Raw genomic sequence first — 56,595 nt, 5'->3', positions numbered from 1 at the left:
TGTAGGAGCTCTTGCTCCAGGCCCCAACCTCAACGCAGTTGGCCTGGTCAGTGCTGGAAGAACTCTTGCGCCAAACGGGCTGAAACCCGGGGGTCATCATGGTGATTGCTCCTCCTGTGTCGGCACGCCGATCGTATCGGCAATCAGCCGAGAGGAGTCCTCTGGTGACATGGCGATGGCACGAAGCTCACGCCAGGCAAGACGAATACTGCTGACCAGGTCTGTTTCTTCGAGGAAGCTGCTGGTGCCTCGGCTCTCCACGTAGGCGAGGGCGGGTTCGTCGGCGTACTCCAGGACCACGAACGGTCCGGTCAGGCCGGGGTGCGGTGTCGCAGCGAACGGAACCACCTGAATCGTGACGTTGGAACGGCGGCCCATCCGCAATAGATGTTCCAGCTGCGCAGCCATGATCTCAGAGCCGCCAACCGATCTCCGCAACACCATTTCTTCGAGAAGCAGATGCACTGCGGGCCCATCTCGGCGACTCACGATCGTCTGACGAGTGGCGCGCGCGGCAAGCAACCGCTCGACCTCGTGGTCGGCGAGCTGCGAGTTGACTCCATGAATCAGGGCTCGCGAGTATTCGGGAATCTGCGCCAGCCCCGGAACCACCATCGTCTCGAAGTTCGAGATCGCAGAGGCAGTCTCCTCGAAGCGAATCAGGTCCTTCCAGCGCGGCGGTAGCGGTCCGTTCGTCTCGTGCCAGTTGCGTTGTTCGCCGTCGCGGAGAAGCTCCAGCAGCTCTTGGCGTTTGTCCTGCGGTGCGCGCAAGAAGCCGAGGATGGCGGAGACGTCGTCGGCGTACAGGCCGCGGTCGCCGGTCTCCATGCGGCTGATCTTGCTCTCCGAGAAGCCGAGGCCGTCGGAAACCTCTTTGCACGTCATGCCCGCCGCCATGCGCAGCGTCCGCAGCTCCGCGGAGACCCGGCGCTGCCGCACCGATGTTCGCTTGGTCATGGTGCACACCATCGCCGCTTGCCACGCGGGCAAGAAAGATCACTCACACCAATGGTGGTTGCGCGTACGCGGGGCAACCCGCGCGTGCCACTGCTTCGCAGGCCAAAACTAGCCCGCTACAGCAGATCCGTCAGGTCCGTGCACGACGACTTCGAGGTTGTCGGCGAACCGGTACGGCCGCCCCACGATGATCCCGCCGACGATCCGCCGCAGCCGCGAAACCTCGGCGCGGACGGTGAGCGTGCGCGTCGCGTCGCCGAACAAGACGGACGACAATTGTGAGGCGCTGCAGCCGTTTCGGTGGGTGGCGAGGGCGTGCAGGAGCTGTGCGTGACGCGGGGAGACGCGGTGGGTCCATTCGCTCGTGGCGCCGTAAACCGTGAGCATCGGTTCGCCGGGGACGCGCAGGTCCAGGGAAACCCGGATCGGTGGCGCGGCTTCGGAGTCGGCCAGGCGGATGAGCCAGCCGCCGGGCAGTGGTTCGACCACGCAGTGGCCGTGGGCCGGCAGCCACAGCGGACCCGGCCCCACGGACGCGGGCAGCGGCAGCCGGCCGGCGGGCGCCAAGCCGGTGGCGGCGGCGATCCAGCCGTGTGGATCGGTGACCAGCGCGCGGCCGGAAACCTTGGCCAGCAAGGGAACTGCGATGCCGCGCAGGCGTTCGAGGTCGGTCAGGTGCGAGGTGCGCAGCTGGGACTCGGCGAGGCGGCCGACGGCGTCGACGAGGGCGAGGGTGGTGGCGTGGACCGTCGAGGCGGGGCCGGAGAGGTCGACGACGCCGAGGAGCCGGCCGTCGCGGGGATCGTGCAGCGGGGCGGCGGCACAGGTCCAGTCGTGCTGGGCGCGGACGTAGTGCTCGGCGGAGTAGACCTGCACCGGCCGCCGGGCGACGAGCGCCGTGCCGATGGCGTTGGTGCCGACGGCTTCTTCCTGCCAGTCGACGCCCTCCACGAACCCGAGGCGGTCGGCGCGGCGGCGGACCGGGACGGAGCCGTCGCGCCAGAGGACGTGGCCGGCGGCGTCGACGATCACCATGATGTGCGCGGCCTGATCGGCCAAGCTCAGCAGGCCGCCGCGCAGGATCGGCAGCAGGGGCGCGAGTCCGCTTTCGCGGCGGCGTTCTTCGAGCTCGGCGACGTCGAGCACCGGCGACGACGCGCCACGGTCCGGATCGACGCCGAGCGCCTGCACCCGCGACCATGACTCGCTGATCACCGACCGCGGCGCACTGGGCAGCTCTTCGCCGGCGATGGCTGCCTCGTGGACGCGGGCGAGAGCGCGCGCGTGCCGCCGGGGGTCGACCCCGACCGGCAACGCTGCCTCGAGGTGCTGCTGGCCCAACCACCGCTCCTCGTCCGACTCCCCCAACGCACCCAACGCCACATTGGGGTGCTCCTCACCCGGCTTCCGGCGCCAGTGTGCCGGTGAGCGGGCCGTGATCGGAAGAGGCGGTGACTTCACCGACAGAGTCGATCAAGGGCGTAACGGCGTCGATCTCGGCCGTGACGATCCCTCCGTCGCTCTCCCGGCAACCTCGACCACGGCTTCGACCACGGCCGACGGTTTCTCCAAGTGCACCAGGTGGCCGGCGCCTTCGACGCGGTGGACGTCCGGGAGACCGGCGGCGTTTTCGGCCGGGAGCACGGCGTCTTCACTGCCCCAGACCACGGTGACCGGGCCGCCGTACTGCGCCAGGAGCGGGGCGACGTGCAGAGCCGGGCTGTCGTCGTCTTCGAGCAGGGTGGTGAGGAGCTTCTCCAGGACGCGGTCGACGCCGTCGAGGCGTTTGTACTTGAGGAGGTCGTCGGCGAGACGGCGCGTGACCAGGTCCGGGTCGGCGAAGAGGGCACCCAGGTGCGGTTTCAGCTCTCGCCTCGACGTGGCGGTGGCGAACCCGCGCAGGTAACCCGCGTTGATGCGGTCGCCGAAGCCCGCCGGGGCCACCAGCGTCAGCGAAGAGACCTTCGCGGGTTGCGCCGCGGCGGCGGCCACGACGACGGCGCCGCCGAGCGAGTGGCCGACGAGGTGCGCTCGGGTGACGTTGAGTGTTTCCAGGAAGCCGAGGACGGCGTTGGCGAGGGTGGTGAGCGAGCCGTCGCCGACGTCCTTGGTGGACTCACCGTGACCGGGGAGGTCGAGGGCGTGGACGGTGCGGCCGTCGGCGAGCGGCTCCTGGACGAAGAGCCAGGAGTTCTTGTCGCCGCCGTAGCCGTGGACGAGGACGACAACCTCGCCGTCCGCACCACCACCGTCACCGAGCGTGGCGTAGCTGAGCTTGCGGCCGTCGACCTCGACGGTGCCGGTGACCGGTCCCGCCGCCTCCTCGACCACGCCTTCGGCCAGCTCCCGCAACGCGACCTCAGCGGCTTCGTCGACCTCGGCGTCGGCGACGGAGGCGGGCGCGACCAGGGCGATCGTGGCGCCGACGGGCACGTCCTCCCCCGCCGGCGCGATCACCCGGCGCAGCACGCCGGAGCCCGGGGACTCCAGCGTGCCGGTGATCTTGTCGGTGTCGATGTCGACGAGATCGTCACCCTCGGTGATCTCGTCGCCTTCGGCGGCGAGCCAGTCGGTGATGCGGCCCGTCTTCATCGACAAGCCCCACTTGGGCATGGTGACGCGCTGGATGTCGGCCATCAGCGAGTCCAGCCGACCACGGCTTTCGCCGCGTTGACCACCTGCTGGGGGCCCGGGATGTAGAGGTCTTCGAGCGCGTCGGAGAAGGGCACGGGCGTGTGCGGCGGCGTGACCATCTCGATCGGCGCCCGCAGCGACGCGAACCCTTCACGGGCCACGAGCGCGGAAATGTCCGTGGCGAGGTTGCAGCGCGGGGAAGCCTCGTCGACGATCACGAGGCGGCCGGTGTTCTCGACGCTTTCGAGGATCGTCTCGGTGTCGAGGGGACTGGTCGTGCGCGGGTCGATCACCTCGGCCTCGATGCCGCTTTCGAACAGCTCGTGCGCGGCTTCCTCGGCGACACCGACCATGCGGCCGATCGCGACGATGGTGATGTCACCGCCGTCGCGCAGGACATTGGCTTCGCCGAACGGAATCGTGTAGCTGTCTTCGGGGACTTCGCCGGTGGTGTCGTAAAGCGCCTTGTGCTCGCAGAAGATCACCGGGTCGTCGTCGCGAATGGACTGGATGAGCAGGCCCTTGGCCTCGTACGGGCTGGAGGGCACCACGACCTTGAGGCCCGGGATGTGCGTGAAGATCGGGTACAGGCACTGGGAATGCTGGGCGGCCGCCCGCAGGCCCGCGCCGTACATCGTGCGGATCACCACGGGCGTGCGCGCGTTGCCGCCGAACATGTAGCGGAACTTGGCTGCCTGGTTGAAGATCTGGTCGAAGCAGACGCCCATGAAGTCGATGAACATCAGCTCGGCCACGGGCCGCTGGCCGGCCGTCGCGGCGCCGATGGCCGCGCCGATGAAGGCCGACTCCGAAATCGGCGTGTCGAGCACGCGACCCGGGAAGCGGTGGTAAAGCCCTTTGGTGACACCGAGAACGCCGCCCCACGCGTCGTCCTCACCGGGGCTGCCCGCGCCGCCGGCGTTGTCCTCGCCCATCACGATAACCGACTCGTCGCGCTGCATCTCCTGCGCGAGGGCCTCGTTGATCGCTTCGCGGTAGCTGATCGTGCGTGCCATGACTCGCGCTCCCTTCAGTACGAGACGTAGACGTCGGTCTCCAAGTCGGCTCGGGTGGGTTTCGGTGCGGCTTTGGCTTCCGCCACGGCTTCTTCGACGAGTTTCGCGACTTCGGTGTCGACCTCGTCGAGGCTTTCCGCGGACAGCTCGCCGCTTTCGACGACGCGCGTGCGGAAGCGCTTGAGGCAGTCGAGGTTTTCGCGGGCGTTTGCGACCTCGTCGGCGCGGTAGCTCTGCTGGTCGCCTTCGAAGTGGCCGAAGTAGCGCGTGAACTTCACTTCCAGGAGCGTGGGACCGCCGCCGTTGCGGGCGCGGTCGATGGCCTCGCCGGCGGCTTCGGTGACGGCGAAGAAGTCGTAGCCGTCGACGATCACGCCCGGCATGCCGAAGCCCGCGGCGCGGTCGGCGATGTTGTCCGAGGCCACCGACCAGGTGCTGGACGTGGCTTCGGCGTAGCCGTTGTTCTCGGCGACGAAAAGCGCGGGCAGGTTCCAGACGGACGCGAGGTTGAGGGCTTCGAGCGTGGTGCCCTGGTTGCTGGCGCCGTCTCCGAAGAAGGCGACGCCGACGCCACCGGTCCCCTGCTGCTTCGCGGCGAGCGCGGTGCCGCAGATGAGCGGTGGGCCGCCGCCGACGATGCCGTTGGCGCCGAGCATGCCCTTCGACAGGTCGGCGATGTGCATCGAGCCGCCCTTGCCGTGACAAGATCCCGTGGTGCGGCCGTAGATCTCGGCCATCATGGCCTTCACGTCCACGCCCTTGGCGATGCAGTGGCCGTGGCCGCGGTGGGTGCTGGCGATGGTGTCGCGGCGGTCGAGATGGCGGCAGACGCCGGCGGCCGAGGCCTCCTCGCCGGCGTAGAGGTGGACGAAGCCGGGGATGTCGCCGCTGGCGAACTCCTCGTGCACGCGTTCCTCGAACGCGCGGATCGTGCGCATGGTGCGATAGGCCTCCAGCAAGGTTTCCGTCATCGTCGACGCTCCTTATTCGGTTCGTTCGCGGACGTGGTGCGCAACAACCCCCGTCTGGCCGCTTCGGCCATCACCGCGCGGACGTCGACGCACCACGGCCCATCGGACCGGAGCTCGACGTACGCGCTCTCCCCTGGCTTGAGTTCGAGCTCGCGCTCTCCGTCGACGGCGATCACGCCACCGCCGGCGGCGAGGTCCACGCGCATGCCCTGCTGGAGCACGCCCCAGCCGCGCACGCCGACGGCTTTCACCAGGCCGGGGGCGATGGGCGCGTGGACCACGTGCGGGGTGACGCCGACGGGCCCGAGCTTGAGGGCGACGCCGTCGGCGCTGGACCGCGGGCTCGGGCAGAGCTGGCCCGCGATGCTGGACAGGCCGATGCCGTCGGGCTCGGCGAAGGTGCAGTAGAGCTCGGTGAGCGACGCGGGATCCCACAGCGCCTTCGCACCGACGTGCTTGCTCAGGGTCACGGCGACGTCCACCAGAGCGATCTCGCGGCGCGCCTTGGTGACGACTTCGAGCTTGCTCACGCGGTGGGTGACCAGGTCGGGGTCGATCTGACCGCTCGCGATGAAGCCGGCTGCGAGACCCGCGACGGTGGCTTCGCGCATCTGCGGGAAGGCGTTGTTGGTGCCGGTGGACAGCGCGAGCAGCGGCACCTCGCCACACGCCTTCGCGGCGACCCGGGCCGTGCCGTCGCCGCCGAGGCACACGATCACGCCGGCGCCCGCATCTACCATGCGGCGGACGGCGTTCATCGTGTCCTCCGCGGTGCCCGTGAGCGGGTCTTTGTCGCAGAACTCGACACCCGGCAGCGGATGGCGCCCGAGCTGCCGGAGAACGGCTGCGGAAATGCCACCGAGGTCCGTGGAAACGAGCGTTCTCCCCACGCCCGTGATGGCCAGCGAGGCCAGCACGCGCTGGACCATGTTGGCCTTCTCGGCCGTCGGGAACACGGACGCCTGCGCCACCAGCCGTCGGATGTCCCGCCCCGACGCCGGGTTGGCAACGATGCCCGCCACACCTGGGCCCACCACAGATCTCCTTGTCCTGCTTGTGCCGGTTCAGCAGACCGTGTGAAGCGGGATAGGGGAAGGGTTGCGGAGGGTTGCAGCTCGAATGCTCACCCGGACGGCCCAGTACTTCGGCCGGGGGAATCACCCAGCCGAGGCAGGGGATGAAGGGGCACACCGCGCGGCAGGACGCGCGCGATCCGGTGACGCGGCCCGGCAAACGGGTCGATCGTGTTAGACCGACCGGTAAATCCCTTACCCGGAAAGCGGTGAGCATGAAGATCGGTGTCGGAATCCCGAACCAGGTGCGCGACGTCCGCCCGCAGGTCATCCCCGAATGGGCGGCGCAGGCCGAGGAGGCGGGATTCTCGTCGCTGGCCACCGTCGGCCGGATCGCCTACCCCGGCGTGATGGACACGGTGGCACTGGCCGCGGCGGCGGGCGCGACCAAGTCGATCGGGCTCATGAGCGGTGTCCTGCTGGCGACGGTGTGGCCGGCGCCGTTGCTGGCGAAGGAACTCGCCGCCATCGACGGCGTTTCCGGCGGCCGGCTGACCGTCGGCTTCGGGATCGGCATCCGCCCGGACGACTTCGTCGTGGACGGACTCGGCACCAAGGGCCTCGGGGCGCGCATCGACCGCGACCTCGAGACGTACCGTTCGATGTGGACAGGACAGCCGGTCGGTGGCGGTGCCAACCCGGGCGTGCCGGCCGAGACCCGCGAGGTGCCGATGCTCTTCGGCGGCATGGCGCCGGCGTCGTTCGCGCGCATGGCCAAGTGGGGCCAGGGTTACGTCGGCGGCTCGGCTCCGGCGCAGTTCGTAGCCGGGCACTTCGAGCAGGCCCGCGCCGCGTGGAAGGACTCCGGCCGCGCCGGTGAGCCCTACCTGGTGGCGCTGGCCTACTTCGCGCTCGGCGACCCCGACCAGGGCCGGGCGAACGTGGGCGACTACTACGCCGGCGCGGGCGAATTCACCGAGCTCGCCGTGTCCGGCCTGTGCGGGACGCCCGAAAAGCTGAAGGCGACCATGACGTCGTTCGCCGACCTCGGCGTGGACGAGCTGATCTTCAACCCGGGCACCGACGACGTGGCCGACGTCAAGCGGCTCGCGGACGCCGTGCTCTGATCGGCTGATTCCGATCGGCTAGACGAGTGCCACGGTGCCTTCGTAGGTGTAACCCGCTTCTTCGACGGCACCGCGGACGGCGTCCTCGCTGAGCTCTTGGGCGCTGCGCACGACGACGCGGCCGGTTTCGACGTCGACCTCGACGCTTTCGACGCCCGGAAGTTCGGTGATTTCCTCGGTGACCGACTGTGCACAGTGGCCGCAGGACATCCCGGAGACGGTGTAGCCGTTCTCGATCATGGCGCGCAGCCTACGAGGTCCACGTCGGACACGATCGGGTGATAGCAGGGTGAGCCGGAGGCACGGAAGTCGTTGTCCGGCAAGGGAAACCAGATCGTGGGACAACCCCGGCGCAGCGCGCAACGGTATGGCGTACGACAGCGTTGACATACGAAAAGGGCCGCCACCCGTAGCGTGGGTGACGGCCCCTTCACGAAGGTCTAGGTCAGATGACGGTGACCGACGTGGCCTGCGGGCCCTTCTGGCCCTGGCCGATCTCGAACTCCACGCGAGCGTTCTCTTCGAGGCTCTTGAAGCCGCTACCCTGGATCTCGCTGTAGTGAACGAAGACGTCGCCGCCACCGTTGTCGGGGGTGATGAAGCCGAACCCCTTCTCGGAGTTGAACCACTTCACAGTGCCCTGAGTCATTAAATATCTCCATACATAACACCAAACGGGAAGCCACATCAGCATCCCGGGTCAAACCCGGGCGGTTTGCTTCCTCGAGTGAGGAGACACTACGCCCGCTGAAATCTGCGAGCGTGACTCACAAAAATCGAGACCATCTAAAGTAAAGCACAGCTCGTGGCACAGGGACAACCCGAGTCACCCGCGCTCACCCTCGTGACCAGGCCGGAGCCGGGCCGGGGTGAGCTATTCGCCACTCGCCGGACGCAGACCGCCTCCGAACGGCGAACGCCAGCCGGCGTCCTGGTCACCGACCACGACGGCCACGTCGTGGGCCTCCGCGACGGCGCTGAACAGCACCGGCACGACACCCGAGGTCTCGCGGACCTGCTCCGTCGCCGTGCGCGCCCCGGCGGCGCGCGCCGCGGCGGTGCGGGCTGACGAACCACGTGAAACCGTGGTCTTTTCGTCGGCCATGTTGAACTCCCCTCGTTCCCACCCGCCTCCCAGCGGGCGATGCCGTGATGATGTCATCCGGCACCGACAGAAACCGGCTGTTCCCGTCCGGACCAGACCACTGAATCGGTAACCCTCGCGCCACGGAAGCTGATCCGTGCGCGCGGCGCGTCCCGATACGACCGTGCATGTGACTCTGCCGGATCCCGGTTCTCCCGCGAACCCCTGGGAACACCGCCAGGCTACCGGAGCCACCCCCCTGCGGCCACTGAACTCTCCCGGCGTTTCCTGTTGCGCGCCGGAGGAAAATCACTGCCCGGGCGATTGCGGGCGAACCGCGCTCAGCAAAGTGCTCAGGCGGACGTCCGGCGTTACGACGTCCGGGTCCGTCCTCACATCGATCACACACGGACGCTGGCGCACCAACGCACTCGCGACGATCGCTTCGAGCTCTTCGCGATCGTCCACCGTGTACCCGGCAGCGCCGAGCCCGCGCGCCCACGACGCGAAGTCCGTGAGCGGAATCGTGACGCCGGAGAGCCGCCCGTGTGCACGGGCCTGGTGCATGGCCAATGCCCCGTGGACGCCGTTCTGAAACACGACCACCATCACCGGCGCGCGGTAGCGGACGGCGGTCTCGATCTCCTGGCCCGTCATGAGGGTGCCGGCGTCGCCGACCATCGCGACGACGGCGCGGCGCGGTTCGGCGAGCTTGGCCGCGATGGCAGCGGGCACGGCGTAGCCCATGGCCGCGTTGCTCGGGCCGAGCTGGCTGCGCGGTGCGGTGAAGCACCAGTAGCGGTGCATGAACTGCGCGAAGTTGCCCGCGTCACTCGTGACGATCGTGTCCTCGGGCGCGAGCTTGCGCAGGGCGCGGATCACGTCGACGGGGTGCACGCGCGTGTTGCCGCTCGTGTCGGGCGGGGTCATGAAGGTGTGCACGGCGGCGTTGGCCGCCGATGCCCGACGCGCGCGCGGCGTCGCGATCGTGCGCAGCTCACGCAGGAACGGCTCGACCTCGGAGTCGACGCGGAAGGTGAGGCCGCGGCGACGCTGCTCGTCGATACCGGTGCCGACCAGCACGAGCGTCTGCTGGGCCGTCGGGTAGCGGTAACCCTGGGTGGTCACCTCGTCGAGCTGGGTGCCGAGGGCGAGCACGAGGTCGGCGCGTTCGAGGGCGTCGAGTTGACGCGCGGGGATGCCGAGGCCGAGGTGGCCGGCGTAACGCGCGTGCGTCTCGGGGAAGGCGTCCTGGCGGCGGAAGGCGTTGTAGACAGGCAGGGCGAGCTCGTCGGCGACGGCGATCAGCTCGTCGCGCGCCGAACGCGCGCGGCCGCCGACGATGACCACCGGGTAGCGGGCCTCGTCGACGAGCCCGGCGACGGCTTCGGCCGAACGGCCCAGCGTGCCCGTGACCGGCGGGCGCACCTTGGCCACCGGCTTGGCCGAGTCGTACGGCACTCCCCACGCGTCGCTGGGCACGCCGAGCACGACCGGTCCCGGACGACCTTCGCGACAGCGCGTGAGCGCTTCGGCGAGCAAGCCCGGCACCGCGTCGGGGTCTTCGGCGCGCACGCACCACTTCGCGATGGACTCGAACATCGCCGTGAGGTCGGACGTCGGCAGCTCGCCGGTGATCGTGCGGTCGAGCGCCGGCGTCTCGAGGAGGACGACCATCGGCGTCTCGTCCTGGTATGCCGTCTGCACCCCGATGGCGAGGTTCGCGGCACCCGGGCCGCGGCTCGCGAGCAGCACGGCGGGCCGTTCGGTGAGCTTGCCCTCGGCTTCGGCCATGAACGCGGCGCCCGAATCGTGGCGCGCGGAGACGAGTGTCACTTCGCGTTCGCGCTGCAACGCGTCGAGCAGCTCCAGGAACGCTTCGCCGACGACCGCGTACACCCGGCGGACCTGGGCCTCGGTCAGGATGCGCACGGCCGTCTGGGCGACGGTCGCTCCCAATTGGTATCTAATGAGGAGAGCTTAGGGCGGCACGGTTCACCGCAGTCAAGTGATCTTCGGGTAATGACTGCGAAAATGGGACGAATGTCCGCTTTGACCGCCCGCTGGCAGGAAGCGAGGACCACGGCCTTGACGTCCCCCGAGCATGAAACCGTTTTCACGTATGGCGCCCCCGCGTTGAAGTACGGCACGGGATCCAGCGACGAGATCGGTTACGACCTCACGCAGTACGGCGTTCGCCGGGTACTCGTGGTCACGGATCCGACCGTCGCCGAGACGGGGTGGCCGACGCGGATCGCCTCGGGGATCGAGTCGTACGGGATCGCGACGGAGATCTTCGACGGCGTCCACGTGGAGCCGACGGACGTGAGCATGCAGAAGGCCGTGGACTTCGCGCGCGGGAGCGGGCCGTACGACGCGTTCGTCGCCGTGGGTGGCGGGTCGAGCATCGACACGGCGAAGGCGGCGAACCTGCTGACGTCCAACGAGGGCTCGCTGATGGACTACGTCAACGCGCCGGTGGGCGGCGGGCGGGCGCCGTCGAACCCGTTGAAGCCGCTCGTGGCGGTGCCGACCACGACGGGGACCGGGTCGGAGAGCACGACGGTGTGTGTGCTCGATGTGTTGTCACTGCGGGTGAAGAGCGGCATCAGCCACCTGCGGCTGCGGCCGACGCTGGCGGTCGTGGACCCGCGGCTGACGGTGACGCAGCCGGCCGGGGTGACCGCCGCGTCCGGGATGGACATCCTCTGTCACGCGGCGGAGAGCTACACGGCGAAGCCGTATACGTCGTTCGACCGGAAGAAGCCCGAGCAGCGGGTGCCGTACTGCGGGTCGAACCCGTTGGCGGACATGTTCGCGGAGAAGTCGTTGTCGTTGCTGTCGTGGGCGTTGCCCCGGGCGGTGCGCGACGGTTCGGACCTGGAGGCGCGTGAGGCGATGGCCCTGGCGGCCACCTTCGCGGGGCTGGGGTTCGGCAACGCCGGGGTGCACATCCCACACGCCAACGCGTACCCGATCGCGGGGCAGGTGCGGGAGTTCCACCCGGACGGCTACCCGGGCGACGAGGCGATGGTGCCGCACGGGATGGCGGTGTCGCTGACGGCGCCCGAGGCGTTCCGGTTCACGTTCTCCGCCGCGCCGGAGCGCCACCTGCGGGTGGCGCGGTTGCTGGCGCCGGACTTCGAGTGGGCCGGGGACTTCGAGGACCACCTGCCGGCGGTGCTGGTGAACCTCATGCGGGAGATCGGGATTCCCGCCGGCATCGGTGCGGTCGGGTATGCCGAGTCCGATGTGGACTCGCTGGTCTCCGGGACGCTGAAGCAGCAGCGGTTGCTGGCGACGGCGCCGCGGGAGGCTTCCGAGGCCGACCTGGCCGGGATTCTGCGATCCTCGGTGCAGCTGTGGTGAGTTACCCGTTCTGGCAGACGGTTCCCTTGCGGTGGAAGGACAACGACGTCTACGGCCACGTGAACAACGTGGTGCACTACTCGTTGATGGACACGGTCATCAACACGTGGCTGATCGACCGCGGTGGGCTGGACATCGAAGCCGGCGAGGTGATCGGGCTGTGCGTGGAGTCGCGGTGCCAGTACCACGCTTCGGTGTCGTTCCCGGGGTCGTTGCGGGTCGGGCTGCGGGTGGCGCACCTCGGGCGGTCGAGCGTGCGGTACGAGATCGGGATGTACACCGCCGCCGAGGTGCTGGTGGCGGAGGGGCAGTTCGTGCACGTGTTCGTGGACCGGGAGTCTCGGCGGCCCGTCGAGGTGACGGGGAAGCTGCGGGAAGCGCTGGCGGAGCTGGCCCCGGCCGGTTGATTTTCAGCCAGTGGAAACCCTCCTGGTGGGGGTGTGGTCCGGCCGGTAGGTTCCCGACTCCCGAAGCGGCTCCCGAAGTGGCTCGACCGAGGTGGCGACTGTGCGATTCGACGAGGAAAAGCTGAACCCCGCCAAGGCGGCCGTCGTGGTGGTGGACGTGCAGAACGACTACTGCCACCCCGACGGCGCGTGTGCCCGGCGTGGTGAGGACGTGAGCGCGGCCAAGGAGATGGTCCCCCGGCTGCAGGCGCTGCTGGCCGGGGCGCGAGCGCACGGGGTGCCGGTCGTGTTCGTGCAGACGGCGCACGAGAAGGCGACCGACTCGGCGGCGTTGACCGCGCGGTCCGGCGGCCGTTCGGGTGTGGTCTGCCGGGCGGGGACGTGGGGCGCGGAGCCGTTCGAGGTGGCGCCGCTGCCAGGGGAAACCGTGGTGCTGAAGCACCGGTACAGCGGATTCGTGAACACGCGGCTGGATTCGGTGCTGCGCACGCTGCGGGCCGAGACGCTGGTGATGGCCGGCGTGAGCACGAACGTCTGCGTGGAATCGACCGCGCGGCACGGTTACATGCTCGATTACCACATCGCGTTCATGGGCGACTGCTGCGCGGCTTTCACCCAAGCCGAGCACGACGCCGCGCTGATGAACATCGACAAGTACTTCGGCGCGGTGATGGACGCCGATCAGCTGCTGAGCACGTGGGATTCGATCGCGCCGAGGGGCTGAAGGCGTCCGGTCCGGTAATTCCCGGTTCGGTAATCCCGATGACCGGAAAAACTCTAGTGAGTGACGCGCGGTCCCCGATCACTACGCGCCGACACCGGACAGTGTTCGGCCGGTAATCCACCTGGAGCAGTGGTCTGCTCCAATGGCCTGAATTTTCCCCGCACACGCAACGTCCGTCGATAACGTGGATGTTCCACCGCCAGAGCGAGGGAGCTCCATGACCACGGCACGTCACGCGCCGGACATCCTTTCCGCCGAATTCGCAGCCGACCCGTATTCCGCGTACGACATCATGTTGGAAGACGAGCCCATCGTCTGGCATGAAGGTATGCAGAGCTACATCGTTTCCCGCTACGACGACGTCGCCAGGGCGTTTCGGGAGCCGGTGTTCACCACGGACAACTACAGCTGGCAGCTGGAGCCCGCGCACGGGCGCACGATCCTGCAGATGAGCGGGCGCGAGCACTCGATCCGGCGGGCGCTGGTGGTGCCGGCGTTCCGCGGCAACGAGCTGGAGCAGAAGTTCCGGCCCGTGATCGAGCGGAACTCCCGTCAGCTCATCGACGGCTTCCGCGGCCGCGGCGAAGCCGATCTGGTGCAGGACTACGCGCGTCACTTCCCGATCAACGTGATCGTGGACATGCTTGGTCTGGACCAGAGCGACCACGAGCGGTTCCAGCACTGGTACACCGCGATCATCGGCTTCCTCGGCAACCTCAGCCAGGACCCCGACGTGGCCGCGGCCGGCGTGCGCACGCGCGAGGAGTTGGCGGAGTACCTGATCCCGATCATCCGGGCCCGCCGCGAAAACCTCGGCGACGACCTGCTTTCCACGCTCTGCTCGGCCGAGGTCGACGGCACGCGGATGAGCGACGAGGACATCAAGGCGTTCTGCAGCCTGCTGCTCGCCGCCGGCGGGGAGACCACCGACAAGGCGATCGCCAGCGTGTTCAAGAACCTGCTGGAAAATCCGGAGCAGCTCGCGGCCGTGCAAGCCGACCACGGACTGATCCCGAAGGCGTTCGCGGAAACGCTGCGCTACACGCCGCCAGTGCACATGATCATGCGCCAGCCCGCCGAGGACATCGAGATCTCGGGCGAGCGCGTACCGGCCGGCAGCACCGTGACCTGCCTGATCGGCGCGGCCAACCGCGACCCGCGACGGTTCGGGAACCCGAACGAGTTCGACATCTTCCGCACGGACCTTCCGACGGAGACCGCGTTCTCCGCGGCCGCGAACCACCTGTCGTTCGCGCTGGGCCGGCACTTCTGCGTCGGCGCGCTGCTGGCGAAGACGGAGATCGAGGTCGGCGTGGCGCAGCTGCTCGACGCGATGCCGAACGTGCGGCTCGCCGACAACGCGGACACCCACGAAGCGGGGGTGTTCACGCGCGGGCCGTCGGCGTTGCCGGTGCGGTTCACGCCCAACTGATCAGCCCCAGCTGGCGACGTGGCTCGCGACGTACGTCGGCGTGAACGTGACGGGCAGCGACTCCAGCCCGCGCATCCACATCGACCGCTGCCACTTCAGCGACTCGTCCGGAACCGACAGCGACAGGTCGGGCAGCCGGTCGAGCAGCACCTCGACGGTCGTGCGGGCGATGACCTCCGCGACCTCCGGTGCGGGGTGCGGGCAGCCGTGTTCGCCGTGGCCGAACGACATGTGCGCGTGGTTCCCGACGGCGCCGCCGGCGAGGTCGGGGCGCACGTGCGGGTCGGCGTTCGCGGCGGCGAGGCCGAGCACGAGCAGGTCGCCGGTGCGGATGCGGCGGCCGCCGAGCTGCGTGTCGCGCGTGGCGAAGCGGCCGATGAAGTTCTGGGTGGGCGTGTCGTGCCAGAGGACCTCGTTGAGGGCCTCGCCGACACTGCCGCGCCCGCCCGAGAGCGTCATCGCGAAGCGGTCGTCGGTGAGCATCAGCCGGATGGTGTTGCCGATCCAGTTGGCCGTCGGCTGCTGCGCGGCGGCCGTGACCACCAGCAGGTCCTGCACGATCTCGGCGTCGGTGAGCCCCGCGGGGTTTTGGGCCATGTGCGAAGGAACGTCGTGGCCGGGCTGCCGGTGCTTGAGCGCCAGCAGCCGGCCCATCGCCTCCTGCACGCGGCCGTACGCCGGGATCGCGTCGGGGCCGACGTCGAGGGAGATCGCGACGTCGCGCACCAGCGCCGGGGTCTCGGCCTCGGGCATGCCGTACATCTTCGCGATGGCCAGCAAGGGGATCTGCATCGCGAACTGCCTGATGAGATCGGCCTCGCCGGCGCCGGCGAACGTGTCGATCAACCGGTCGGCGATCTGCTCGCAGTGCGCGCGCAGGTCGAACTGGTCCACTGCGGACAGTGCGTCGCCGATCGCGCCGGCGCGGCGTCGGTGCTCCAGCGCCTCGGTGAACATCACCGACGGGTTGTGCGCCACGTAGGGCAGCAGCGGCCAGTCGGCCGGCACGTTCTCCCATTGGTTCCAGCGGCGCGTGTCGCGGGCGAACAGCTGGGAGTCGCTGGTGACCTGGTGCACCTCGCGGTAGCCGCAGACCAGCCACGCGGGGACGTCGCCGTCGAGCAGCACCGGGGCGACACCGCCGTACTCCTGGCGGATCCGCCCGTACAGGGTGGCCGGATCTTCCTGGAACTGCGCGCCGTAGAGCTTGATGAAGTCCTCTGTGGACACTTCAGGCCGGTGTTCGGTCACGGCTGGTTCTCCCGGGCGGTGGACAACGAGTAGAGGTGGTCGACGAGCGAGATCAGCACCTGCTTGGACGAGTCGCGGCGGCGCGCGTCGCAGTCGATCAGGGGCACGTCGGGCGAGAGGTCCAGCGCGTCGCGGACCTGGTCGAGATCGTGGGCCGGCGGCTCGAAGTTGTTGCGCGCCACGATGAACGGCGTGCCGTGGTGCTCCAGCCGGTCGATCGCGTACCACGAGTCGGCCAGGCGGCGGGTGTCCACGAGGACCACCGCGCCGAGCGTGCCGGAGAACAGCCGGTCCCACAGGAACCAGAAGCGCTCCTGGCCGGGCGCGCCGAACAAGTACAGCACCATGCGCTCGTCGAGGCTGATGCGGCCGAAGTCGAACGCGACCGTGGTCGTGGTCTTGCCCTGCAGGCCCTGGTCGATGCCGACACCGGCCTGCGTCATCGTCTCCTCGGTGCTCAGCGGCCGGATCTCGCTGACCGACCGGACCATCGTGGTCTTGCCGACGCCGAAGCCCCCGACGATCACGATCTTCAGCCCGTCGGCGGCGGTGGCGGCCAGCGGGGCGCGAGGGGTGCGTTCAGAGATTGCGGAGTCCAACGAGCACCTTCTTGAGGAATTCGGAGTCGGGGATGGACGCGCGCTGCAGCGCCGACGAGGGGTGGCGGGCCGAGACCTTGCCGCTGTCGAGCAGATCCGTGACCAGGATCTTCACGACGCTCACCGGCAGCGAGAGCTCCGAGGAGAGCTCGACGACCGACGTCGGGTGCAGGGTGATCCGCAGGATCCGCACGTGCTCGGACTGCATCCCGGCCGACGGCGCCGACTCGGCGACGATGATCGTGACGAGGTCGAGCTCGATGTCGTCGGTGCGGCTGCGCCCGCCGGTGAGCGTGTAGAGGCGGTCGGGGTCCTCTTCCTCGACAGCGCGGCGGATCATGCCGTCGGACCGGCCTGCGCGTAGCGCGGAGCGGCGGTCAGGAACGCGCCGATCTGCTCGACCAGCTCGTCCATGTTGTGGCCGATCAGGCCGACGTCGGCGTCTTCGGCGGCGATCACCGCGAGGTGCGCGCCGATGCCGGCCTCGACGATGAACAGGATGCCGCCGTGGAACTCGGTCATCGAGTTGCGGATGCCGCCGCTGCCGTCACCGAACTCGGCCGATGCGCCGTGTGAGAGCGCCTGCACGCCCGCGGCGATCGCGGCCAGCTGGTCGGCCTTGTCGACGCTGAGGCCGGCGGTGTGGCAGAGCTTGAGGCCGTCCTTCGACAGCACCAGCGCGTGGACGGCTCCCGGCGTGTTGCCGACGAGGTTCTCCAGGAGCCATTCGAGGTTCGTGTTCTGGGTCATCGAGGATCCGGGGGCGGAAAACGCGCGCCCCCTCACTCCAATCTGGGGGTTCCGGTGCGGCAGGGGCTCAGTCGTTGTCATCGGCGTCCGCCTGCGACTCGGCCGGACTGGTGGCGACCCTGCGGGTGCGGCTCTGCTGGAACGCGCCGAACCGGGCGCCGCTGTCGCCGTGGCTGCGGTTGGTCGGCCGCGGGCCGGGGCTCGGCGCCAGCTGGCGCGACGCCGCGAGCGTCTGCCCGCGTGGGCGCTTCGGCAGGCCGCCCGACTCGCTGAGCGCGGGCTCCAGCGTGCCGCGCGTGGACTCGCGTTCCTCGACGCGCACGGCGCTGACCACCGCTTCGCGGCGCGACTGCGTGTCCAGGACCGGGTCCGAGAACGGGTCGGTGCGCGGCTGCGTGATCAGGTGGTTGGGGATGCGCAGGACCACGCCCGTGCCGCCGCGCGAGGACGGGCGGAAGAACACGTGCAGCTGGTGCTTGCGGGCGAGCTGGCCGACGACGGCGAGGCCGAGGCGCGTGCCGGAGATCGTGGTGAGGTCGAGCTTTTCGTTCTGCGCCACGGCGAGCTCGGCTCGCATGAGCGCCTGCGGCTTCATGCCGAGGCCGCCGTCCTCGATGGTGATCACGGCGCCGTTGTGGAGGTCCTCGACGTAGACGTGGACCTCTTCGGAGGGGGCGGAGAACTTGGTGGCGTTGTCCATCAGCTCGGCCAGCGCGTGCATCACGTCCTCGGCGGCGTACCCGGCGATGGCGCTGCCGCTGGTGGAGTGGATGCGGACTCGCGTGTACGCGCCGATGCGGCCCATGGCGCCGCGCAGGATGCTCTCCATGCGGATCGGCTTCGCCCAGCGGCGGCCCGAGCGCGCGCCCGTGAGCACCGCGATGGAGTCGGCGAGGCGGCCGGCCTGGGCGGTGCTGTGGTCGACCTTGAGGACCTCACCGAGCATGTCCTCGGGGCAGTGGTTCTCCATCTCGCGCAGGTCGGCGAGGATGCTGGTGGACAGCGCCTGCACGCGGCCGGCGGCGTTCGCGCACGCGGCCGTGGCGGCGGCGCGGCGGCGTTCGCCCTGGGCGACCTCGTCGATGAACAGGCGCATGATCCGGTTCTGGAACGGGTCTTCCGGCAGCTGCGTGGAGTTGTAGACGTCGGCGGCGCTCGTGCCGTCGCGCAGGCGGTTGGCGACGGCCGGCAGGATCTGGTCGACCATCATGGAGAGCTCGAGGTTCACGGCCGTCGTGTGCCGGGCCTCGACCTCGGCCCGGTGCTCGGCGTGGCGGGCGCGCTCCTCGATCTCGGTGAGCGCCGACGACCCGCGCGTGGCGAGGTAGACGGCGACGACGAGGGCGACCCAGGTGACGGCCGCGACGACCGCGACGAGCACCCGGTTCTGCTCGGGCACCTCCAGCGTCACCCACGCCCACAGCGCACCGGCGACGACCGCCGTCACCGGGACCGCGACCGCGGCCGGGACGGCGCGCCCGCGCTGCTGCGCGTGGCGGGCGGGCAGTTGTTCCGACATGGCTTCAAGTCCTCGCGTCCGGTTGGTGGCAGGCCGTGCGCCGGGTTGGTGGTGTTGCTTGCTGTTCCGGTTCGTCGTTCTGGCTCGTTGTTCGGGCTCTTCGCTGGTTCACGGCTTTCGGCAAAAGCGCGGTTTTCGCTTCCCGCCGGTGGCGCCGCTCCCCCATGCCTGGATGACGGGACCCGGATATTAGCGCCATCACATCCAGGCTGCGAGCACCAGTGCCCTGGCGAGGTGCTAATAGGGCCTCACGGCAGTGGTTTGACGAGGGATTTCCGGCCTGTCGCCACTCTTCGCGTTTCCCGATGTGACGCTGCGTGTGATCACGGCGCACCGCGGGACCTTTCGCGCGGCCCGGGCGTTGTGCGTGGCAATTCCCCCGAACAGAGCAGTGCGTTCACCGACTCAGCCCTGGCGGGCTCGCGGCGGGGTGACCGATTGTTTGGCGCGGTCACTCGACGGGGAGAGAAATTGTTCTGTTTCGGTGGTCGCGATTATGAATTCTGTTCGGTGAGTGGGGAAAAGCGTCCGGTGGCGGTTTGCGCCGGTTCTTCGAGGCGGACCGCGGCCGGTTGCGTGACGACCAGCAGCCAGGTGAGGAAGCCGAGGGCGAGCAGGAGGTAGGAGTCGCCGACGACGTGCTGCCAGGGTGTCCAAGCGAGTTCGCGCATGTCGCTGTTGGGCAGGAAGGCGTGAGGCGCGGCGATGAACACGAGCGCGCCGGCGGCGAGGGCCGCGCCTTGGCGGGTGGTGCGGACGCGGGTGGCCAGGATGATCAGCGCCGGGGCGACCCAGACCCAGTGGTGGGACCAGGAAATCGGCGAGAGGACGAGGACGGCCGTCGCGTTGACGACGAAGGCGAGCGGCGGGTCGACGCGGCGCATCACGGCCACGGCGGCCGCGATGACGAAAGCGGAGATGCCGAGCCAGAGCACGTCGTACGCCAGCGGCGGCAGGTTGAGGCGGTGGAGCGCGCCTTCGATGGTCTGGTTGGTGGCGTAGGGCGAGCCGCTGAGGCCGGCCGCGCCGGTGATGCCGCCGTGGAAGAAGTACTTCGCGGAGGCGGCCGGGGCGACCAGGAAACCGAGGGCGGTGGCCGCGGCGCCGGCGATCAGGGCATTGCGGGCGGAGCGGAAGTCCTTGGTGAGCAAGAAGAACAGGAGGAAACCCGCGGGGGTGACCTTGATGGCGGCCGCGATGCCGACGCCGATGCCGCGGGGCCGGCGCGGGTGGGGCATGAGGATGTCGACGGCGACGAGGGCCATCAGGACGAGGTTGATCTGCCCGAAGGAGAGCGTGGAACGGACGGGCTCGAAGGCCAGCGCGGCGACGGTGAGCGCGGTGGCCGGGAGCACGGCGTTGAGGCTCGGTTTCACGCGGCGGACGGTCGCGTAGAGCGTGACCCAGAGGGCGACGACGGAGACGAGGTCCATCAGCACTGCCGAGACGGCGAGCGGCGGGAGCGTCATGACCGTGAAGACGACGGCCGCGAACGGTGGGTAGATGAAGGGCAGCGGCGTGCCGGCGGTGGTGGCGGGGAGCTGTCCGTAGAGGTCCCCGCCGTGGAGGACCGCGTCGGCGCCGAAGCGGTAGACCTGCAGGTCGACGGGGCCGAAGCTGCCGACGACGGCGAGCACTCCCCCGACGATCACCGCTGCGGCGGCAGCGAAGAGCAGTTTTCGCTTGGCGGGTTGGTCTTGCAGCATGTCCCCAGTCACCTCGTGCTCCGGTGTGCTTGATCCGGAGTCCGAGCTTGCTGGGAACGGCGTTTTTGTTGATCATCTGAACGGCCGGGCCGGGCCGGCCGTTCGGCTGGGGTTCGCGGGTGAGGTGCGGCCGAATGGCCGAGGCGGGGTCAGCCGCGGCGGCGGGGTTTGCCGCGCTTGGGAGGCTGTTGGGGTTTCTTGGGGTTCTTGGTTTTGGCTTTGGCCTTGGGTTGTTTGGGTTCCGGCGCTTTTCCGCGGGTGCTGTTGACGGTGCGGCCGCGGACGATGCCGATGAACTGTTCCATCAGGTCCGTGGTCTCGTCTTCGAGCCAGGACAACGCGACCTGGGATTCCGGGACGTCGACGAGAGGCCGGTAGGTGAGGTCGCGGCGGTGGTGCAGCCGGGCGAGCGACTGGGGCACCACGAGCAGCCCGACGCCGGCGGCGACGAGCTCGATCGCGTCGGCCGTGGTCTCGGGCCGGTGCTCGGCGAGCTTGCCGGGCGGGTGGGGCCAGTCGAGGGTGTCGTCGTGGGGGTGGAGGAAGAGCTCGTCGCCGAGGTCCGCGACCGTGACCTCGTCGGCGGCCGCGACGACGTGGTCCTTCGGCACGACGACCACGGTGGTCTCGATGTAGAGCGGGATCGCGTGCAGCCCGGTGCGGTCGATGGGCAGGCGCAGGAGCGCGGCGTCGACTTCTCGATCGTGGATCTTCTGGGTCGCTTCGGGTGGGTCGATCGTGTTGAGGATCAGCGGCACCTTCGGCAGGCGCTCCTGCCAGGTGCGGACCCACTTGCCGGGCGTCACGCCCGGGACGTAGCCGAGCGTGAACGAGGGCGGTGCGTCCGGGCCGGTCACGCAGGCCAGGTTACCGACGGTGGTTACCCTGGGCCCCATGACCTCGCGCAAGACCCCCCAGACGATGAAGCCCGCCACCGCCGCGAAGAAGCTCGGCGTGTACCTGGAGGCGACCCCCTCGTCGTTCCAGGAGGGCGCCGTGTCGCGCGACGAGCTCAACGCCCTGCAGACCGACCCGCCCGAATGGCTCCGCGACCTGCGCCGCAACGGCCCCCACCCGCGCCCCGTGGTGGCGGCGAAGCTGGGCATCTCCATCGGCGGCCTTTCGCGCGCGGGCCTCACCGAGCCGCTGACGACGGCCCAGATCGACGAGATCAAGGCCGCGGAGCCGGAGTGGCTGGAGCGGGAACGCGCCACGCAGGCTGAGGTGCGCCGGGAGGCGGCTCGGGTGAAGGGGTCGGAAGGCTGAGTCTTCGGGCTCCGCGGACTTCTGCCGGCTGATTTTTCTTGGTGAACCCGCAGGTCAGCGTTCTGTTTGCGTATATTCCTTGACAAGAATATTCCGGTCGAGGAATACTTCTCCGCATGAACGAGATCGCAGCAGCTTTGGGTGACGGGGCGCGGTGGCGCATCGTCGAGTTGCTGGCGGGGCGGCCGAGGTCCGTGGGGGAGCTTGCGGAGCTCACGGGGCTGCGTCAGCCGCAGACGACGAAGCACCTGCAGGCACTCGCGAAGGTCGGTCTGGTGTCCGTGACGCCGCTCGGGCAGAGGCGGGTGTACGCGGTCGACGCCGTGCCGCTGAGGGCGTTCACGGATCGGCTGGAGGTCATCCTCGGCAAGGTCGAGGCGCACGCCGGCGAGCGAGACGTGCTCGAGCGGTACCGGGCGGCCGTCGAGGCCGAGACGGCGGCCGCGGATCGGGACAAGTGGGCGGACGGGCGGGAGTTCTCGTTCGAGCGCCTGGTGCCCGCGCCGCCGGACGTGGTGTGGCGGTACTGGGTGGAGCCGGCGAAGCTGGCCGGCTGGTGGGCGCCGCCGGCGTTCTCGGTGGTCGAGGTCGTGCTCGACCCGGTGCCGTGTGGCGCGGCCGTGGCGGAGTTCCGCGACGCCGAGGCCAGCTACCGGTCCGAGGGCCAGGTGCGGGAAGCCACCGAGAACGAGCGGCTCGTGTTCGACCTGGCCGTGCTGGGCGACGCGTCGTTCACGACCGAGTACGAGCTGGAGCTCGACGAAGTCGCCGAAGGCACCCACCTGCGGCTCGGGCTGCGCATCACCGACACGACCGTCGAGGCGGCGCCGCACATCGCCGGCATCGCGACCGGCTGGGGCCAGGTCCTCGACAACCTCATGGACACCATCAAGACCGACACCCTGGGAGCACAGAAATGACCCGCACGGTTTCCGCCAACATCAGCATCACCCTCGACGGCCGCTACAACGGCGCGGGCGGCCCCGGCGACCTCGCCGCGATCGTCCCGTACTCCATGACGGAGGTCGCCCGCAACCACCTCGCCCGCCTCCACGAGGGCGCCACCACGGCCGTCCTCGGCCGCGTGAACGCCGAAGGCTTCCTGGGCTTCTGGCCGACCGTCATCGACAACGAGGACGCCGACCCCCGCGACCGCGGCTACGCGAAGTGGCTGGTGGACACGGAAAAGGTCATCCTGTCGACTACGCTCACCGAGGCCCCATGGCCCCACGCGCGCATCGCCAACGCCCCCGCCGCCGACGTCATCACCGACCTGAAGGCCAGCGGCGAGGGCGACATCCTGGTCAACAACAGCACCACCGTGATCAAGGCCCTCCTCCAAGCCGACCTCCTGGACCGCCTCTACCTCATGCTCACCCCCGAAATCGCCGGCGCCGGCCAACGCCTCTTCGACGACGGCCTGCCCGCCACCAAGTGGCAGCTCTCCCTGCAGGAAACCGGCGCCCTCGGCGAGATGGCCATGGTCTACGACCGGGCCCGGTGAGCCCCTGTCCACTGTGGATCCCCCACCCCACCCACAAGGTGACGAGGATCAAGGCCCACCCTGCTGGTGAGACGGCGACCGCCCGCTAAACTGACCCCGCGGGCCGCTAGCTCAGTTGGTAGAGCAGGAGACTTTTAATCTTCGGGTCCAGGGTTCGAGCCCCTGGCGGCCCACCACTTTCCGCAGGTCAGAGCTCTGATTGAGTCGAACGACCTGCCTTCGTGGCGTGTTCTGTCCGAGTGTCTCGTGGGTCGCTTTCGGCGCGACGGAACTCGTCGATCTGGTGCCAGATGGTGTCGTGTGGTGCGTCGTGGTCGTCAAGGTTGCCCAAGGCTTCGACTGCTCCGATCACGGCCGACGCACGACGATGTTGGTCGGGGTGCTGCTGCCAGTACGGCTGTGGGATCTTCAGGACAGCCACGAGCAGGTCGCCACGGTAGAAGTCGCCTTCGGAGAGTGGGCGCTGGTCGAGGCGGGACAGGGCAAGGGGCATCAGGACGTCAACGCTTTCCTGCTGAAGCAGCAGCACGCGAAGGTCTTCGGTGTCCATGGCACCGATTGGCTTCTGCCGCAGCTCGTAGACGGTTTCGACCAGCCGGGTTGCATCGGCCGGCGGGTTGCCCCAGTGACTGTTTTCGATCTGCTCGACAGTGAGCGACTTGTCGACATTAGGACTGGTCCCCATGGCTCCTCGTGTCAACTTTCGTGGCCATCTGCTGGAAGGTGCTGTCCGCGCGAAACCCAGCGTTCACGGTAGTCGAGTAATCGGCCTGCTTCGGACAGGTCAGCCTCGGCAGCAGGGGTCTTCCGACGTCAGACGGCTCGCTAGTGCCCTCGTGCTCACTTCGCAACGATCATCGACGGTTCAACCGTCGGCCGGGATGGGGTGCGTTTTCGGAAGAATGCAGTGCTCGTCTCTACGTCAGAGGAAACCAAGAAGGGCGCGAACCATTGTTTCCGACGATAACCGCCGCATAATCAACCCAGCCAGGCAGAACCGCTGATTGTCAAGCCTGGCAGTGAAAATGCTCGGTGCGGTAAGATCATTGCGTGTCGAGCGTGGCGAAACAGAAAATGGGTGGGCTGTTCCGACATCGCGATTTCCGGCATTTTTGGCTGGCCGACGCGATCAGCCAAGTCGGCACAAGGGTGAGTGGCACCGCGATCTCGCTGCTGGTCGTGATCACGCTGCACGCCACGACGTTCGAGGTTTCGGTGCTGCGGACGCTGCAGACGTTGGCGTACTTACTCATCGGACTGCAGGCGGGGGCGTGGTGTGACCGGGTGCGGAATCGGCCGGTGCTGGTGGGTGCGGATTTGGGGCGGGCGGTGGCGCTGGGGTCGATTCCGGTGGCCGCGGTGTTCGGGGCGTTGACGATCTGGCAGGTGTACGCGGCGGTTTTCGTCGCCGGGGTGTTGACGGTGTTTTTCGATGTGGCGCACCAGTGGTTTCTGCCGAGGCTGGTGGCGAAAGCGGATTTGATCGAGGGGAACGCGAAGCTGAAGTTCAGCACGTCCGCGGCGGCGCTGGTGGGGCCCGGGTTGGGTGGGCTGCTCGTGCAGTGGCTGGCGGCGCCGGTGGCCGTTTTGGTGGACGCGGTGAGCTATCTGTGGTCGGCGGCGTGGTTGAGGACGGTGCGGGTGCGAGAGGGCGTCGCGCCCGGACTGCGGGAAGCGGCGTTGCGGGAGCAGATCCGGGAGGGGCTGCGGCTGGTGCTGCGCCATCCCGTGTTGCGGGCGATCGCGTTGAACAACATGGTGTCGGCGTTGTTCTCGAGCGCGTACCTGGCGATTTCGACGCTGTTCCTGGTGCGGGTGATCGGGCTGTCCGCCGGAGCGGTGGGGCTGCTGGGGAGCCTCGGCCTGGTGGGGGCGTTGCTGGGGTCGGTGCTGGCCAGGCGGCTGAGCAGGAAGGTCGGCGCGGCGCGGTTGCTGGTGACGGTCGTCGTGGTGGAGGGGCTGGCGTACCTGCTGGTCCCGCTGACCGGGCCCGGGTGGCAGCTGGCGTGGTACGTGGTGGCGGGGCTGTTCACGAGCACGTGCGTGATCATCGTGATCGTCGTGCAGGTGAGCTTCCAGCAGACGCTGTGCCCGGATCACCTGCTCGGCCGCATGAACGCGACGATGAACTTCCTCTACTGGGGCGCCGCGCCGGTCGGCAGCCTGCTCGCGGGCGTGCTCGCGACCGGGATCGGGTTGCGGCCGATGCTGTGGGTGGCGGGCGGCGGGATGCTGCTGGCCGCGGTGCCGCTCGTCTTGTCGCCGTTGCGGAGGATGGTCGATCTGCCCGCGGGTGAGGTGAGCGAGACGTCGCCGAGCTAGGCGGGGCGGTAGCGGTCGTGGATTTCGGGCAGGGCCTCGAAGCCCGCGGACCGGTAGGTGGCCACCGCGCCCGTGTTGGAGCTCAGCGTGTAGACGAGGGCGCTCGACGACCCCAGCGACCGGAGGGTGGCGGCCGCGGCGACGGTGATCGCGCGACCGTAGCCCTGGTGGCGGTGGTCGCGGTGGACGCCGAGGGGTTCGATGAGGCCGGGGCGACCGGGGCCGGCCGACCAGACCGTGATGGCGGCGACCGGGGTCCCGTGGGGGTCGGCGGCGAGGAGACAACGGGCGTCGGCGTAGGGGGCGCCCGCGGCCATCGTGTGCCAGGCGTCGGTGGTGAACGTCGACGCGGTGAAGGCGGCACGTTGGACGGCGGCGCGCGCGGTCGCTTGCGACGGGCCGACGATCTCGAAGCGCACACCGGGCGCCTCCATCGGGGCCGAAAGGTCGCGGCGAAGCGGGGTCCACGGCTCGTCGAGCGGCCAGCCGGCGTCGGCGAGCAGGCCGTGGAGCAGGGCGTCGGCGGGGACCTCCAGGTTGACGCGGCCCGCGGGGAGGACGCCCCGATGAGGCGAGGTGACGTCGGCGAAGAGCCGCTGGGCCAGGCCGTCGTCGCGACGGGTGTCGGGCGACGTGGTGAGGCGCAGCAGTGTGGGGCCGTCCTGAAGACCGACGGCGACGAGCCGCCCGGCGCGGCGCCAGGTGCGCAGGGCCTCGGCCGTCCGCGCAGCGCCGGCGCGCCAGAACCAGCCCACGTCACCCGGGTGGAGCTGCCACGGGGCGCGGTCGCGCTGCCACCCGCGCAGCGCGTCCACGACCTCGGGCAGCTCAGCGACGGCCGGGGCGCTCAGCACGATCGACATGGCCCGATCAGACAAGACCACGCTGACTGCGGCAAACGATTAACTCAGCCGCCAGTACTGGTGAACCGCCTCGCGAAAGGCTCGGTGGTCGCCCGAACCGGCAGGCGAAAGCGCGCCGCAACAACGTCCGAGCGAACCTGACCTCGCGCGCAATGGTGGCGATCGGAAGGCCGCTGGGGCCACACCGAACCGGCGGGCGAACCCGCGGCCCAACGACGACGGCGAACCCGCCCAGCGCACGATGGCCGCAACGGCATCGTCGAACGATCCACTCGGCCACCCGCGCTGGTGCAACGCTCCCGAAAGCCGCCGGGGTCACGCCGAACTCACGGGCGAAAGCCCGCCGCAACGACGACGGCGAACCAAAACCGACCTCGCGCGCACTGGTGGCGATCGCGCCGTCGCCCGACCAACTCAGCCGCCAGTGCCGGTGAGCGCTCGCGGAAGGTCGTGGGGGTCGCACCGAACCGGCGGGCGAACGCACGGCCCAACGACGACGCGAACCCGACCAGCGCACGATGGTCGCAACGGTATCGTCGAACGATCAGCTCAACCCCGCGCCGGGGCAACGTTCTCGAAAGCCGCGCGCGTCATACCGACCTCACGCGCACTGGCGGCGAGCAGACCGTCGAACAACAAACTCAACCCCCCGTACTGGCGAACCTCTCCCGAAAAGCCGTAGGCGTCACACCAAACTCACGCGCAAAAGCGCGACGCAACGAAGCCGGCGAGCCGAACCCGACCTGGCGCGCGATGGTGGCGATGGCGTCGTCGCAGGATTCGAGGCGGGATTTGGCGGCTTCGATGCGGAGTTGTTCGACGTAGTGGGCCGGGGTGGTGTCGAGTTCGTCGCGGAAGAGGCGGTTGAGGTGGCGGACGCTGAGGCCGGCCGTGCGGGCCATGCTGGCGAGCGAGTGGGGCGCCGCGGGGTTGGCGGTGATGGTGTCGAGGAGTTTGCGCAGTGGCTCGTGGCGCGGGTGTGTGATCCTCGAGCGGACGCTGAACTGCGACTGCCCGCCCGGGCGCTGCATGAACACGACCATGTCCTTCGCGGCGGCGCGTGCGACGTCGGCGCCGAACTGGCGTTCCACCAGGGCCAACGTCAGGTCGATGCCGGCGCTGACGCCTGCGGACGTGACGACCTTGCCGTCCCACACGAAGAGGGCGTCGGGGTCGACGGTTGTCGTCGGGAAGCGCGTGGCGAGTTCGCCGGTGAAGCGCCAGTGCGTGGTGGCGCGGCGGCCGTCGAGCAGGCCCGCGGCGCCGAGGAGGAAGGCGCCGGCGCAGATCGACGCGACGCAGCCCGCCCGAGCCGCGAGGGCGCGCACCGCGTCGACCATCGGCGGTTCGAAGGCGCTCGACGCCCAGTCCGCGCCGCCCGCGACGAGGAGGACGTCGCAGGTGCCGGTGACGTCGGCGATGCGGCCGTCGACCGCCAGCGCGGTGCCGTTGGACGTCGCCGCGGGGTGGCCGTCGGGTGAGACGACCGTGATGTCGTAGCGCGCGCCGAAGTCGTTGGCGGTGGTGAGGACTTCCAGCGGCCCGGTGAGGTCGAGCAGCCGGACGCCGTCGTAGGCCAGCACCACGACCCGGCGCGCACCGTTCGACGCGCTCACCCGCCACCTCCGTTCAGGGTCGGTTTCGATGCTAGCCGCGGCTTCGGCAGGAAGACGGCCGCGACCAGCGCGGTGACGGCCATCAGACCCGCGGTGACGGCGAAACTCAGCGCGTAACCACCGGCGGCGGCATGGGCGCCGTCGGCCCCGGACGAAAGCAGCGAACGGGTGTGCGCGTCACCGACCGCGACGAGCGAGGCCAGGCCCAGGGCCATGCCGATCTGCTGGGACGTGTTGTTGATTCCGCTGGCCGTACCCGCGTCGGCGCCCGTGGTGCCGTCGACGCTGGCGATCATCCCCGAGATCACCGCGAAGCCGGCGCCGAGCGGGAAAAGCAGCATGCCGATGAGAACGTCACGCACATAGGAACCACCGACGTCCACGCCCGCGAACATCACGAACGCGGCGGTGAGCAGCAGCAGGCCGAGCACCATGACCGCGCGCTGGCCGATGCGCGGGATGAGCCGGGCCGTGAGCCAGCCGGTGAGCATGAACAACGGGCCGATCGGCAGGAACGACAACCCGGAGTACAGGGCGTTCAGGCCGGCGACCTGTTGCAGGTACAGCGCCATCGTGAAGAACAGCACCCCCATGGCCGCGCTGAACGTCAGCAACACGAAGTTGCCGATCGCGCGGCGCCGGGAAAGCAGGAAACCCAGTGGCACCAACGGGTTGCTCGCCTTCGACTGCCACCAGCCGAACACGAGGACCAGCACTACACCCACCACCGCGGCCCACCGGCCGGCGGACGCGAGCAGGCCGTAGACGATCAGGGTCAGGCCCACGGTCGCGAGCACGGCGCCCGCGATGTCAGGACGGCCGCGCCGCGGGCTCCGGCTTTCCGGCACCAACGCGGGCGCGCACACGAAAGCGACCACCGCGATCGGCAGGTTCACGAAAAACACCCAGCGCCACGACAGGTACGTGACCAGCACGCCGCCCAGCACCGCACCGAGCGCGGCGCCCAAACCGCGCAGCACGCCCCACGTCGACAGCGCGCGGGAGCGTTCGGCGGGTTCGGTGAACAGCACCGTGACCAGCGACAACGCGGCGGGCGCCACCAACGCGCCGCCGACACCCTGGAGCACGCGGCTCACGACGAGCATCGCCGGCGTCACCGCCACGCCGCCGATCGCCGACGCCACCGCGAACAACGCGAGCCCCGCCAGGAACACGCGGCGCCGCCCGAGCGCGTCGGCGATCCGCCCGCCCAGCAGCAGGAGACCGCCGAACGGGAGCGTGTAGCCGTTGACCACCCACGAAAGCCCGACGTGGGAGAAGGCGAGGTCGTGCTGGATCGGGGCGAGCGCGACGTTGACGACGGTGGTGTCCAGCAACAACATCAGTTGCGCCACGGCGAGGACGATCAGCCCCCACCACCGCCTCCGGGCGGCAGCGGGGGACGCCGTGCTGGGCAACGCTGAGGACATCGAAGGCACTCCCAAGACACTCCACGGGCCGGCGCTGATCGCCGGCCCGTGGGTTCCAACTGCCACCGATGCCCGGGCGATGGTCCAGAACGTGCCGTGCGACGGGCAGTTCTGGCCACCGTCACCCGCGACGAAGTCGAGAGCGCTCAGGCCTCGATCGGGCTGAGGACGAAGATCGGCATCTTGCGGGTGGTCTTGGTCTGGTACTCGGCGTAGTCGGGCCACACCTCGACCGCGCGGTCGTACCAGGTGGCGTACTCGGCGTCGTGGACTTCGCGGGCCTCGTAGTCCTTCTTGACGGGGCCGTCCTGCAGCTCGACGTGGGGGTTCGCGACGACGTTGTAGTACCAGACCGGGTTCTTCGGCGCGCCGCCGAGCGAGGCGACCACGGCGTACTCGCCGTTGTGCTCGACGCGCATCAGCGGGGTCTTGCGGAGCTTCCCGGTCTTGGCACCCACCGAGGTCAGCACGATGACGGGCTTGCCCTGGTTGTCCGTGCCGTCCTGGCCACCGGACTTCTCGATCAGCTCCGCCTGGTCACGGCTGAAATCGAAGGGGCTCGGCTCGTATTCGCCGGTCAGCGGCATGTCCGCACCTTTCGTATCGGGGGCCTCGCCCTGAGACCCTTAAACGGACTATACCCCGCTTCGCCGAGTGGACGTGACCGCGGCAACACCGACGGTGAAGATCAGCCGCAGACGCGTTCGACCAGGGTTTTCCAGCCGGCCGCGAGATCCCGCGGCATGGTGGCGGGGGCGGTGCCGTCCGGGGCGCGCAAGTAGAGCAGGAGCGGGCCTTCGAGCGCGGCCGTCAGCTGCAGGGCCAGCGCGTGGACTCCCGGGACGTCGGGGCAGGCCTCGCGCAGCAGCATCTGCACGTGGAACAGCGACGGGCTCGCCGAGACCGGGATGGGCTGCCCCGGATCGAGTGCCGCGCGGGCCAGCACCGTGTGCTCGATGAGGAACGCCATGCGCGCGTGGCCGAAGGCGACGAGGCGTTCGACGGCGGGCGCGCCCGGACCCAGCGGCGGCGGGCCGTTGAGCACGCGCTCCTGGAACGCCGTCTCCTCCACGTCGAGCAGCGCGAGAAAGATGCCGGCGCGCGTGCCGAAGCGGCGGAAGACGGTGCCCTTGCCGAGGCCGGCGCGCTCGGCGAGGCCGTCCATCGTGACCTTGTCGGCGCCGAGCTCGTCGACCATCGCGCGCGCGACCTCGATCAGGTGCGCGCGGTTGCGGGCCGCGTCGGCGCGCTCCTCGCGCGGGCCGCCCAGGGGGATCGCGATGGGTTCCACGACCGGCACGCTACCCGTCGCGGGTCACCCAGCTCCACGGTCTGGCAGTGCGACTCGGACGTGCGCACCCCGGCTGAGCCGCACAGGAATCGCGGCTGCGCGGGAATGTACGGTCGATCCGGTGGTACCGGTTTCGCCGGCGCCGCGGCGGGATGGGTCAGCGGTCGGACACCGTGGTCACGAAACGCGTGGCGATGTCGCGGAGTTTCGTGTTGGTCGTCTGCGATTCGGTGATCAGGCGTTGCATGGCTTCGTCCGCGGTGATGCGGTGGATGGCCATGAGCATGCCCTTCGCCTGTTCGATCACGGCGCGCGACTGCATCGCGTGGTCGAGCTGTTCGGCGCGGCCGCGGGCGGCGCGGTAACGGTGGTGGGTGCGAAGGCCGAAGGCGACCATGGTGACGTAGACCTTGAGCAGCTGGCTGTCGAGCTCGCGGAAGCCGTGGTCGCCGAAGCCGAAGAGGTTGAGGGCGCCGGAGAGCTCCTCGTCGATGCGCAGCGGGGCCGCGAGGTAGCTGCCGAGGCCGAATTCCTTGGCGACGTCGGTGAACTCGGGCCAGCGGTAGTCCGCGGCGGGCAGCGACAGGCGCACGATCTCGCCCGTGTCGGCGGCCTGCAAGCAAGGGCCTTCGCCGGCGGCGTACTGCGCGGCGTCGACCTGGGTGGCACGCGGGTCGGTGGTCGCGGCGGTCTCGCCCTTGCCCGAGCGGATCACGGTCACGCTGGCCAAGTCGGCGCCCGGCACGGCGCGCACGGCTTCCGCGCAGATCACCTCGAAGAGCGCGGTTCCCTGCTCGTCGTCCTCGAGCGCGCGGGTGAGTCCGTGCATGGCCTCGGTGAGCTCGTCGAGCTCTTCCGACATCTTCGTCTCCTCATCCACTCCGCCTGTTCTCCTGTCGTGCCCGTGCAGGCGGGTTCCGATCCCGCCGGCCTCCGTGAAGCCGCTGGGATCCCAACGGAACTTTCCCGATTTTACCTGGTCACGCGAGACCGGCGAGCATCTCTTCGGCTTCGTCGAGCCACGACGCGAAGACGGTTCGCGCCGCGCGGGCCAAGGCCGGGCCGTGGGTAGCGGCGTCGGCGCGGAGGGTGCGGGGATCGACGCCCGCGGCGGCCAGTTCCACACTGTGGCCGATGAGCCAGGGTTCGAGGCGGGTGTGGTCGGCCTCCAGGTGGAACTGGAGGGCGAGGGTGCCCGGGGCGGGGCTGAAGGCCTGGTGCGGGAAGCCCGGGGTTTCGGCCAGCGTCGTCGAGCCGGCGGGGATGGCGAACTGGTCGCCGTGCCAGTGCAGGACCGGGACACCGTCCAAAGGAGACAGAACGGAGTCGCGGCCGGCGGGGGTCAAGGTCAGCGGCGCGTAGCCGATTTCCTTCTTGCCCGTCGGGGTGACGTCGGCGCCGAGGGCGGCGGCGATGAGCTGGGCGCCGAGGCAGATGCCCAGGGTGGGGCGGCCCGTCGAGAGCCGCGCGGCGATCGCGGTGAGTTCGGCCGCCAGGTTGGGGTACAACGCGGTGTCGCCGACGCCGATGGGGCCGCCGAGGACGACCACGAGGTCCGGGGCGGACAACAGCTCCGGCGTGATCGGGTCGACGCCGGCTTCGAGGTAGTCGACGGTGTAGCCGCGGGCCGACAGCAGCGGTTCGAGAACGCCGAGGTCCTCGAAAGCCACGTGTCGCACCGCCAACGCGCGCCTGGTCACGGTTGCTCCTCCGGGGCCGCGATCACCACGAGCACCTCGGCGGGCTCGGCGCTGATCGACTTGACATAGTGGGGAATCCCGCCGCGGAAGTACACCGAGTCGCCCGCGGCCAGGCGTTCCGTGCGGTCCGGGAAGCGCATCTCGATCTCGCCGGAGCGCACGAGGATCAGCTCGTCGCCGGAGTGGGCGCGGTAGAGGCACTCGACCTCGTCGGTCGGCGGGTAGATGAGGAACGGCAGCATCTGCTTGCCGACCACGCCGCCGGCGAGGTGCACGAAGCTCGAGCCGGAGTCGGGGACCGTCGGGTCCGCAGCGGCGCCGGCGCGGCGGACTTCGAGGTTGGCGCTGTCCTGCGCGTCGCCGAAGAGCTGGGTGACGTCGACGCCCAGGGCCTCCGCGAGGCCGATCGCGACAGCGATGGAGGGCGTGCTGTTTCCCCGCTCCACTTTGGACAGATACGACTTGGTGAGGCCCGTCCGGCGGGCGAGCTCGTCGAGCGTCCAGCCGCGTTCCCGGCGCAGCATCCGCAGGGTCCTCACGTGTCGAAGCCTCTCACCTGGTCGATGTCTCATAATGAGACACGGTTGACAATAGGAAACCTTGTGTCATGGCACCGCGGTGTCCTACCTTCGAAAAGCCCACCAGCCGAACAGGAAGGGCACCGCGATGAGCAGCACCGCCGCTGTTGACGAGTGCCTCTGTTACCTGCCCGCCGAAGAAGCCCTGCGCCGGTTCAAGGATCGCACCCTCGCGCCCAGTGAACTCATGGCCGCCGTGATCGAGCGCTGCGAAGAGGTCAACCCGCACGTCAACGCGATCACCAACCGGTTCTACGACCAGGCCCGGCAGCAGGCGGCCGATGCCGACCAGCGCTACCGCGACGGAACCGCGCGCCCGCTCGAGGGAATTCCCTTCGCCGTCAAGGAACTGCACCCGGTGAAGGGCGTGACGACGTCGTGGGGCTCCAAGATCTTCGAAGGCGTCGAAGCCGACCACACGCTGCCGGCCATGCAGCGCATGTTCGACGCCGGCGCCATCATGCACATCCGCACCACCACGCCGGAGTTCGCCCACTGCGGCCACTGCCACAGCCCGCTCTACGGCATCACCCGCAACCCGTGGAACCTCGACTTCAGTAGCGGCGGCTCGTCCGGCGGCTCGTCCGTCGCCGTCGCGACCGGCATGGCCGTGCTGGCCGGCGGTGACGACGGCGGCGGCTCGCTGCGCATACCCGCGTCGTCGTGCGGGATCGTCGGGTACAAGGCGCCGTTCGGGCGCAACCCCTCGGCGCTGCTGGACACGATGTTCGAGGCCATCGTGCACGTCGGCGTGCTCGGCCGGACCGTCGGCGACGTCGCGCTCGCGCAGAACGTCGTCTCCGGCCAGCACCCGGACGACATCACGACGCTACGCGAGCGCGTGACCATTCCCGCCGGTCCGGGCTCTGTCGAGGGCCTGCGGATCGCGTACTCGCCGGACCTGGGTTACGTCGAGGTCGACACCGAGGTGGCGCGGAAGACGGAGGAAGCCGTCGCGAAGCTCGCCGAGGCCGGCGCCGTGGTGGAGCAGGTGGACCTCGGCTGGAACGAGAGCACGTACGACGCCTGGGTCACGCACTGGCAGGGGCTGTTCGCGGCCATCGCCGGGGAGCACATCCCGCAGTGGCAGTACAAAATGGACCCGTTCGTGCGCCGGCTCATCCGGCAGGGCCAGCAGCTCGACCACGTGCGGGTCAAGAAGACAGAGCTCGTGCGCACGGAAATGTGGACGAAGCGGTCCGCCGTGTTCGCGAACCACGACCTGATGGTGTGCCCGACGCAGGCCGTGCCCGCGCTGGCCGCGGACCACCAGAACGACGACAAGTCCTTCACCGTCAACGGAAAACCGGTCGACGCGTACCTCGCGTGGGCGCTGACCTACCCGTTCAACCTGTTGAGCCAGCTGCCGGTGCTCACCGTGCCGTCGGGCGTCAGCGACTCGGGAGTGCCGACGGGCCTGCAGATCGTCGGCAAGCCGTACCACGACGAGACGGTGTTCTCGGCGGCGAAGGCGTTCGAAGCCGTCGCACCGTGGGCGCAGCGGCACCCGAACCTTGAGGACACAGCGGTTTAGGACACAGCGGTTTAGGACACAGCAGTTTCGGACTCGGCGGTTTCGGGCTCGGCAGCGGTTTCAGGCGTCTCGGAGGGGAGCTCGACCGGGCTTCCTTCCTCCGAGCCCGCCCGGGGCTTCCGCAGCCGCCGAACCACGAAAACCACAATGAGCACCAGCAAAACCAGCACGACCAGCAACGTCCACGGGATCGCCCAGCCACCGGCCGAACCCGTCACGACCGCGAGCGGCGCGACCGAGCCGGACGCGTCCGTGAGCAACGGCGTCAGCGAGACGTCGGCGGACAGCCGCACCCCCGGAACCACACCGTGGACGGGCACCGAAACGTGCCACGTCTCCCCCGGCAGCAGCTGCGGCGAGTCCGGGATCGTGGCGGCCGGAGCGGTCCAGGCGCCGAACAGGCTGGAGACCGACGCGCTCTGGCGCGCGGCGGTGATGGCGTTGCCGGTGTTGTGCAGGGTGTAGGACAGCGTGGCGTCGCCCGAGCCGAACGGGTTCGCCGTGCCCGAGTAGTCGACGTGCGCGTCCTCGACGGACAACGCGGGAGCCAGGTCACCGCCCACGCGCAGGCGGATCCGGATGCCGAGGCGGCGCTCGACGGTGCCCTGCTGCACCGACGTCACGATGCCGCCCAGGAAGTCACCGGCCTTCGTGCCGGAGGGAACGGTGATCGTGAAGGGCACGTCGGCCGATTCGCCGGGCCCGAGCTTCACGTGGTCGGCCGCCGCGCGCGCCCACGCGCCGACGCCGACGGACTTCTTGTCGCGCGCGAGGAGGTCGACCTGCCCGTCGGGCCGGGTGAACGCGTCCGCGGTGTACACGGCCAGCTCCAGCGGCGCGGTGCCGTTGTTGACGACCTTGAGGCCGTCGTGCACCTGCTCCCCGGCCCCGGCGGTGTAGCTGTAGTTGACACGGTCGGCGCCGAACTCGTTGGCCGCGGTGCTGACGGCCCAGGGGACGGTGTCCTGGGAAGCCGTGTCCTGGGAAGCCGTGTCCTGGGCGGCGGCAGGCATCGCCGCCGTGGCGGCGAACCCGGCGGCGAGCAGCACCGCGGCGAGCGCGCGGGTGAGCGTGGAACGCATGTGCAGTCCTCGGGCAGGTGGGCAGAGCGGGGTGGGCGGCAGGGGCGGGTGCCGGCGAGCACCCGCCCCTGCCTGGGGGATCAGGCGAGTCAGCTCAACGCGGTGAGCGTGGAGCCGAGCTTGCCGAGGGTCTGGCTGACCCAGCGCGGACCGTCGTGGTCGTCGTGACCGTCGTTGCCGTGGCCGCCGTTGCTGCTGCCACCGCCGTTGTTGCCGTGGCCGTTGTCACCCTTGGTGTGGATGACGACCTGGTCGATCACGGAACCGACCTTGCCCGCGGGCGAAGCGCCCTCGTTCGGGCCGCACCACTTGACGTTGCCGCGCTCGACGGCGGCGTTCGGAGCGGCACAGGTGCCGCTGCGGACTTCCTGGACCTCGAGCTTGTCGTCCCGCACCTGGACCTTCACGTACGTGCGCACGTGCTCCTGGTTCTCGACGGAGTTGGCCCAGTGATTGTCCGGGTTGAGCGGGTCGGCCCCGTAGTTCGGGTCCTTCGTGGTGTCCGGGTCGGTGAGGTCGTAGTACTTCGACCCCGACGCGGAGTTCGCCGTCACGTAGACGACACCACCCGGGCCCTGGACCACCGAGGTGGCGCCGGGCTGCTCGGCCGGGTTGGCCTTCTTGCCGTTCTTGATCACGTAGCTACGCGAGTAGCTGTGGTCGTGGCCCTGCAGGACCAGGTCGACACCCAGGTTCGAGAACGCCGTCGGGAAGTCCTGGCGACGCAGCTGGTTGTCACCGTCGTTGGCGTGGTCGGCCGGCGAGTAGATGGAGTGGTGGTACACGAGCACCGTGTACTTGGCGTCCTTGCCGTGCTTCTTGATCACGTCGGTGACGTACGCGATGTGCGCGTCGTCCGCGCCGTTGGCGTAGGCGTTGCTGTTCAGGTCGATGAACAGCACACCCTTGTAGGTGTACCAGTAGTCGCCACCGGAGTTGGTGTTCTGCGAGCCGTTGTAGAAGGGCGTCGAACGGTCGGTGTTCGGCGTCCAGAAGTGCTGCTCGTAGGACTTGCCACCCACGTCGTGGTTGCCGATGGTGGCGGCCCACGGGTACTGGCGCAGCTTGTCCGAGCCGAGGAACGCGTCCCAGTCCGCCTCGGTGTTGGCGGTCTCGACCTGGTCGCCACCCGACACGAGGAGCTCGGCCTTCGGGTTGGCGGCGAGCGACACGTTCAGGGTGTCGGCCCAGCCGGCCCCGTCCTTCGCGACGTCACCCGACGAACCGATCTGCGGGTCACCGTAGAACAGGAAGTCGAAGTCGCCCTTGAAGGACTGCGTCTTGAAGGAGTACGTCGGCGACCAGCCGTCACCGTTGCCGATGCGGTAGGAGTACGCCGTGTTCTGCTGCAAGCCGTCGAGCGTGGCGTGCGCGTTGAACCCACCGTTGACCGCGTTGCTGCCAATGACCGCCGCGAACTTCTTGGCGTTGGTGGGGAACTTGCCGTGGTTGAGCCAGTTGGTCGGCACCAGTTCGACCGTCTGGTCGGCGTTGGTGTCGGTGTACCACGACAAGACGCGCTGCGATTCCTTGGCACCGACGCCGAGGACGATGGTGTTCGCCTTGGCCGGCGCGGTCGGCGTCCAGGTGGCGGCGGTCGCCGAACCGTTGCCGAACGCCAGCAGGAGGCTCACGCCCACCGTGGCGACACCGAAGGCGAGGTTACGCCCGGTTCTGAGTGGTTTCATCGGATTTGCTTTCCCTTTCGGGTCAATGGGTCGGGAAGACCGATTGGTAGCGTTATCGCCCTCGGTGTGCGGTAGGTGAACTTCGCCCGAAGGACGGGTGGACCACCCAGGAATAGCGCGGTCACCCAGCCGCGATGCGCTGCACGAACCAGGTGAGCCCCATCACTGAAACGGCCGCGGCGATCACGCCGGTCGTCCACTGTGGAGCGAAGGTCGCCCGGCGGCGGATCAGCACGAGAAGCGGGAAAACGATCGCAATGATCGCCAGCTGCACCGTCTCGATGCCGACGTTGAACACCAGCAGCGACCACAGGAGCGTCCAAGACCACGCCGTGTCGATGCCCAGCGCCGAAGCGAACCCGAGGCCGTGGCAGAGACCGAAGCAGAAGACCACGGCGAGCCGGGTCCACCCGGTGCGGTCGAGGCTGAAGTGGCCTTCGCCGAGGAGGTCGTCGTCGATGCCGTTGACCTTGCGCCGCCACAGGCGCCAGAGCGGCCAGGCCGCGACCACCGCGATCGACAGGGCGATGAGGGGTTCGATGATCGCTGCGGGCACCGTGACCAGGCCGAGTGCCGCCAGCACGAAGGTGACGGAGTGGGCGAGGGTGAACGTGGTCGCCGCCAGCACGATCTCGCGCAGGCGCCGGGAGCCGGCGATGAGCGCGAGCAGGAAGAGGATGTGGTCGAGACCAGTGAGCAGGTGCTCCGCGCCGAGCCGGAAGAACTCCCAGAACCGCTCGCCGAACGACTGCTGCGTGGAGAACGACGGCTGGTGCGCGTCGAGCGCGGCACTGCCCGAGGTCAGGTCGAGGTCGTAGGTGACGACCGTCTTGGTGTCGCGGACGTAACCCTCGGCGTCGGCGAACAGCGCGCTGCGCACCTCGTGGGCGTCGGCACTGCCGCAGCGGTAGTCGAGGTCGAGCACCGCGTACGGGACGCCTTCCCGCTGCTCCATGCGGAAGCCGCCGTCTTTCGTTGGCGTGCAGGGACTTTCCGTGCTCACGTGGAAGCGTTCGGTCACGTACTTGATCACCGCGGCCGAGTGGTCTTCGAGGGCTTTCGCCTGTGCGGCCGAATCGCGTGCGTCGAACGCAGCAGTGCCCTGCTGGAACAGCGGGTCGTCGTGTTCGGCGTCCGCGACGGAAACCACCAGCAGGTCGTACTCGAGGCCGAGCTCCGCCCGCACCTGTCCGGAGCCGGGTGAGGTGACGCCGGCGTACACGACCGATGAGAAACCATGCGCCGAAGCGGTGGAAGTACCGAGAATAACCGCCAGTGCGGCGAACGCGAAAACTGTTGCCAGGCGGGCGAAACTTCTGATGCGGCGGGGCATGGACTTCCTCTTTCCCGGTTGCTCGCCCGCACTTTGCTGGGCTCAAGCGAACAACTGGCGGAGAGCGGGCGAACATGCAGCGACCGGATTCCGACGGAAGAAAGCGGCGCACCGGAAACGGGCGGCGATCGGGTAGGAAGGAGGCCGACTCGCTCACCACTGGCCTGAAAGGACGATCCGGCTTGCGTTCACGATTCGTGGTCGTCGGTGCACTGACGGCAGTGCTGCTGAGCGGATGCGGCGCCACCGACGATTGGTCGGGACCACACCCCGCGCCCACCGCCGTCGGCGTGCTCGGCCAGGGCTTCACCAGCACGCCGCCGACGCCGGAAGCGACGATCACCCCGCGGCCGGGCTCGTGGGACACCGTGCACCCGGCGCCCGGCTACCGCGTGGTGCTCCTGACCGCCGGCGCCGACGCGCAGACGAAGACGCTGGTCGGCGCGGTCAAGGACTGGGCCGCGCAGGAGAAGGTGAGCCTCAAGGTCGTCACGGCCGACGACCCCGCCCGCCACATAGACAGCATCGTCGAGGCCATGAACCTCGCCCCGGACCTCATCATCACCGCCGGCAGCGAGCTGATCGACGCGGTGACGGTGGTCACGGCCAGCCACCTCGACCGGCAGTTCCTCGTGCTCGGCGCGGAGATCGCCGAACCGACCTTCAACGTCACCGCCGCCAACTGGGCGGGCGCCACCTTCCGCGGCTCCGGACTCACCGCGGCCACGGGCGACGACCCCGGGTCCTTCACCCCGGCCCGGGCGGCGGCGGCCGTGCGCGCGGGGGTGGCGAGCATCCTGAGTGGACTCACGGGGATCGTCATCCGGGTGAAGTAGACACGGCGAAGGGAGGGAAGCCGGAGCTCCCCTCCCTTTACCCACGGTCCCTTCCGGACGGTCACTTCCGGATCGTGAGCAGATCCGCCAGGTCGATGCGCTCGTAGAACTCGCGGTGGATGCGGTCGGCGACCGCCGAGACCTCGGCCGACCCGTCGTCGGACGGGTCGATGATCACGCGGTACGGGCGCTCGCCGCGGGGCAGGGCGACGATGCGGGCGATCTCGGCGGCGACCGACGAGACGTCGGCGTCGGCCGGCTCGAGGGCGGCGAGCTTGCCCGAGACCTGCTCCATCAGGCCGGCGTACTTCGTCTCGTAGTCGGCGACCACGGCGTCGTCGGCCGGGCGGCCCGAGTGCGCGAAGTGGTTGGTGCCCGAGGTGAACGCGCCGGGGACGACGATCGATGTCTCGATGCCCCACCGGGTCAGCTCGGTCGAGTAGCTCACGGCGAGGGCGTCCATGCCGGCCTTCGCGGCGAAGTACGGCGCGAGGTACGGCGGGGTGCCGCCCTTGACGCTGGAGCTGGAGACCCACACGACCAGGCCTTCGCCACGGCGGCGCATGCCGGGCAGCACGGCGCGGTTCACGCGCTGGGTGCTGAGCACGTTCACGTCGTAGAGCTCCGCGAGCTGCTCCGGCGTGAAGGCCTCGGCCGGGCCGGTGACCATGTGGCCGGCGTTGTGGATCAGCACGTCGATCGAGTCTCTCTCCGCCTCGATCTTCGCGACAGCCGCGTCGATGGACTCCTGCGAGTTCACGTCCAGCTCGACGGCCCGCAGGTCGACGCCGTGCTCCTTCGAGTAGTCGGCGACGGCCTGGACCTGCGGGGCGTTGCGGCCGGTCGTCTCGCGCATGCCGGCGTAGACGGTGTGGCCTTGATCGGCCAGGGCGCGGGCGGTGAGGGCGCCGAAGCCGCTGGAAGCACCGGTGATGACGATGGTCTGGGACATGGGAGTTCTCCTTCGAAGCCTCAGTTGCCGGGACGGGGTGACTCAGATGGCTCCGCCGTTGGCGTAGATGACCTGGCCGTTGACCCAGCGGGCCGGGCCGGCGAGGAAGGCGACGGCTTCGGCGACGTCTTCGGGCACGGCGAGGCGCTCGAGCGGCGGGACCTTGGCGAGGCGGTCGATGACTTCCTGCGGCTTGCCTTCGAGGAACAGGGCGGTCGCAGTGGGTCCGGGGGCCACGGCGTTGACGGTGATGTCACGTCCGCGCAGCTCGCGGGCCAGGATCAGGGTGATCGCGTCGACCGCACCTTTGGAAGCGGCGTAGGCGGTGTAGTTGTTCAGCGCCAGCTTGGTCACCGACGTCGAGAAGTTGATCAGGGCGCCGCCGGAGCGCAGCCGGCGGGCGGCCTGCTGGTCGACCACGAAGGTGCCGCGGATGTTGACGCGGTGCATGCGGTCCAGGTCGTCGAGCTTGAGCTCGGTCAGCGGGGCCAGGAGCATGATCCCGGCGGTGTGCACCACCACGTCGACCCCGCCGTAACGCTGCTCCGCGGTGTCGAACAGGGCCTCTACCTGGGCCTCGTCCGCCACGTCGGCTTGCGCCGAGCTCGCGGTGCCACCGGCGGCGGTGATCGCGGCTACGACCTCGTCGGCGCGCTGCGGGTTGCCCGAGTAGTGCACCAGCACCTGCATGCCGTCCTTGGCCAGGCGCTCGGCCACGACCCGGCCGATCCCGCCCGACCCGCCGGTCACGATCGCGACGCGCTGCGTGGTCTCGTTGCTGGTCATCTCAGTCTCCGTATCGTCGTTTCGCTCTGTTGGTACCAACGTTACATCTGAACTCGTATCCGCGCTAGAGCATTCCCGTATCAACGTTATGACCTAGGCAACACCAGCGCGTAGCGGCGCTTCTCACGGCTACCCCCGCTCATGTGGCGCAACCCACGCGGCGTTTCGCCCGGATCGGAGCCGCCCGTTCCCTGCCGCACCCCTGCGCGCCGACGACGGGACATCTTGTTTTCACGGGGCGGTGCTGGGGTGACGTGCGCACATCCCCGTGCACCGGAACGAGGAGCTGTCTTGAAACGCAGTCGAAGAAGCAGCGCGGTGGTGGCCGCTCTGCTCGCGGGAAGCGTGGTCACCTTCGGGGCCACCGGAACGGCGGAGGCCGCGGCACCCAAGCCGTGGCTGCCGGCCACTCCCGCGAACTGGAGCCTCGTCGTCGATCAGACGAAGACGACGCCGGTGACCGTCACGCGCGGCGTGACCCAGTACTCCGAGACCTACGACACCGTCGGCGGCCGCCAGCACACCCAGGTGCTCGACGTGAACCTCGCCGACCCGAACGTGCGCCTCGGCGTGGTCGAAGCCGGCGACGTGATCACCAACCCGGCCGACGAGACGGTCGGCTCGATGGCCGCCCGCACCCACGCGGTGGCCGGCGTCAACGGCGACTTCTTCGAGATCAACGCCAGCGGCCGCCCGCTCGGCGGCGTGATCACGAACGGCAAGCTGCTCAAGAGCCCTCGCCCCAACTTCAACGCGCAGCTCGGCGTGCGCGCCGACGGCACCATGGTGCTCGGCCCGCAGACGTTCTCCGGCTCGATCACAGACGGCGCCGCCAGCACTCCCCTGACTTCTGTCAACGTTGTCAACGACGTGGCGTCCGGCGGCATCACCGAGATCACCCCCGACCTCGGCGGCGCGACGGCTCTCCCGGCCAGCACGCTCGTGCTCGGGCACGAGACGAAGGCGGGCACCTTCGTCGTCGACTCCGTGCAGCCGGGCGTCACCGCGGCGCCGGCCCTGACGAAGGGCCAGCTCGGCCTCCTCGGCGGCGGCGCGGGCGGCACGTGGCTGTCGACCACCGTCCACAGTGGAGACTCGGTCTCGGTCACGGCCGACACCGGCGGTCTCAAGCAGCTGCTGTCCGGCTCGACCATGCTGGTCAAGGACGGCGCGGTCTACAACGACCCCACCGGCAACCCGCCGGGCGGCGTCAACCCCGAGACCGTGGTCGGCGTGAGCAAGGACGGCAAGCACACGATCATCGCCACGCTCGACGGGCGCCTCGGCGCGAGCGCCGCGCTGGGCGTGACGCCGGCGCAGGTCGCGGGCTACATGGTGACCCACGGCGCGTACAACGCGGTGCTCTTCGACGGCGGCGGCTCCACCGAGATGGTGGCCCGCGAGCCGGGTGACCCGGCCGTGTCGGTGATGAACAGCCCGTCCGACGGCCACGAGCGGCCCGTCGCCAACGGCGTGTTCATCTACTCGACCGAGCAGGCCCCGGGCTTCGCGCGGTCGATGGTCGTCAACGGCAACAAGGGCGTGGACACCGTGCCCGGCGCGACCGTGCCGGTCCCCGCGTTCGGCCTCGACTCGCTCGGCAACCCCGCGCGGGAGAAGGCGTCCGTGCAGGTCGTGCCGTCGACGCTCGGTTCGTGGCAGGACGGCCAGTTCACCGCGGGCCGCGCGGGCACCGGTGTGCTGATCGCCCACGCGGGCATCGCGGTCTCCGTGCAGCCGCTGCGCGTCGTCGACCGGCTCGGGTCGCTGCAGATCTCCCCGACCGACCCGGATCTGAACAACGGTGGGACGCAGACGTTCACCCTGTCCGGTTCGACGTCCTCCGGCACCGCGGTCGCCATCCCCGCGGCCGCGGCTTCGTGGTCGGTGAGCGACGCGTCGCTGGGCGGCGTCGACAAGTCCGGGGTGTTCACGGCGGACGCGGTGAACTCGGGCCTGGAGAAGGTGATGGCGAAGGTCGGCGGCGCCACAGCGACCGCGACCGTGGCCATCGGCAGTGTGTCGCAGGAGCTCAACGACTTCAGCGACCCGTCGGCGTGGAACCTGCGCAACACCACGGGCCAGCCGGCGACGATGGTCGCCGCGCCGGGCGTCGTCCCGCCGGGGTCGACGGCTTCGGCCTCGACGCAGCTGACGTACACGATGCCCGCGGGCTCCGGCGTGAAGCAGCTCGTGCTGTCGCCGAAGGCCACGATCACAGCCGGCGCCAACGCCGGCGGCCAGAACCCGACCGGCATCGGCGTGTGGGTGAAGGGCGACGGCACCGGCATCCAGCTGGCCGAGTCGTACATCGGCATCGACGGCGCCACCACCACGCTGTACCCGACCACGGTGACGTGGAAGGACTGGCGCCTCGCCATCGCGACGTTGCCGCCGGGGCTGAACTTCCCGCTGCGGATCAGCTTCGTCGACTTCCTCACGATCAACCCGAGCCAGACGACGTCGGGCACGCTGAACGTGAGCGATCTGCAGGCGCTGTACTCACCGCGTCCGCTGGTCACGCCGCCGTACCAGGCGATTCCGCAGAACCCCTCGTGGCTGAAGTTCTCGGAGAACGCGGCGGACTTCTCTCGGTCGGGCTCGACGATGCTGCTGGGCGACGACGCGCACCTGGTGGCGAGCGACCCGGGTTCGGCGTCGTCGAACGTGATGGACACGATCAAGGGCCGGCTGCCGGCGTTGCCTTCGCAGGCGCGGCCGTCTTCAGTGCAGGCGCTCGGTGACATGTCGGACGACGGTGCGGTGCCCGACCTGCAGTTCGCGCAGCAGAAGATCGCCGCGCTGGGCGTGCCGTACCACGACGTGGTGGGCAACCACGAGATCAGCCAGGGCGTGCTGCCGGAGAACGGCAACTTCGCCCAGGTCTTCGGGGCCACGCACTACGAGTACCAAGCCGGCGACGCGCAGGTGATTGTCACCGACAACGCGCACGGCAGCCTGCAGTCGTCGGACGCGTTCCAGTCGCCGGCCGAAGCGCAGTACCCGTGGCTGGTCAAGCAGCTCACGGACGCTTCGTCGCAGACCGTGCTGGTGACCACGCACATGCCGGCGTACGACCCGCACCCGGTGGCCAACAGCCAGTTCAGCGACCGGTGGGAAGCGCGCATGTACGTGCGGCTGGTGCAGCGCTACCAGCAGACGCACCCGGACAAGCACGTGGTGATGCTCTACGGCCACGCGCGCGGGTTCGCCGACCAGGTCATCGACCCGCTGGGCAACCCGACGTCGCCGGCCGCCGGGGGCATCCCGCAGCTGACGATCGCGGACCTCGGCATGCCGGCGTACGCGCCTTCGGACGAGGGCGGCATCTACCACTTCGTGCTGCTGCACACCGCCCGCGGTGACGTGCAGTTCTCGGTGGAGCCGGTGCTGTCGTCGATCGCCGTGACGGTGCCCTCTTTGCAGGTGGGCGCCTCGGCAGTGGCTTCGGCCACCGGTGCCGAGGTCGGCGGTGACAACCTCCCCGCGGCCACGATGCCGATCGCCGATCCGGCCTCGCACGTGTGGTCGTCGAGCGACACTCGCGTCGCTTCAGTGGACGCCAAGACGGGCAAGATCACCGCTCGCCGCGCGGGCACCGTGACGATCTCGGTGACCAGCGGTGGCGTAACGGGATCGGCGTCGCTGACTGTGACGCGCTGAGTTCTATTGCCGGGCGCGCTCCTTGGGGGGCGCGCCCGGCTTTTTTTCCTGCGTCAGGCGGGCAGTTCCTCGATCGAGACGCGGTCGGCGTAGAACGCGAGGTGGTCCTTGATCGGGGACACCGCGTCGTAGGGCTCCTCGTACGTCCAGACGGCGTTGTCACCCTGGGCGCCGGCCGGGGTCAGGGAGTAGTAGGACGCGTTGCCCTTGTACGGGCAGTACGTGTGGTGCTCAGTGCGCGCGAGGGCGGCGAAGTCGACGTCCTCCCGGGGGATGTACTGCACCGCCGGGTACGTGGACTCGCGCAGCACCTGCGCCCGCGTCGTGTCGGCGATGACCGTGTCGCCCAGCTTCACGACCACGCGCGCCGGGTTGACCTCGACCGTGATCGGGTGGTCGGGGCCGGGGATCTTCTGCTGCGTTGCCTGGGACATGGGTCTCCTCGTTCCGCTGCGGGTTCTGTAGTGCGTAACGACGAAGTGGCGCGGACCCTTCCCGTCGCGGGCGGGCCCGGGACACCGTCCCCGGAGGGCAGCGGCCTGGTCACGATCCGTCAGACGCCCGCGACCTGCGAGAACCAGCTGCGGGGCTCAGGCCGAGACGCGCTTGGGGGCGGTCCGCCACAACCAGTACAGGCCGACCAGCGGCAGGACGAGCGGGATGAAGACGTAGCCCTGGCCGTAGACCGACCACACGGTCGCGTCGGGGAAGGCCTGGCGGTCGAAGATGCTGAGCGTGCCGATGGTCAGCACGCCGAGGAACTCGATGCTGCACGCGACGAGGGCGACGCGCCACCAGCGTTCGCCGCCTTTGGCGAGGGCGACCGTGGCGAGGATGTAGACGACGGCGGCGAAGGCCGAGAGCACGTAGGCCAGCGGCGCTTCGTGGAACTTCGTGCCGATCTGGACGCCGGCGCGCGACGTCGCGGCCAGCGCGAAGATCGCGTACACCGCGACCAGCACCCGGCCCGGGCCCGTGGCCGTCTTACGCGCTTGCTCCACTCCACACCTCGTTCAGTCGCAGCACCATCACCGGGATGGCCAGGCAGGCGATGCCGAGCACGACCGTGCTCGACCGGCTCCGCTCGGCCAGCGCCCACGCCGCCCCGACCGGCAGCACGACCAGGCAGCCGATCAGGTAGGCCAGGAACGTGGCGAGACTGCCCGGCTTCTCACCGCTCACGAGCAGCACGATGCCGACCACGAGCTGGGCGACGAGCAGCACCTCCACCACACCGAGCGCGACGAGCAGCGGGGTGTCCGGCAGGCGCTTGCGCGCGGCCTGCACGAAGCTCCACAGCGCGACCAGCAGTGCGCACACCGCCACCGCCACCGCGAAACCGAGAATCACCCGTTCCTCCTTCTGCCGCGCTGGCCACAAGGTACCCGCTGGCGTTTCCGGGGCTGTTCGCCGAGGGCTGCCGACGTGGCCGGCGCCACGGCCGTCGGTCTCGTGTGGACTGAGCCCTCCCCCAGGTCCACGCGGCCGTCGAAATCGGACACGGGAATCCGTTGATGGCATTCTGCCAATTTCACGGTACAGTTACGCAGCAGTTCGCCGGACCTGCATGAACAATGCGCAGCGCCGGGTGTTACACCACGACCGAGTGGTCGAGTAATCCGTGAAATCACACAGGGTCCCCGGTTTCGGACTCCGGCGGCACTTCTGTCTACCCTGATCAGCCCAGCCGAACCCCCGGGTTGGCGGATTGGCCTGTGCACCTCCGGCGTGCGGGAATATTCCTCGTCAGGGAGTGCGGAAGTACGCGGAGGGTGCGGTTTCATGGACATGCGGTATGAAGCGTTCTGCTTCGCGGATCCGCTGTTCTTCGACGAACAACGCGAAACCGGAGCGCCCGCCGACGACTTCGCCGCCGCGCTGCCGGCGCCGGGACCGATGTGGACGGTGGGCACCCGCGGCATCTGGCGCGTGCTGCACCCGCAGGGCGTTGACCTGCCCGAACAGGGCTGGAAGGTCCACGTTTCGGCCGGAATGGACAATGCGGACCGCGTGCTGGCGGCGGTGCACGAGTACTGCGTGGACCGTCGCGTGGCGTTCAAGCACCTGCGGTCCCGAACCATCCTCCTGGCGCGGAATTCGAAATACGCACCGCGCGACGGAAGCGGCAAGTTGATCACGATTTATCCGGTCGACGAGTGCGAACTGGCGCGAGTTCTTCAAGATCTTTCCGAACGGCTGAGTGGCGAACATGGCGCTTATGTGCTCAGCGACCTTCGTTACGAATCCGGACCGTTATACGTACGTTATGGCGGATTCGCCGAACAATGGGTGGAACACGACGGCACTCGAGTGCTCGCGATCCGCAAACCCGACGGTACACCCGTGCCCGACCGGCGCGAGCCCGTTTTCTCGGTACCCGATTGGGTGAAGATTCCGGCGTGTCTGGACGCGAGCGTCGCGGCTCGCAAAGGCGGCGATCCGGGGCAGTTCCCCTACCGCGTGACGAGCTCCCTGCACTTCTCCAACGGCGGCGGCGTGTACCTCGCGGAGCACAAACAGCACGGCCGGCCGGTCGTGCTCAAGGAGGCGCGGCCCCACGCCGGGCTGGACCGCGAGCTGGTGGACGCCGTCGAACGGTTGCGGCGCGAGCACGACGTGCTGCAGCGGCTGGCGGACGTTCCGGGCGTTCCGGACGCGTACGAGCACTTCACTGTGTGGGAGCACCACTACCTGGCGATGCAGCGGATGCCGGGCACGTCGTTGGGCAGCTGGCTCGCGCTGCACTACCCGCTCACGCGCCGCGACAGCACCGAAACCGACCTGCTGGCGTACCGCGACCGGGCGCTGGGGGTGCTCGCGCAGGTGGAGCGGATCGTCGCCGACCTGCACGAACGCGGGGTGGTGTTCGGCGATCTGCACGCGCTGAACGTGCTGGTGGCCGACGACGACACCGTGTCGCTGATCGACTTCGAGATGGCGTTCGACGTCGCCTCGGGTTCGCGGCCGGCGCTCGGTGCACCCGGGTTCCGCGCGCCGGCCGACCGGCACGGGTTCGACATCGACCGGTACGCGCTGGCGATGCTGCGGCTGTGGCTGTTCCTGCCGTTGGCGACGCTCCTGGAGCTGGCGCCGGCGAAGCTGCGCGGTGCGGCCGAGTTCGCGCAGCGGCGGTTCGGGCTGCCCTACGGGTACGCGGACGAGCTGGTGCGGGTGCTGGGCTCGCCGGGCGTCGGCGTGACCCACACCGCGCTCGACGAGGAGCGGCCCGACTGGACGCTGGTGCGCAAACAGGTCGTGGAGGGGATTCTCGCTTCGGCCACCCCGTCGCGACTGGACCGGTTGTTCCCGGGCGACATCGAGCAGTTCCGGGTGGGCGGCGCGTGTTTCGGCTTCGGCGCGGCGGGCGTGCTGTGGGCGCTGGACGTGGCGGGCGCCGGCCGGTTTCCGGAGCACGAGCAGTGGCTGCTCGACGCCGTGCGCCGCGAGCCGCCCGCGCGGCCGGGGTTCCTCGACGGCAGCCACGGGATCGCGTACGTGCTGGAGCACTTCGGCCACCACGACGCGGCTTCGGCCTTGCTGGCCTCGTCCCGGGCCCTGGTGGACCAGACCACTGATCACGCGTTCGAGGGCGGGCTCGCGGGGATCGCCCTGACGCAGCTGCACTTCGCGACTTCGCGCGGCGACAACGAATACGGGCGGCAGGCGTTGGCAACCGCGGTGTCTTTGGCGGAAACCCTGGAGACGGCCGCGCCACCGGGGAAGTTCGCGCGGGCGGGGCTGTTGAGCGGCTGGTCGGGGCCGGCGTTGCTGTTCATCCGGCTGTACGAACGGACCGGTGAGCCCGCGTGGCTGTCGTTCGCGGACCAGGCACTGCGCCGCGACCTCGAAGAATGCGCCACGGCGGACGACGGCTCCCTGCAGGTCCGCGACGGCGAGCGGCGGACCCTGCCGTACGCGGGCATCGGCAGCGCCGGGATCTTGCTGGTGCTGGAGCAGCTGGCGCGGGTTTCGCCGTCCGCCCTGGCGTGTTCCAACCTGCCCGCGCTGCGCGAGGCGTGCCGCGGCGAGTTCGTGATCCAGCCCGGCCTGCTGCACGGCCGCGCGGGACTGATGGCGGCGCTGTCGTTCTCCGAGGCGCCTTCTGACCGGGTTCGCTCCGCCATCGACCTGCACCTGGCGCGCCTGGCCTGGCACGCCGTCCCGTACCGCGGCGGCCTGGCCTTCCCGGGCAACCAGCTGCTGCGCCTGTCGACCGACGTCACCACCGGGAGCGCGGGCGTGCTGCTCGCGCTGTCGGCCCTGCTGGACGGCTCGGAGGTGCTGCCTTTCCTGGGCGCCACGCCGTCCCCCCACACCTCCGGCCGCTGATGGCCGGCGGAAGAACACGAGAAGGGATCACCATGGAACTGGTTCTCGACTTGCAGGCCCTGGAAGCCCCCGAAGCCCTCGAAGGCCACGGCGGCGGCCACGGTCACGGCCACGGGGCGCCGAGCAACCTGAGCCTGCTGGCGTCGTGCGCGCACAGCACGCTCAGCCTGCTGACCTGCCACTGAGTTAGCTGACCTACTGACCCTTCGATCCTTGTCGACCTTCTGACGTTCTTCCGGCGGTTCGGGTGTTCTCGGGTGCTTCGGCTCCCGGGTGCCTTGCGCCGGGCGTCACGGACCGGGTGCGGGAGCGGCGCAGGCCAAGTGCGCCGCTCCCGCCTCACCATTCTGCCCCGGGGCTGCGGGTTTGGTCACCGGGTTCGCTGGGTTCTGCCGCGCGGTTGGCGGCAGGTTGGGCTGGTTGGACGAGGAGCGAGATGCCCGGATACGGAGCACCTTCCGACAATCCCGTCGACGCGGTGCCTACCGCCGGCCCCGCCGCGCCCCGCACCGATTCGGCAAGCACCGGTTCCGAACGGCAAGTTGCCACCCCACACAACGACCTGCCACGACCAACGGCACACCCCACCCCCACCGCACGACCCCGCCCGGCAACTGACCGCCCTGAGCGGCAAGTTGCCAAGTCTCACTCCGACTTGCCACAGCCAACGGCACGCCACGACCGAGCGGCACGAGCTCAACCGGCATCTGGCGGGGCCGAGCGGCAAGTTGCCGAACCACCGGCAAGCGCCGCACCGACGGCATGCCCGCAAGCGGCAAGCAACCGAGCGCGACGGCAGTTCTCCGAGTCGAATGGCGACTTGCCACAGCCGACGGCACGCCAGCGTCGAACGGCACGAACCCGGCTGGCATCCGGCGGAGCTGCGCGACAAGACGCCGCAACACCACCCGACTTGCCGCGGCCGACGGCACGCCACGACCGTGCCGCACGACCGGCACGCGGCGGAGTCGAACGGCAAGTTGCCGAACCATCACCCGACTTGCCACAGCCAACGGCACACCGCAGCCGAGCGGCCCGAACCCGGCAGGCATCCGGCGGAACTGCGCGACAAGACGCCGCAACACCACCCGACTTGCCGCGGCCGACGGCACGCCACGACCGTGCCGCACGACCGGCACGCGGCGGAGTCGAACGGCAAGTTGCCGAACCATCACCCGACTTGCCACAGCCAACGGCACACCGCAGCCGAGCGGCCCGAACCCGGCAGGCATCCGGCGGAACTGCGCGACAAGACGCCGCAACACCACCCGACTTGCCGCGGCCGACGGCACGCCACGACCGTGCCGCACGACCGGCACGCGGCGGAGTCGAACGGCAAGTTGCCGAACCATCACCCGACTTGCCACAGCCAACGGCACACCGCAGCCGAGCGGCACGAACCCGGCAGGCATCCGGCGGAACTGCGCGGCAAGTTGCCGAACCACCCGCCGGCTTGCCACAGCCCGTGGCAAGACGCGGGCGAAAGGCGAGGAAGGCGGCGAAACCAACCTCGCCCGGGGATCGGTTGCTGCGCGAAGTCGCTAAGCGGGATCCGTGGCGGGTGGGGGTGCTCGTCGTGGTGGGGTTTGTCGCGGTGGGGGCGAGTTTGTTGTTGCCCGGGGCGTTGGCGGGGGCCACCGATGCCGTGATCAGCGGTGGCGGTGCCGCCAAACAGGTGGGCTGGCTGGTGGTCGTCGGTGGGGCCGAGGTTGTGGCCGACGTGGTCGGCGGGGTGGTCGTCGTGCGGGTCACCAGTGGCGCCGGCGCGTGGTTGCGGCGCAGGATGATCGATCGGCTGCTCGCCCAGAAGACCAAAACCCCGTTCGCCGAAGGGGATGCGGTGAGCCGGATGGCCGGGGACGCCGTGGGGGCGGGCGGCATCGTGCCGGTCGTGGTGCAGCTGGTGTCCGCCGCGGTGATCTCCGTCGGGGCGATCGTGCTGCTGGCGGTCCTCGACTGGCGGCTGGCGCTCGTGTTCCTCGGCAGCATCCCCGTGGCGCTGCTCCTCGCGCGGTCGCACCTCAAGAACACCGCCGACGACGTCCTCACCTACCAGCGCGTCTCCGGCGAGCTCGCGGCGCGGCTGCTCGACGCCGGCGCCGGCCTGGCCACGATCGCCGCCTCCGGGACCGCCGACCGGGAGGCCGATCGGGTGCTGAAACCGTTGCCCCGCCTCAGTCTTGCCGGGCGCAGGATGTGGCGGACGCAGGCGAAGATGGTGTGGCGCGCCGCGTTGCTGTTGCCGGCCGTGGAGCTGGCGGCGCTCGCCGCGGCGGGGTTTGGGGTGCTCGACCACCGGCTGACGGTCGGCGACGTGCTCGCCGCCCTCGGCTACGTCGCCCTCGGCATGGGGCTCGTGACGCAAATCCCGTTGCTCACCACGGTTTCGCGCGCCCGCGGCTGCGCCCAGCGCGTCGCCGAGGTGCTCGACGTCCCCACCCCCGAACGCGGCAAGCTCGGCCTCCTGCCGGGCAACGGGACACTCACCCTCCGCAACGCCACCGTCCCAGGCGCCCTGCACTCCACCACGCACACCATCCCCGGCGGCACGTTCACCGCCATAGTGGGGAAATCCGGCTCCGGGAAGTCCACTGTGGTCAGTCTCCTCGGCGGCCTCACGACTCCCGACGCCGGCGAAGCCCACCTCGACGGCCGCGACCTCACCACCCTGCGCCCCGAGGAACTCCGCGCCGTCGTCGGCTTCGGCTTCGCCCGGCCGCACCTGCTCGGCGCCACCGTCGCCGACGCCGTGGGCTACGGCAGCTGGGCCGGCGACACCGCCGTCCGCACGGCCTGCCGCACCGCCCGCATCCACGACGTCATCACCCGCCTCCCCCACGGCTACCACACGCCACTCGCCGAAACCCCGCTCTCGGGCGGAGAAGCGGCGCGAGTGGGCCTCGCGCGGGCCATCGTGCACAACCCGCGCGTCCTCCTCCTCGACGACGCGACCGCCAGCCTCGACACCGTCACCGAACAGTCCGTCCTCACCGACGTCCGCGCGCGCACCCTGGTGGTCGTCACCCACCGCGCCTCCCTCGCCTCCCGCGCCGACACCGTCATCTGGCTCGACGACGGCCACGTCAGAGCCATCGCCCCACACGACGTCCTGTGGCAAGACCCGCGGTACCGCGCCGTATTCACGGAGGCGGGATGACCAACGCTCTCCGCCTCACAACGCCCCTCGCCAACCCTGCGCCGCCCTGCTGCTCACTGCACCGCAAGGCCACCACGCCCACGCGAAACCAGCCGACCGGCGACGCAACGACCTCCACCGCACAACAGACCGCCCGCCAACGCCACGCCGCCTGCCACTCGCGGCAGAACCCGCGGTACCGCAGGGCCAGCGCGACCGCAACACGAAGGCAGCGGGGATGACCAACGACCTCCGCCACACGACGCCCGCTCGCCAACTCCATGCCGCCCTGCCACTCGCGACACAACCCACGACGCCGCAAGGCCAACGCGACCGCGCGAATCCAGCCGACCGGCGACGCAACGACCTCCACCGCACAACACCCGCCCGCCACCTTCGCATCACCCCGTCGCTTGCGGCCGAACCCACGGTGCCGCAGGGCCAGTGCGGCCACACAAACCCCAGCCGACCACAACGCGAAGGCGGCGGAATGACCATCGACCTCCGCCACACGACGCCCGCGCGCCAACCCTGCGCCGCCTTGCCACTCGCGACACAACCCACGACGCCGCAGGGCCACCACGCCCACGCGAAACCAGCCGACCGCCCACACCAAGCCGCGGCCGAGTACCCCGCGAAGGCAGCACGATGAGCGTCACTCACCTCTACCGCACGACTCTCCTCCGGCAATGGCGCGGCGGGCTCGTGCTCCTGGCCTGCTCCGCGCTCGAAGGGGCGCCGGCGTTTTTCTCCGGGCGGTTGGTGGAGCTGGCCGTCGATCGGGGGTTCGCGGTGGGGGCGCCGGGGGTGGGCGTTGGTTATCTGGCGTTGTTCGGGGTGGCGGCGCTGGCCGGGGCGTTCGGGTCGCGGTTGGTGTGGCGGCAGCTCGGCCGGGTGGTGGAGCCGTTGCGGGACGCGCTGGTGACGGCGGTGGTGCGCGGCGTCCTGCACGACCCCAGCCCGCCGCGGAATGCGGCTGATGCGAGTGGCGTCGCGAGGATCACGCAGCACGTGGAGGTGGTGCGCGACGCCACGGCGGGACTGCTGGTGCAGGCCCGCGCGATGGTGGTGACGACGGCGGCGGCGATCGTGGGGCTGGCGACCGTCGCGGGGCAGCTGCTGCTGCCGGTGGCGGTGCCCGTGGTGGTGGCCGTCGCGGGGTTCGCGGTGCTGCTGCCGTCGCTCGCGCGCAGGCAGCGGGCGTTGGTGCTGGCCGACGAGCGGACCGCCGAGACCACCGGCGCCGTGCTCGGCGGGATGCGGGACGTGGTGGCCTGCGGGGCTGAGCCAGGGGCGGCGTTGGCGGTGTACGACGCCGTCGAGAAGCAGGCTGAGGCTGCCGTCAAGGTGGCGTATTCCGGGGCGGCGAGGTCGTTGGTGATCTCGCTCGGGGCGTTCGTGCCGTTGATCGCGAGCCTGGCGGTCGCGCCCGGGTTGGTCGAGAGCAAGCAGCTGACAGCCGGGGCGACGCTCGGCGCCTTGGTCTACCTGGCGACGACGATGCAACCGGCGCTGCGAGGCCTGGCCGCCACCGCGAGCACCGTCGTGCTCCGGCTCATCGTGGCGCTCAAGCGGCTGGCCGAGACCGCGGAAGTACCACCGCCGAAACCCGAAACCCGAAAAGCCCACGGCACCGACCTCGAAGTCCGCGGCCTCACCTTCCGCTGGGGTGCCGCGCCCGAACCCGTCGTGCGTGGACTGGACCTCGACCTGCGCGCGGGCGATCACCTCGCCGTCGTCGGGCCGAGCGGGATCGGCAAGTCGACACTCGCGGGCCTGCTCACGGGACTGCTCACACCCCAGGCCGGCCGGGTACTGCTCGGCGGCGTGCCCGTCGCCGAAGCCGCCAACCGGCACGAGCTCGTCGCCCTCATCCCCCAGCAGGCCTACGTTTTCGCCGGCACGCTGCGTGACAACCTGGGCCTCTTCGCTCCCACCGCGTCGGACGAGCACCTCCTCGACGCCGCCCGAGCCGTCGGCGCCGAGGAGCTGCTCACCCGCCTCGGCGGCCTCGACGCCGAGCTCGGCCACGAAGCCGAAGGGCTCTCCGGCGGCGAGGCCCAGCTCATCGCCCTCGCCCGCGTCCACGCGGGCGCGGCGCGCATCGTCATCCTCGACGAAGCGACGTCCACTTTGGACCCCGCCGCCGAGGCCCGCGCCGAACGCGCCTTCACCCACCGCAGCGGCACGCTGGTCGTGATCGCGCACCGCCTGTCCTCAGCCATGCGGGCGCGCAGCGTCCTGGTACTCGACGGACGAGAGACGCTGCTCGGCAGCCACGCCGAACTACTGGTCCAGTCAAGTCGATACGCAGCGCTGATGCAGGCCTGGCTACCCGCCGAACCAATCCGGACAGGACACTGACCCGCCCAGCCCACCGAACACTCGGACACAGTCGACCCGTATGTCGACAAATCAATTCGGCGACTACCCGGCCAGTGGGATTCACCACCTTTCCCCGGATTTCGCATTCACCCGTTCAGCTCAGCACACGTCCAAGAGGTTGCCTACTGGGGTCATCACCACCAGAAATGCCGGTAATCGACTCCTCACGCGAAGTGATGGGTCACGGTGGGCCACTCATCGGCAGGTCGAGCGCCCGATCAGTGGCACCATGATGGCCCGGTTCATGGTAAAAAACGGACCCTGATCTGTTCCGTGGTGAAACGAAGGGTGAGTCGAGGACTCGTGACGACGGCCGCCCCGGTCCCACCGTCGTGTCCGCTTCCCCTGCCGGCTTCCGGCTTTTCGCCGACTGTGACTCAGGAGTTCGTGAATCGTCGTGGAGAACAAAGATGAGTCCGACAAGGCGTACGACAAGTCGATCCGGAAAAGGCTGACCAGGACCGTTCTCATCCCGAGCATCACGCTGCTGGTGCTGGTGGCCGCGGTCTCGTCGTACTTTTTCATCAACGGCCTGTACGTGCGCCTCGTCGCTGTCTCCGTGCGTGAGGTGTCGATCCCCGCGATCCAGGCGCTGTCGTCACTGCAGCAGGAGCGCCAAGTCGCGCTTCAGTTCCTCGACACCCCCAACGCGGGGATCGGCGAGCTCCAGCAGCTGCAGAAGGGCACCGATGAGAAGCTCAGGGGCATGCAGGACGCCTTCGCGTCCACCATCTCGAGCGCGCCCGCCGAGATCGCCGACAAGGTCACCGCGCTGAAGACCCAGCTCGACCAGCTGCCGGTGCTGCGTTCGCAGATCAACTTCCGCACCATCGGCCGGGCGCAGGTGAACAGCTACTTCAACGGCGTGCTCGACACGGCGTCGACGCTGTTCGACACGCAGGCCCGCATCGTGCCCGACGCGACGGCCGTGCAGGGCGCGATCTCCGCGACCTCGCTGTTCCGGGCGACGGACCTGATGTCGCGCGAAACCTCGCTGGTGACCAGCGCGCTCGCGAGCGGCACCTTCGCACCCGACGACTTCGTGCAGTTCACGCAGCTGACGGGCTTCTACCGCACTCAGGTCAGCCAGATCGCGCCGTTCCTCGAGCCCGCGGTGCGCGACGACTACCAGGCGCTCGTGGCGAGCCCCGGCTGGAAACAGCTCACCGACGCGGAGAGCGCACTGGTGAAGCACGGCCCGTGGACGCCGGAGGACCGGGACACGGTGCCAGTCACCTCAGCGGACTGGCTGACCCTCACCGGCCAGGTCTCGAACAGCCTCACCCAGCTGACGATCGCCCAGGGCGACGAGGTGTCCGCCGCCGCCATCGATTCCGGCGACTCGCAGCTGCGCAACGCGATCATCGGCAGTATCGCGGCCCTGATCGCCTCGCTGGTCGCGATCATCGTCGCCGTGCGCGTGTCCCGATCGCTCGTCGACCGCACCCTGATGACGCGGCTGGCGCGCCTGCGCAACGACTCGCTCGACCTCGCGCGCAACCGCCTGCCGAACATCGTCGACCGGCTCAAGAACGGCGAAGCCGTGGACGTCGGCGCAGAGCTCCCGCAGCTCGACCACGGCCGCGACGAGATCGGCCAGGTGGCGGAGGCCTTCAACGCCGCCCAGCTGACCGCCGTCAACGCGGCCGCGAGCGAGGCGAAGGCCCGCAGCGGTGTGCACAACGTGTTCCTCGGCATCGCCCACCGCAACCAGGTGCTGGTGCACCGGCAGCTGCAGATCC

At 69.7% G+C, this 56,595-nt stretch carries 53 protein-coding genes and 1 tRNA gene (2 of these 54 cut by a window edge); 18 read left to right on the top strand and 36 right to left on the bottom strand.

Translation table 11 applies throughout. From position 1 onward, the window contains the following. From ACQPXB_RS02500 to ACQPXB_RS02470, 7 genes are all read right to left on the bottom strand, one after another. On the bottom strand, positions 1–97 hold the start of the coding sequence (locus ACQPXB_RS02500) for a DUF397 domain-containing protein (protein WP_432857246.1). Its footprint begins 155 nt before the window's first position; only the first 97 of its 252 coding nucleotides appear in the window; the start codon lies at positions 95–97; its stop codon lies off the left edge, out of view. Next, complete coding sequence (locus ACQPXB_RS02495; RefSeq protein ID WP_432849283.1) at positions 97–957, bottom strand: helix-turn-helix domain-containing protein; 861 nt, start codon at positions 955–957, stop codon at positions 97–99. The genes ACQPXB_RS02500 and ACQPXB_RS02495 overlap by 1 nt, the downstream gene beginning before the upstream one ends. Positions 958–1,065: 108 nt before the next feature. Next, on the bottom strand, positions 1,066–2,298 hold the full coding sequence (locus ACQPXB_RS02490; RefSeq protein WP_432849282.1) for a GAF domain-containing protein: 1,233 nt from the start codon (positions 2,296–2,298) through the stop codon (positions 1,066–1,068). A 132-nt stretch (positions 2,299–2,430) separates the two neighbouring features. Then, positions 2,431–3,594 (bottom strand): acetoin dehydrogenase dihydrolipoyllysine-residue acetyltransferase subunit, encoded by a 1,164-nt coding sequence (locus ACQPXB_RS02485; protein WP_432849281.1) that lies wholly within the window; start codon positions 3,592–3,594, stop codon positions 2,431–2,433. After that, entirely contained in the window at positions 3,594–4,607 is a 1,014-nt protein-coding gene (locus ACQPXB_RS02480; protein WP_432849280.1) for an alpha-ketoacid dehydrogenase subunit beta, read from the bottom strand. Before ACQPXB_RS02480 ends, ACQPXB_RS02485 begins: the two co-directional genes overlap by 1 nt. 14 nt (positions 4,608–4,621) lie before the next feature. Continuing rightward, complete coding sequence (locus tag ACQPXB_RS02475; protein ID WP_366577625.1) at positions 4,622–5,578, bottom strand: thiamine pyrophosphate-dependent dehydrogenase E1 component subunit alpha; 957 nt, start codon at positions 5,576–5,578, stop codon at positions 4,622–4,624. Next, positions 5,575–6,612 (bottom strand): ATP-NAD kinase family protein, encoded by a 1,038-nt coding sequence (locus ACQPXB_RS02470; protein WP_366577623.1) that lies wholly within the window; start codon positions 6,610–6,612, stop codon positions 5,575–5,577. The genes ACQPXB_RS02475 and ACQPXB_RS02470 overlap by 4 nt, the downstream gene beginning before the upstream one ends. Positions 6,613–6,866: 254 nt before the next feature. Here ACQPXB_RS02470 and ACQPXB_RS02465 point away from each other — a divergent pair, with 254 nt between their 5' ends. After that, positions 6,867–7,718, top strand: coding sequence for an LLM class flavin-dependent oxidoreductase (locus tag ACQPXB_RS02465; protein ID WP_432857243.1), 852 nt, complete (start codon positions 6,867–6,869; stop codon positions 7,716–7,718). An 18-nt stretch (positions 7,719–7,736) separates the two neighbouring features. Here the strand turns inward: ACQPXB_RS02465 and ACQPXB_RS02460 are convergent, their stop codons facing one another. From ACQPXB_RS02460 to ACQPXB_RS02445, 4 genes are all read right to left on the bottom strand, one after another. After that, positions 7,737–7,958: a heavy-metal-associated domain-containing protein gene (locus ACQPXB_RS02460; RefSeq protein WP_432849279.1), complete on the bottom strand. Its 222-nt coding sequence runs from the start codon at positions 7,956–7,958 to the stop codon at positions 7,737–7,739. A 205-nt stretch (positions 7,959–8,163) separates the two neighbouring features. Further along, the gene (locus ACQPXB_RS02455; protein WP_086855961.1) at positions 8,164–8,367 is read right to left on the bottom strand and encodes a cold-shock protein; all 204 of its coding nucleotides are present in this window, start codon (positions 8,365–8,367) and stop codon (positions 8,164–8,166) included. A 225-nt stretch (positions 8,368–8,592) separates the two neighbouring features. Further along, positions 8,593–8,823 carry a hypothetical protein gene (locus ACQPXB_RS02450; protein ID WP_220247900.1) on the bottom strand — a complete coding sequence of 77 codons (231 nt, stop codon included), beginning with the start codon at positions 8,821–8,823 and terminating at the stop codon, positions 8,593–8,595. A gap of 288 nt (positions 8,824–9,111) precedes the next feature. Beyond that, the gene (locus ACQPXB_RS02445) at positions 9,112–10,761 is read right to left on the bottom strand and encodes a thiamine pyrophosphate-binding protein (protein ID WP_432849278.1); all 1,650 of its coding nucleotides are present in this window, start codon (positions 10,759–10,761) and stop codon (positions 9,112–9,114) included. A gap of 129 nt (positions 10,762–10,890) precedes the next feature. On the opposite strand from ACQPXB_RS02445, the gene ACQPXB_RS02440 reads away from it, so the two are divergent. From ACQPXB_RS02440 to ACQPXB_RS02425, 4 genes are all read left to right on the top strand, one after another. Further along, positions 10,891–12,171: a hydroxyacid-oxoacid transhydrogenase gene (locus ACQPXB_RS02440; protein WP_366577914.1), complete on the top strand. Its 1,281-nt coding sequence runs from the start codon at positions 10,891–10,893 to the stop codon at positions 12,169–12,171. After that, positions 12,165–12,578, top strand: a complete 414-nt coding sequence (locus ACQPXB_RS02435) for an acyl-CoA thioesterase (protein ID WP_366577613.1) — start codon at positions 12,165–12,167, stop codon at positions 12,576–12,578. The genes ACQPXB_RS02440 and ACQPXB_RS02435 overlap by 7 nt, the downstream gene beginning before the upstream one ends. Positions 12,579–12,678: 100 nt before the next feature. Continuing rightward, entirely contained in the window at positions 12,679–13,302 is a 624-nt protein-coding gene (locus tag ACQPXB_RS02430) for a cysteine hydrolase family protein (protein ID WP_366577611.1), read from the top strand. A 217-nt stretch (positions 13,303–13,519) separates the two neighbouring features. Next, positions 13,520–14,734, top strand: a complete 1,215-nt coding sequence (locus ACQPXB_RS02425; protein WP_432849277.1) for a cytochrome P450 — start codon at positions 13,520–13,522, stop codon at positions 14,732–14,734. Here ACQPXB_RS02425 and ACQPXB_RS02420 read toward each other — a convergent pair whose 3' ends face one another. The 7 genes from ACQPXB_RS02420 to ACQPXB_RS02390 all read right to left on the bottom strand — a co-directional run bounded on the left by ACQPXB_RS02420 (position 14,735) and on the right by ACQPXB_RS02390 (position 21,416). Then, positions 14,735–15,985, bottom strand: a complete 1,251-nt coding sequence (locus ACQPXB_RS02420) for a cytochrome P450 (protein WP_366577607.1) — start codon at positions 15,983–15,985, stop codon at positions 14,735–14,737. After that, entirely contained in the window at positions 15,982–16,512 is a 531-nt protein-coding gene (locus tag ACQPXB_RS02415; protein ID WP_366577912.1) for a GTP-binding protein, read from the bottom strand. Before ACQPXB_RS02415 ends, ACQPXB_RS02420 begins: the two co-directional genes overlap by 4 nt. A gap of 52 nt (positions 16,513–16,564) precedes the next feature. Next, positions 16,565–16,924: a DUF742 domain-containing protein gene (locus ACQPXB_RS02410; protein ID WP_386946024.1), complete on the bottom strand. Its 360-nt coding sequence runs from the start codon at positions 16,922–16,924 to the stop codon at positions 16,565–16,567. Then, entirely contained in the window at positions 16,921–17,334 is a 414-nt protein-coding gene (locus ACQPXB_RS02405; protein WP_366577603.1) for a roadblock/LC7 domain-containing protein, read from the bottom strand. The genes ACQPXB_RS02410 and ACQPXB_RS02405 overlap by 4 nt, the downstream gene beginning before the upstream one ends. A 67-nt stretch (positions 17,335–17,401) precedes the next feature. Next, complete coding sequence (locus ACQPXB_RS02400; RefSeq protein WP_432849276.1) at positions 17,402–18,853, bottom strand: ATP-binding protein; 1,452 nt, start codon at positions 18,851–18,853, stop codon at positions 17,402–17,404. 494 nt (positions 18,854–19,347) lie between these two features. Then, positions 19,348–20,559, bottom strand: coding sequence for a glycosyltransferase 87 family protein (locus tag ACQPXB_RS02395; RefSeq protein ID WP_432849275.1), 1,212 nt, complete (start codon positions 20,557–20,559; stop codon positions 19,348–19,350). A gap of 149 nt (positions 20,560–20,708) precedes the next feature. Continuing rightward, a complete protein-coding gene (locus ACQPXB_RS02390; RefSeq protein ID WP_432849274.1) occupies positions 20,709–21,416 on the bottom strand; it encodes a LysR substrate-binding domain-containing protein in 708 nt (235 codons plus the stop codon). A 37-nt stretch (positions 21,417–21,453) separates the two neighbouring features. Here ACQPXB_RS02390 and ACQPXB_RS02385 point away from each other — a divergent pair, with 37 nt between their 5' ends. The 4 genes from ACQPXB_RS02385 to ACQPXB_RS02370 all read left to right on the top strand — a co-directional run bounded on the left by ACQPXB_RS02385 (position 21,454) and on the right by ACQPXB_RS02370 (position 23,505). Then, positions 21,454–21,825, top strand: a complete 372-nt coding sequence (locus tag ACQPXB_RS02385; RefSeq protein WP_366577595.1) for a DUF5997 family protein — start codon at positions 21,454–21,456, stop codon at positions 21,823–21,825. A gap of 116 nt (positions 21,826–21,941) precedes the next feature. Then, positions 21,942–22,745, top strand: a complete 804-nt coding sequence (locus tag ACQPXB_RS02380; RefSeq protein WP_432849273.1) for a metalloregulator ArsR/SmtB family transcription factor — start codon at positions 21,942–21,944, stop codon at positions 22,743–22,745. Continuing rightward, complete coding sequence (locus tag ACQPXB_RS02375; protein ID WP_432849272.1) at positions 22,742–23,329, top strand: dihydrofolate reductase family protein; 588 nt, start codon at positions 22,742–22,744, stop codon at positions 23,327–23,329. Before ACQPXB_RS02380 ends, ACQPXB_RS02375 begins: the two co-directional genes overlap by 4 nt. Positions 23,330–23,429: 100 nt before the next feature. After that, positions 23,430–23,505 (top strand) — tRNA-Lys (locus tag ACQPXB_RS02370). 11 nt (positions 23,506–23,516) lie between these two features. Here ACQPXB_RS02370 and ACQPXB_RS02365 read toward each other — a convergent pair. Further along, positions 23,517–24,014 (bottom strand): contact-dependent growth inhibition system immunity protein, encoded by a 498-nt coding sequence (locus ACQPXB_RS02365; RefSeq protein WP_432849271.1) that lies wholly within the window; start codon positions 24,012–24,014, stop codon positions 23,517–23,519. A 389-nt stretch (positions 24,015–24,403) separates the two neighbouring features. Here ACQPXB_RS02365 and ACQPXB_RS02360 point away from each other — a divergent pair, with 389 nt between their 5' ends. After that, the gene (locus tag ACQPXB_RS02360; protein WP_432857239.1) at positions 24,404–25,651 is read left to right on the top strand and encodes an MFS transporter; all 1,248 of its coding nucleotides are present in this window, start codon (positions 24,404–24,406) and stop codon (positions 25,649–25,651) included. Here the strand turns inward: ACQPXB_RS02360 and ACQPXB_RS02355 are convergent. The 9 genes from ACQPXB_RS02355 to ACQPXB_RS02315 form a co-directional block, all read right to left on the bottom strand. After that, a complete protein-coding gene (locus ACQPXB_RS02355) occupies positions 25,648–26,514 on the bottom strand; it encodes a GNAT family N-acetyltransferase (protein WP_432849270.1) in 867 nt (288 codons plus the stop codon). The genes ACQPXB_RS02360 and ACQPXB_RS02355 overlap by 4 nt on opposite strands. Positions 26,515–26,521: 7 nt before the next feature. Beyond that, positions 26,522–26,977, bottom strand: coding sequence for an AraC family transcriptional regulator (locus ACQPXB_RS02350; protein WP_432857236.1), 456 nt, complete (start codon positions 26,975–26,977; stop codon positions 26,522–26,524). Positions 26,978–27,155: 178 nt separating this feature from the next. Beyond that, a complete protein-coding gene (locus ACQPXB_RS02345; RefSeq protein ID WP_386946005.1) occupies positions 27,156–28,130 on the bottom strand; it encodes a GlxA family transcriptional regulator in 975 nt (324 codons plus the stop codon). Then, a complete protein-coding gene (locus ACQPXB_RS02340) occupies positions 28,127–29,560 on the bottom strand; it encodes an MFS transporter (RefSeq protein WP_432849269.1) in 1,434 nt (477 codons plus the stop codon). The genes ACQPXB_RS02345 and ACQPXB_RS02340 overlap by 4 nt, the downstream gene beginning before the upstream one ends. A 146-nt stretch (positions 29,561–29,706) precedes the next feature. Beyond that, positions 29,707–30,147: a nitroreductase family deazaflavin-dependent oxidoreductase gene (locus ACQPXB_RS02335; RefSeq protein WP_366577585.1), complete on the bottom strand. Its 441-nt coding sequence runs from the start codon at positions 30,145–30,147 to the stop codon at positions 29,707–29,709. A gap of 101 nt (positions 30,148–30,248) precedes the next feature. Continuing rightward, on the bottom strand, positions 30,249–30,851 hold the full coding sequence (locus tag ACQPXB_RS02330) for a TetR/AcrR family transcriptional regulator (RefSeq protein ID WP_366577583.1): 603 nt from the start codon (positions 30,849–30,851) through the stop codon (positions 30,249–30,251). Between the two features lie 157 nt (positions 30,852–31,008). Next, positions 31,009–31,713: a GAF and ANTAR domain-containing protein gene (locus ACQPXB_RS02325; protein ID WP_366577581.1), complete on the bottom strand. Its 705-nt coding sequence runs from the start codon at positions 31,711–31,713 to the stop codon at positions 31,009–31,011. A 118-nt stretch (positions 31,714–31,831) separates the two neighbouring features. After that, on the bottom strand, positions 31,832–32,551 hold the full coding sequence (locus ACQPXB_RS02320; protein WP_432849268.1) for a glutamine amidotransferase: 720 nt from the start codon (positions 32,549–32,551) through the stop codon (positions 31,832–31,834). Next, on the bottom strand, positions 32,548–33,090 hold the full coding sequence (locus ACQPXB_RS02315) for a helix-turn-helix domain-containing protein (RefSeq protein ID WP_432849267.1): 543 nt from the start codon (positions 33,088–33,090) through the stop codon (positions 32,548–32,550). Before ACQPXB_RS02315 ends, ACQPXB_RS02320 begins: the two co-directional genes overlap by 4 nt. 127 nt (positions 33,091–33,217) lie before the next feature. On the opposite strand from ACQPXB_RS02315, the gene ACQPXB_RS02310 reads away from it, so the two are divergent. Next, positions 33,218–34,663 carry an amidase gene (locus tag ACQPXB_RS02310; RefSeq protein WP_432849266.1) on the top strand — a complete coding sequence of 482 codons (1,446 nt, stop codon included), beginning with the start codon at positions 33,218–33,220 and terminating at the stop codon, positions 34,661–34,663. A gap of 11 nt (positions 34,664–34,674) precedes the next feature. On the opposite strand, the gene ACQPXB_RS02305 is transcribed toward ACQPXB_RS02310, so the two are convergent. The 3 genes from ACQPXB_RS02305 to ACQPXB_RS02295 all read right to left on the bottom strand — a co-directional run bounded on the left by ACQPXB_RS02305 (position 34,675) and on the right by ACQPXB_RS02295 (position 38,655). Beyond that, positions 34,675–35,745, bottom strand: coding sequence for a WxL protein peptidoglycan domain-containing protein (locus tag ACQPXB_RS02305; protein WP_432849265.1), 1,071 nt, complete (start codon positions 35,743–35,745; stop codon positions 34,675–34,677). An 89-nt stretch (positions 35,746–35,834) separates the two neighbouring features. Then, a complete protein-coding gene (locus ACQPXB_RS02300; protein ID WP_432849264.1) occupies positions 35,835–37,433 on the bottom strand; it encodes a fibronectin type III domain-containing protein in 1,599 nt (532 codons plus the stop codon). 121 nt (positions 37,434–37,554) lie between these two features. Further along, a complete protein-coding gene (locus tag ACQPXB_RS02295; RefSeq protein ID WP_432849263.1) occupies positions 37,555–38,655 on the bottom strand; it encodes a HupE/UreJ family protein in 1,101 nt (366 codons plus the stop codon). Between the two features lie 293 nt (positions 38,656–38,948). Between ACQPXB_RS02295 and ACQPXB_RS02290 the strand changes: the two genes are divergently transcribed. Next, on the top strand, positions 38,949–39,602 hold the full coding sequence (locus tag ACQPXB_RS02290) for a hypothetical protein (protein ID WP_432849262.1): 654 nt from the start codon (positions 38,949–38,951) through the stop codon (positions 39,600–39,602). A gap of 61 nt (positions 39,603–39,663) precedes the next feature. On the opposite strand, the gene ACQPXB_RS02285 is transcribed toward ACQPXB_RS02290, so the two are convergent. Together ACQPXB_RS02285 and ACQPXB_RS02280 are read right to left on the bottom strand one after the other, a co-directional pair. Next, positions 39,664–40,554 (bottom strand): SDR family oxidoreductase, encoded by an 891-nt coding sequence (locus ACQPXB_RS02285; protein WP_366577565.1) that lies wholly within the window; start codon positions 40,552–40,554, stop codon positions 39,664–39,666. A 42-nt stretch (positions 40,555–40,596) separates the two neighbouring features. Then, positions 40,597–41,340, bottom strand: coding sequence for an SDR family oxidoreductase (locus ACQPXB_RS02280; protein ID WP_220245805.1), 744 nt, complete (start codon positions 41,338–41,340; stop codon positions 40,597–40,599). A gap of 321 nt (positions 41,341–41,661) precedes the next feature. Here ACQPXB_RS02280 and ACQPXB_RS02275 point away from each other — a divergent pair, with 321 nt between their 5' ends. Continuing rightward, positions 41,662–45,003 (top strand): phosphodiester glycosidase family protein, encoded by a 3,342-nt coding sequence (locus tag ACQPXB_RS02275; RefSeq protein ID WP_432849261.1) that lies wholly within the window; start codon positions 41,662–41,664, stop codon positions 45,001–45,003. 53 nt (positions 45,004–45,056) lie between these two features. Here the strand turns inward: ACQPXB_RS02275 and ACQPXB_RS02270 are convergent, their stop codons facing one another. The 3 genes from ACQPXB_RS02270 to ACQPXB_RS02260 form a co-directional block, all read right to left on the bottom strand. After that, positions 45,057–45,437 (bottom strand): DUF427 domain-containing protein, encoded by a 381-nt coding sequence (locus tag ACQPXB_RS02270; RefSeq protein ID WP_432849260.1) that lies wholly within the window; start codon positions 45,435–45,437, stop codon positions 45,057–45,059. Between the two features lie 156 nt (positions 45,438–45,593). Next, entirely contained in the window at positions 45,594–45,965 is a 372-nt protein-coding gene (locus tag ACQPXB_RS02265; protein ID WP_386946853.1) for a hypothetical protein, read from the bottom strand. Positions 45,966–45,987: 22 nt separating this feature from the next. After that, positions 45,988–46,353, bottom strand: a complete 366-nt coding sequence (locus tag ACQPXB_RS02260) for a hypothetical protein (protein WP_366577557.1) — start codon at positions 46,351–46,353, stop codon at positions 45,988–45,990. Positions 46,354–46,785: 432 nt separating this feature from the next. Here ACQPXB_RS02260 and lanKC point away from each other — a divergent pair, with 432 nt between their 5' ends. The 5 genes from lanKC to ACQPXB_RS02235 all read left to right on the top strand — a co-directional run. Continuing rightward, entirely contained in the window at positions 46,786–49,332 is a 2,547-nt protein-coding gene (gene lanKC / locus ACQPXB_RS02255) for a class III lanthionine synthetase LanKC (protein WP_432849259.1), read from the top strand. 32 nt (positions 49,333–49,364) lie between these two features. Continuing rightward, positions 49,365–49,517 carry a SapB/AmfS family lanthipeptide gene (locus ACQPXB_RS02250; RefSeq protein WP_220245799.1) on the top strand — a complete coding sequence of 51 codons (153 nt, stop codon included), beginning with the start codon at positions 49,365–49,367 and terminating at the stop codon, positions 49,515–49,517. Between the two features lie 1,391 nt (positions 49,518–50,908). Beyond that, positions 50,909–52,489, top strand: coding sequence for an ABC transporter ATP-binding protein (locus ACQPXB_RS02245; RefSeq protein WP_432849258.1), 1,581 nt, complete (start codon positions 50,909–50,911; stop codon positions 52,487–52,489). A 627-nt stretch (positions 52,490–53,116) separates the two neighbouring features. Then, on the top strand, positions 53,117–54,832 hold the full coding sequence (locus ACQPXB_RS02240) for an ATP-binding cassette domain-containing protein (protein ID WP_432849257.1): 1,716 nt from the start codon (positions 53,117–53,119) through the stop codon (positions 54,830–54,832). 418 nt (positions 54,833–55,250) lie between these two features. Continuing rightward, positions 55,251–56,595: the 5' portion of a sensor histidine kinase gene (locus tag ACQPXB_RS02235; RefSeq protein WP_432849256.1), read on the top strand. It continues 1,082 nt past the right edge of the window; only the first 1,345 of its 2,427 coding nucleotides appear in the window; it begins with the start codon at positions 55,251–55,253; the stop codon falls past the right edge of the window.

Origin of the sequence: Amycolatopsis sp. CA-161197 (assembly GCF_050942255.1) — a bacterium.
In the GTDB taxonomy this organism is placed as follows: Bacteria; Actinomycetota; Actinomycetes; order Mycobacteriales; family Pseudonocardiaceae; genus Amycolatopsis.
Note: the sequence above shows the minus strand (reverse complement) of the source record. Positions and strands in the feature narration are given on the sequence as shown.

Excerpts from the sequence above, each read along its gene's own strand:
- ACQPXB_RS02495 (WP_432849283.1), bottom strand. The coding sequence starts at position 957 with ATGACCAAGCGAACATCGGTGCGGCAGCGCCGGGTCTCCGCGGAGCTG.
- ACQPXB_RS02485 (WP_432849281.1), bottom strand. The coding sequence starts at position 3,594 with ATGGCCGACATCCAGCGCGTCACCATGCCCAAGTGGGGCTTGTCGATG.
- ACQPXB_RS02480 (WP_432849280.1), bottom strand. The coding sequence starts at position 4,607 with ATGGCACGCACGATCAGCTACCGCGAAGCGATCAACGAGGCCCTCGCG.
- ACQPXB_RS02475 (WP_366577625.1), bottom strand. The coding sequence starts at position 5,578 with ATGACGGAAACCTTGCTGGAGGCCTATCGCACCATGCGCACGATCCGC.
- ACQPXB_RS02465 (WP_432857243.1), top strand. The coding sequence starts at position 6,867 with ATGAAGATCGGTGTCGGAATCCCGAACCAGGTGCGCGACGTCCGCCCG.
- ACQPXB_RS02460 (WP_432849279.1), bottom strand. The coding sequence starts at position 7,958 with ATGATCGAGAACGGCTACACCGTCTCCGGGATGTCCTGCGGCCACTGT.
- ACQPXB_RS02455 (WP_086855961.1), bottom strand. The coding sequence starts at position 8,367 with ATGACTCAGGGCACTGTGAAGTGGTTCAACTCCGAGAAGGGGTTCGGC.
- ACQPXB_RS02450 (WP_220247900.1), bottom strand. The coding sequence starts at position 8,823 with ATGGCCGACGAAAAGACCACGGTTTCACGTGGTTCGTCAGCCCGCACC.
- ACQPXB_RS02425 (WP_432849277.1), top strand. The coding sequence starts at position 13,520 with ATGACCACGGCACGTCACGCGCCGGACATCCTTTCCGCCGAATTCGCA.
- ACQPXB_RS02410 (WP_386946024.1), bottom strand. The coding sequence starts at position 16,924 with ATGATCCGCCGCGCTGTCGAGGAAGAGGACCCCGACCGCCTCTACACG.
- ACQPXB_RS02405 (WP_366577603.1), bottom strand. The coding sequence starts at position 17,334 with ATGACCCAGAACACGAACCTCGAATGGCTCCTGGAGAACCTCGTCGGC.
- ACQPXB_RS02400 (WP_432849276.1), bottom strand. The coding sequence starts at position 18,853 with ATGTCGGAACAACTGCCCGCCCGCCACGCGCAGCAGCGCGGGCGCGCC.
- ACQPXB_RS02395 (WP_432849275.1), bottom strand. The coding sequence starts at position 20,559 with ATGCTGCAAGACCAACCCGCCAAGCGAAAACTGCTCTTCGCTGCCGCC.
- ACQPXB_RS02385 (WP_366577595.1), top strand. The coding sequence starts at position 21,454 with ATGACCTCGCGCAAGACCCCCCAGACGATGAAGCCCGCCACCGCCGCG.
- ACQPXB_RS02380 (WP_432849273.1), top strand. The coding sequence starts at position 21,942 with ATGAACGAGATCGCAGCAGCTTTGGGTGACGGGGCGCGGTGGCGCATC.
- ACQPXB_RS02375 (WP_432849272.1), top strand. The coding sequence starts at position 22,742 with ATGACCCGCACGGTTTCCGCCAACATCAGCATCACCCTCGACGGCCGC.
- ACQPXB_RS02365 (WP_432849271.1), bottom strand. The coding sequence starts at position 24,014 with ATGGGGACCAGTCCTAATGTCGACAAGTCGCTCACTGTCGAGCAGATC.
- ACQPXB_RS02360 (WP_432857239.1), top strand. The coding sequence starts at position 24,404 with ATGGGTGGGCTGTTCCGACATCGCGATTTCCGGCATTTTTGGCTGGCC.
- ACQPXB_RS02355 (WP_432849270.1), bottom strand. The coding sequence starts at position 26,514 with ATGTCGATCGTGCTGAGCGCCCCGGCCGTCGCTGAGCTGCCCGAGGTC.
- ACQPXB_RS02340 (WP_432849269.1), bottom strand. The coding sequence starts at position 29,560 with ATGTCCTCAGCGTTGCCCAGCACGGCGTCCCCCGCTGCCGCCCGGAGG.
- ACQPXB_RS02335 (WP_366577585.1), bottom strand. The coding sequence starts at position 30,147 with ATGCCGCTGACCGGCGAATACGAGCCGAGCCCCTTCGATTTCAGCCGT.
- ACQPXB_RS02325 (WP_366577581.1), bottom strand. The coding sequence starts at position 31,713 with ATGTCGGAAGAGCTCGACGAGCTCACCGAGGCCATGCACGGACTCACC.
- ACQPXB_RS02310 (WP_432849266.1), top strand. The coding sequence starts at position 33,218 with ATGAGCAGCACCGCCGCTGTTGACGAGTGCCTCTGTTACCTGCCCGCC.
- ACQPXB_RS02305 (WP_432849265.1), bottom strand. The coding sequence starts at position 35,745 with ATGCGTTCCACGCTCACCCGCGCGCTCGCCGCGGTGCTGCTCGCCGCC.
- ACQPXB_RS02300 (WP_432849264.1), bottom strand. The coding sequence starts at position 37,433 with ATGAAACCACTCAGAACCGGGCGTAACCTCGCCTTCGGTGTCGCCACG.
- ACQPXB_RS02285 (WP_366577565.1), bottom strand. The coding sequence starts at position 40,554 with ATGTCCCAGACCATCGTCATCACCGGTGCTTCCAGCGGCTTCGGCGCC.
- ACQPXB_RS02280 (WP_220245805.1), bottom strand. The coding sequence starts at position 41,340 with ATGACCAGCAACGAGACCACGCAGCGCGTCGCGATCGTGACCGGCGGG.
- ACQPXB_RS02270 (WP_432849260.1), bottom strand. The coding sequence starts at position 45,437 with ATGTCCCAGGCAACGCAGCAGAAGATCCCCGGCCCCGACCACCCGATC.
- lanKC (WP_432849259.1), top strand. The coding sequence starts at position 46,786 with ATGGACATGCGGTATGAAGCGTTCTGCTTCGCGGATCCGCTGTTCTTC.
- ACQPXB_RS02250 (WP_220245799.1), top strand. The coding sequence starts at position 49,365 with ATGGAACTGGTTCTCGACTTGCAGGCCCTGGAAGCCCCCGAAGCCCTC.
- ACQPXB_RS02240 (WP_432849257.1), top strand. The coding sequence starts at position 53,117 with ATGAGCGTCACTCACCTCTACCGCACGACTCTCCTCCGGCAATGGCGC.